This is a genomic window from Sphingomonas sp. AC411, assembly GCF_979253035.1.
Genome location: NZ_CEEDAQ010000001.1, coordinates 1,376,936 through 1,434,113 on the forward strand (window position 1 = coordinate 1,376,936; position 57,178 = coordinate 1,434,113).

The 57,178-nt window shown below is 66.3% G+C and carries 48 protein-coding genes and 12 pseudogenes (2 of these 60 cut by a window edge); 28 read left to right on the plus strand and 32 right to left on the minus strand.

Annotated features, from left to right (window positions below):
• The 6 genes in view from mdcG to mdcA are tightly spaced (at most 24 nt apart) and all read right to left on the minus strand, a layout consistent with a single transcriptional unit that may run on beyond the window.
• Positions 1-155: the 5' portion of a malonate decarboxylase holo-[acyl-carrier-protein] synthase gene (mdcG, locus tag AC0IX7_RS06965; RefSeq protein WP_471810968.1), read on the minus strand. Its footprint begins 178 nt before the window's first position; the window shows 155 of its 333 coding nt (coding positions 1-155); its start codon is at positions 153-155; the stop codon falls past the left edge of the window.
• Entirely contained in the window at positions 77-448 is a 372-nt protein-coding gene (locus AC0IX7_RS06970; RefSeq protein WP_471810969.1) for a hypothetical protein, read from the minus strand. Before AC0IX7_RS06970 ends, mdcG begins: the two co-directional genes overlap by 79 nt.
• A gap of 24 nt (positions 449-472) precedes the next feature.
• Entirely contained in the window at positions 473-1,162 is a 690-nt protein-coding gene (locus AC0IX7_RS06975) for a biotin-independent malonate decarboxylase subunit gamma (RefSeq protein WP_471810970.1), read from the minus strand.
• A complete protein-coding gene (locus AC0IX7_RS06980) occupies positions 1,149-2,171 on the minus strand; it encodes a biotin-independent malonate decarboxylase subunit beta (protein ID WP_471810971.1) in 1,023 nt (340 codons plus the stop codon). Before AC0IX7_RS06980 ends, AC0IX7_RS06975 begins: the two co-directional genes overlap by 14 nt.
• Positions 2,168-2,485: a malonate decarboxylase acyl carrier protein gene (gene mdcC / locus AC0IX7_RS06985; protein WP_380786490.1), complete on the minus strand. Its 318-nt coding sequence runs from the start codon at positions 2,483-2,485 to the stop codon at positions 2,168-2,170. Before mdcC ends, AC0IX7_RS06980 begins: the two co-directional genes overlap by 4 nt.
• An 11-nt stretch (positions 2,486-2,496) precedes the next feature.
• Entirely contained in the window at positions 2,497-4,143 is a 1,647-nt protein-coding gene (gene mdcA, locus AC0IX7_RS06990; protein ID WP_471810972.1) for a malonate decarboxylase subunit alpha, read from the minus strand.
• A gap of 164 nt (positions 4,144-4,307) precedes the next feature.
• On the opposite strand from mdcA, the pseudogene AC0IX7_RS06995 reads away from it, so the two are divergent.
• From AC0IX7_RS06995 to AC0IX7_RS07005, 3 genes and pseudogenes are all read left to right on the plus strand, one after another.
• A pseudogene (locus tag AC0IX7_RS06995) lies at positions 4,308-4,591 on the plus strand (malonate transporter subunit MadL); the annotation flags it as partial.
• Between the two features lie 229 nt (positions 4,592-4,820).
• A pseudogene (gene madM / locus AC0IX7_RS07000) lies at positions 4,821-5,578 on the plus strand (malonate transporter subunit MadM).
• Complete coding sequence (locus AC0IX7_RS07005) at positions 5,551-6,210, plus strand: GntR family transcriptional regulator (RefSeq protein WP_471810973.1); 660 nt, start codon at positions 5,551-5,553, stop codon at positions 6,208-6,210. Before madM ends, AC0IX7_RS07005 begins: the two are co-directional and overlap by 28 nt.
• A gap of 40 nt (positions 6,211-6,250) precedes the next feature.
• Here AC0IX7_RS07005 and uxuA read toward each other — a convergent pair.
• The 9 genes and pseudogenes from uxuA to AC0IX7_RS07050 all read right to left on the minus strand — a co-directional run bounded on the left by uxuA (position 6,251) and on the right by AC0IX7_RS07050 (position 17,618).
• A pseudogene (gene uxuA / locus AC0IX7_RS07010) lies at positions 6,251-7,422 on the minus strand (mannonate dehydratase).
• A 117-nt stretch (positions 7,423-7,539) separates the two neighbouring features.
• Positions 7,540-8,310: a FadR/GntR family transcriptional regulator gene (locus AC0IX7_RS07015; RefSeq protein WP_471810974.1), complete on the minus strand. Its 771-nt coding sequence runs from the start codon at positions 8,308-8,310 to the stop codon at positions 7,540-7,542.
• Positions 8,311-8,567: 257 nt separating this feature from the next.
• Positions 8,568-9,986 (minus strand): alpha-N-arabinofuranosidase, encoded by a 1,419-nt coding sequence (locus AC0IX7_RS07020; RefSeq protein ID WP_471810975.1) that lies wholly within the window; start codon positions 9,984-9,986, stop codon positions 8,568-8,570.
• Positions 9,986-11,374, minus strand: coding sequence for a hypothetical protein (locus tag AC0IX7_RS07025; RefSeq protein ID WP_471813781.1), 1,389 nt, complete (start codon positions 11,372-11,374; stop codon positions 9,986-9,988). Before AC0IX7_RS07025 ends, AC0IX7_RS07020 begins: the two co-directional genes overlap by 1 nt.
• Before the next feature lie 45 nt (positions 11,375-11,419).
• Positions 11,420-12,945, minus strand: a pseudogene (locus AC0IX7_RS07030) (glycosyl hydrolase 115 family protein); the annotation flags it as partial.
• Positions 12,946-13,033: 88 nt separating this feature from the next.
• The gene (locus tag AC0IX7_RS07035; RefSeq protein WP_471810976.1) at positions 13,034-14,137 is read right to left on the minus strand and encodes a TonB-dependent receptor domain-containing protein; all 1,104 of its coding nucleotides are present in this window, start codon (positions 14,135-14,137) and stop codon (positions 13,034-13,036) included.
• A gap of 187 nt (positions 14,138-14,324) precedes the next feature.
• Complete coding sequence (locus tag AC0IX7_RS07040; RefSeq protein WP_471810977.1) at positions 14,325-15,530, minus strand: hypothetical protein; 1,206 nt, start codon at positions 15,528-15,530, stop codon at positions 14,325-14,327.
• A 110-nt stretch (positions 15,531-15,640) separates the two neighbouring features.
• Entirely contained in the window at positions 15,641-16,243 is a 603-nt protein-coding gene (locus AC0IX7_RS07045; protein WP_471810978.1) for a TonB-dependent receptor plug domain-containing protein, read from the minus strand.
• Between the two features lie 460 nt (positions 16,244-16,703).
• Positions 16,704-17,618: an EthD domain-containing protein gene (locus tag AC0IX7_RS07050; RefSeq protein WP_471810979.1), complete on the minus strand. Its 915-nt coding sequence runs from the start codon at positions 17,616-17,618 to the stop codon at positions 16,704-16,706.
• A gap of 222 nt (positions 17,619-17,840) precedes the next feature.
• On the opposite strand from AC0IX7_RS07050, the gene AC0IX7_RS07055 reads away from it, so the two are divergent.
• From AC0IX7_RS07055 to AC0IX7_RS07065, 3 genes are all read left to right on the plus strand, one after another.
• Complete coding sequence (locus AC0IX7_RS07055) at positions 17,841-18,155, plus strand: LuxR C-terminal-related transcriptional regulator (protein ID WP_471810980.1); 315 nt, start codon at positions 17,841-17,843, stop codon at positions 18,153-18,155.
• A 273-nt stretch (positions 18,156-18,428) separates the two neighbouring features.
• Entirely contained in the window at positions 18,429-19,196 is a 768-nt protein-coding gene (locus AC0IX7_RS07060) for a bacteriorhodopsin-like (protein WP_471810981.1), read from the plus strand.
• Between the two features lie 81 nt (positions 19,197-19,277).
• Positions 19,278-20,192, plus strand: coding sequence for a Brp/Blh family beta-carotene 15,15'-dioxygenase (locus AC0IX7_RS07065; RefSeq protein WP_471810982.1), 915 nt, complete (start codon positions 19,278-19,280; stop codon positions 20,190-20,192).
• On the opposite strand, the gene AC0IX7_RS07070 is transcribed toward AC0IX7_RS07065, so the two are convergent.
• The 4 genes and pseudogenes from AC0IX7_RS07070 to AC0IX7_RS07085 all read right to left on the minus strand — a co-directional run bounded on the left by AC0IX7_RS07070 (position 20,148) and on the right by AC0IX7_RS07085 (position 23,678).
• Positions 20,148-21,035, minus strand: a complete 888-nt coding sequence (locus tag AC0IX7_RS07070; protein WP_471810983.1) for an NAD(P)/FAD-dependent oxidoreductase — start codon at positions 21,033-21,035, stop codon at positions 20,148-20,150. The two genes, AC0IX7_RS07065 and AC0IX7_RS07070, sit on opposite strands and share 45 nt — an antisense overlap.
• A 117-nt stretch (positions 21,036-21,152) precedes the next feature.
• Positions 21,153-21,578 (minus strand): fasciclin domain-containing protein, encoded by a 426-nt coding sequence (locus AC0IX7_RS07075; RefSeq protein WP_471810984.1) that lies wholly within the window; start codon positions 21,576-21,578, stop codon positions 21,153-21,155.
• A gap of 119 nt (positions 21,579-21,697) precedes the next feature.
• Positions 21,698-22,773 (minus strand): annotated as a pseudogene (locus AC0IX7_RS07080) (LLM class flavin-dependent oxidoreductase).
• A complete protein-coding gene (locus AC0IX7_RS07085) occupies positions 22,770-23,678 on the minus strand; it encodes an aldo/keto reductase (RefSeq protein ID WP_471810985.1) in 909 nt (302 codons plus the stop codon). The pseudogene AC0IX7_RS07080 and the gene AC0IX7_RS07085 overlap by 4 nt, the downstream one beginning before the upstream one ends.
• A gap of 65 nt (positions 23,679-23,743) precedes the next feature.
• On the opposite strand from AC0IX7_RS07085, the pseudogene AC0IX7_RS07090 reads away from it, so the two are divergent.
• The 3 pseudogenes from AC0IX7_RS07090 (at position 23,744) to AC0IX7_RS07100 (ending at position 28,415) form a co-directional block, all read left to right on the plus strand.
• A pseudogene (locus tag AC0IX7_RS07090) lies at positions 23,744-24,792 on the plus strand (Gfo/Idh/MocA family protein).
• Between the two features lie 99 nt (positions 24,793-24,891).
• Positions 24,892-26,850: pseudogene (locus tag AC0IX7_RS07095) on the plus strand (TonB-dependent receptor); the annotation flags it as partial.
• Between the two features lie 420 nt (positions 26,851-27,270).
• Positions 27,271-28,415, plus strand: a pseudogene (locus AC0IX7_RS07100) (MFS transporter).
• Here AC0IX7_RS07100 and AC0IX7_RS07105 read toward each other — a convergent pair.
• The gene (locus tag AC0IX7_RS07105; RefSeq protein WP_471810986.1) at positions 28,387-29,394 is read right to left on the minus strand and encodes a LacI family DNA-binding transcriptional regulator; all 1,008 of its coding nucleotides are present in this window, start codon (positions 29,392-29,394) and stop codon (positions 28,387-28,389) included. The pseudogene AC0IX7_RS07100 and the gene AC0IX7_RS07105 sit on opposite strands and share 29 nt — an antisense overlap.
• Before the next feature lie 241 nt (positions 29,395-29,635).
• On the opposite strand from AC0IX7_RS07105, the gene AC0IX7_RS07110 reads away from it, so the two are divergent.
• On the plus strand, positions 29,636-31,402 hold the full coding sequence (locus tag AC0IX7_RS07110) for a putative bifunctional diguanylate cyclase/phosphodiesterase (RefSeq protein ID WP_471810987.1): 1,767 nt from the start codon (positions 29,636-29,638) through the stop codon (positions 31,400-31,402).
• A gap of 189 nt (positions 31,403-31,591) precedes the next feature.
• A complete protein-coding gene (locus AC0IX7_RS07115) occupies positions 31,592-32,875 on the plus strand; it encodes a DEAD/DEAH box helicase (RefSeq protein WP_471813783.1) in 1,284 nt (427 codons plus the stop codon).
• A 74-nt stretch (positions 32,876-32,949) separates the two neighbouring features.
• Here AC0IX7_RS07115 and AC0IX7_RS07120 read toward each other — a convergent pair whose 3' ends face one another.
• From AC0IX7_RS07120 to AC0IX7_RS07140, 5 genes are read right to left on the minus strand one after another with little or no spacing between them, the layout of a single operon-like run.
• Entirely contained in the window at positions 32,950-34,026 is a 1,077-nt protein-coding gene (locus tag AC0IX7_RS07120; RefSeq protein WP_471810988.1) for an ABC transporter permease, read from the minus strand.
• Complete coding sequence (locus AC0IX7_RS07125) at positions 34,023-35,009, minus strand: ABC transporter permease (protein WP_471810989.1); 987 nt, start codon at positions 35,007-35,009, stop codon at positions 34,023-34,025. Before AC0IX7_RS07125 ends, AC0IX7_RS07120 begins: the two co-directional genes overlap by 4 nt.
• Positions 35,006-35,158: a hypothetical protein gene (locus AC0IX7_RS07130; RefSeq protein WP_471810990.1), complete on the minus strand. Its 153-nt coding sequence runs from the start codon at positions 35,156-35,158 to the stop codon at positions 35,006-35,008. Before AC0IX7_RS07130 ends, AC0IX7_RS07125 begins: the two co-directional genes overlap by 4 nt.
• Positions 35,155-36,156, minus strand: a complete 1,002-nt coding sequence (locus AC0IX7_RS07135; protein WP_471810991.1) for an HlyD family secretion protein — start codon at positions 36,154-36,156, stop codon at positions 35,155-35,157. Before AC0IX7_RS07135 ends, AC0IX7_RS07130 begins: the two co-directional genes overlap by 4 nt.
• A complete protein-coding gene (locus AC0IX7_RS07140) occupies positions 36,153-37,610 on the minus strand; it encodes a TolC family protein (RefSeq protein ID WP_471810992.1) in 1,458 nt (485 codons plus the stop codon). The genes AC0IX7_RS07135 and AC0IX7_RS07140 overlap by 4 nt, the downstream gene beginning before the upstream one ends.
• 235 nt (positions 37,611-37,845) lie before the next feature.
• Here AC0IX7_RS07140 and AC0IX7_RS07145 point away from each other — a divergent pair, with 235 nt between their 5' ends.
• Positions 37,846-38,544: an OmpW/AlkL family protein gene (locus AC0IX7_RS07145; protein WP_471810993.1), complete on the plus strand. Its 699-nt coding sequence runs from the start codon at positions 37,846-37,848 to the stop codon at positions 38,542-38,544.
• 110 nt (positions 38,545-38,654) lie between these two features.
• On the opposite strand, the gene AC0IX7_RS07150 is transcribed toward AC0IX7_RS07145, so the two are convergent.
• Both AC0IX7_RS07150 and AC0IX7_RS07155 read right to left on the minus strand, forming a co-directional pair.
• The gene (locus tag AC0IX7_RS07150) at positions 38,655-39,038 is read right to left on the minus strand and encodes an ATP-binding cassette domain-containing protein (protein ID WP_471810994.1); all 384 of its coding nucleotides are present in this window, start codon (positions 39,036-39,038) and stop codon (positions 38,655-38,657) included.
• A gap of 16 nt (positions 39,039-39,054) precedes the next feature.
• Entirely contained in the window at positions 39,055-39,450 is a 396-nt protein-coding gene (locus AC0IX7_RS07155) for an ATP-binding cassette domain-containing protein (protein ID WP_471810995.1), read from the minus strand.
• 77 nt (positions 39,451-39,527) lie between these two features.
• Here AC0IX7_RS07155 and AC0IX7_RS07160 point away from each other — a divergent pair, with 77 nt between their 5' ends.
• Positions 39,528-39,746: a hypothetical protein gene (locus tag AC0IX7_RS07160; RefSeq protein WP_471810996.1), complete on the plus strand. Its 219-nt coding sequence runs from the start codon at positions 39,528-39,530 to the stop codon at positions 39,744-39,746.
• A gap of 116 nt (positions 39,747-39,862) precedes the next feature.
• Here AC0IX7_RS07160 and AC0IX7_RS07165 read toward each other — a convergent pair whose 3' ends face one another.
• From AC0IX7_RS07165 to AC0IX7_RS07175, 3 genes are all read right to left on the minus strand, one after another.
• Positions 39,863-40,303 carry a hypothetical protein gene (locus AC0IX7_RS07165; protein ID WP_471810997.1) on the minus strand — a complete coding sequence of 147 codons (441 nt, stop codon included), beginning with the start codon at positions 40,301-40,303 and terminating at the stop codon, positions 39,863-39,865.
• Complete coding sequence (locus AC0IX7_RS07170) at positions 40,300-40,542, minus strand: AAA family ATPase (RefSeq protein ID WP_471810998.1); 243 nt, start codon at positions 40,540-40,542, stop codon at positions 40,300-40,302. The genes AC0IX7_RS07165 and AC0IX7_RS07170 overlap by 4 nt, the downstream gene beginning before the upstream one ends.
• 219 nt (positions 40,543-40,761) lie before the next feature.
• Positions 40,762-42,081 (minus strand): ABC transporter transmembrane domain-containing protein, encoded by a 1,320-nt coding sequence (locus AC0IX7_RS07175; RefSeq protein ID WP_471810999.1) that lies wholly within the window; start codon positions 42,079-42,081, stop codon positions 40,762-40,764.
• Positions 42,082-42,202: 121 nt separating this feature from the next.
• On the opposite strand from AC0IX7_RS07175, the pseudogene AC0IX7_RS07180 reads away from it, so the two are divergent.
• The 4 genes and pseudogenes from AC0IX7_RS07180 to AC0IX7_RS07195 all read left to right on the plus strand — a co-directional run bounded on the left by AC0IX7_RS07180 (position 42,203) and on the right by AC0IX7_RS07195 (position 45,853).
• Positions 42,203-43,785 (plus strand): annotated as a pseudogene (locus AC0IX7_RS07180) (cytochrome ubiquinol oxidase subunit I).
• Positions 43,786-43,799: 14 nt separating this feature from the next.
• Entirely contained in the window at positions 43,800-44,939 is a 1,140-nt protein-coding gene (gene cydB / locus AC0IX7_RS07185; protein ID WP_471811000.1) for a cytochrome d ubiquinol oxidase subunit II, read from the plus strand.
• A gap of 25 nt (positions 44,940-44,964) precedes the next feature.
• On the plus strand, positions 44,965-45,087 hold the full coding sequence (gene cydX, locus AC0IX7_RS07190) for a cytochrome bd-I oxidase subunit CydX (protein ID WP_471811001.1): 123 nt from the start codon (positions 44,965-44,967) through the stop codon (positions 45,085-45,087).
• A 55-nt stretch (positions 45,088-45,142) separates the two neighbouring features.
• Positions 45,143-45,853, plus strand: a complete 711-nt coding sequence (locus tag AC0IX7_RS07195) for a Crp/Fnr family transcriptional regulator (RefSeq protein ID WP_471811002.1) — start codon at positions 45,143-45,145, stop codon at positions 45,851-45,853.
• On the opposite strand, the gene AC0IX7_RS07200 is transcribed toward AC0IX7_RS07195, so the two are convergent.
• Positions 45,850-46,443, minus strand: coding sequence for a hypothetical protein (locus AC0IX7_RS07200; protein ID WP_471811003.1), 594 nt, complete (start codon positions 46,441-46,443; stop codon positions 45,850-45,852). The genes AC0IX7_RS07195 and AC0IX7_RS07200 overlap by 4 nt on opposite strands.
• 67 nt (positions 46,444-46,510) lie before the next feature.
• Here AC0IX7_RS07200 and AC0IX7_RS07205 point away from each other — a divergent pair, with 67 nt between their 5' ends.
• Positions 46,511-46,666, plus strand: a complete 156-nt coding sequence (locus AC0IX7_RS07205) for a hypothetical protein (RefSeq protein WP_471811004.1) — start codon at positions 46,511-46,513, stop codon at positions 46,664-46,666.
• A gap of 11 nt (positions 46,667-46,677) precedes the next feature.
• On the opposite strand, the gene AC0IX7_RS07210 is transcribed toward AC0IX7_RS07205, so the two are convergent.
• On the minus strand, positions 46,678-47,148 hold the full coding sequence (locus AC0IX7_RS07210; RefSeq protein ID WP_471811005.1) for a nucleoside deaminase: 471 nt from the start codon (positions 47,146-47,148) through the stop codon (positions 46,678-46,680).
• A 131-nt stretch (positions 47,149-47,279) separates the two neighbouring features.
• On the opposite strand from AC0IX7_RS07210, the gene AC0IX7_RS07215 reads away from it, so the two are divergent.
• From AC0IX7_RS07215 to AC0IX7_RS07260, 10 genes and pseudogenes are all read left to right on the plus strand, one after another.
• Positions 47,280-47,984, plus strand: a complete 705-nt coding sequence (locus AC0IX7_RS07215) for an FUSC family protein (protein ID WP_471811006.1) — start codon at positions 47,280-47,282, stop codon at positions 47,982-47,984.
• Positions 47,981-48,433, plus strand: a complete 453-nt coding sequence (locus AC0IX7_RS07220; RefSeq protein WP_471811007.1) for a hypothetical protein — start codon at positions 47,981-47,983, stop codon at positions 48,431-48,433. Before AC0IX7_RS07215 ends, AC0IX7_RS07220 begins: the two co-directional genes overlap by 4 nt.
• A 43-nt stretch (positions 48,434-48,476) precedes the next feature.
• Positions 48,477-49,388, plus strand: coding sequence for an acyl-CoA thioesterase (locus tag AC0IX7_RS07225; RefSeq protein ID WP_471811008.1), 912 nt, complete (start codon positions 48,477-48,479; stop codon positions 49,386-49,388).
• A 205-nt stretch (positions 49,389-49,593) separates the two neighbouring features.
• Entirely contained in the window at positions 49,594-51,126 is a 1,533-nt protein-coding gene (locus tag AC0IX7_RS07230; protein WP_471811009.1) for an OprO/OprP family phosphate-selective porin, read from the plus strand.
• 78 nt (positions 51,127-51,204) lie between these two features.
• Complete coding sequence (locus tag AC0IX7_RS07235) at positions 51,205-51,519, plus strand: MaoC family dehydratase (protein WP_471811010.1); 315 nt, start codon at positions 51,205-51,207, stop codon at positions 51,517-51,519.
• A gap of 26 nt (positions 51,520-51,545) precedes the next feature.
• Positions 51,546-51,713: a hypothetical protein gene (locus AC0IX7_RS07240; RefSeq protein ID WP_471813785.1), complete on the plus strand. Its 168-nt coding sequence runs from the start codon at positions 51,546-51,548 to the stop codon at positions 51,711-51,713.
• A gap of 117 nt (positions 51,714-51,830) precedes the next feature.
• Positions 51,831-53,995: pseudogene (locus AC0IX7_RS07245) on the plus strand (MFS transporter).
• On the plus strand, positions 53,992-54,591 hold the full coding sequence (locus AC0IX7_RS07250) for an MmgE/PrpD family protein (RefSeq protein ID WP_471811011.1): 600 nt from the start codon (positions 53,992-53,994) through the stop codon (positions 54,589-54,591). Before AC0IX7_RS07245 ends, AC0IX7_RS07250 begins: the two are co-directional and overlap by 4 nt.
• Before the next feature lie 50 nt (positions 54,592-54,641).
• Positions 54,642-56,804, plus strand: a pseudogene (locus AC0IX7_RS07255) (CoA transferase); the annotation flags it as partial.
• Positions 56,805-57,039: 235 nt separating this feature from the next.
• A pseudogene (locus tag AC0IX7_RS07260) lies at positions 57,040-57,178 on the plus strand (GntR family transcriptional regulator) (its annotated part continues 17 nt past the right edge of the window); the annotation flags it as partial.

Genomic DNA, 57,178 nt, shown 5'->3' on the forward strand with positions numbered 1-57,178 from the left:
CGCGCAGCGGCGTCGGCGGTCGAGACGTGCCAGACGAGATCCAGATCGGACGTTTCAGACAGATACGGCAAGCCGGTCAGATGCGCCCACGCCAGGCTGCCGAAGCACCGCGTCTCGGATCCAGCGCGATGAACGCGGCGATCGTTTCCTGCCACGCGATGGGGGCGCCCCGCACCGTGTCCGCGAGCAAGGGCGGCGGCACGTCGGACAGGATTGCCTCCGGCGGTACGGCAAAGGCCAGACGTTGCTTGCCGACCGATGGCGGCAGCGGCAGGCCGAGCGGCACCAGTCCCGCTGCATCGTCACATACCGGGCGACGCGCGATCAGCGGACGTCTCGCTGCGACCCAATCTGCCACGATCGGCATCGCCTGAAGCGTCGGATAGGTGGCTAGTATCTTGCCCCAGCGCGCCGGGTCGAGATAGACCAGCCGGTGCCGCTCTAACATTACGCCTGCGCCGCCGCCGCGACTTCACCGGCGATACGCGCGGATTTTGGTCGTCCGCCTCGCTTCTCCCCGCGCGGCGCGATCGTCACCGTCGCGCGGACATGCCAGCAACGCCTGCAACTGGTTCGCAAGACTGTCGTCCGCATCCCAGACTGCCGCGATGCCACCAACGCTGACGAGATTGTCGAGGCCGGGTGCGAAGACCGGCGTGGTCTTCGCCTTCGCTTCCAGCACATCGATCGGCAGTTTCGTCACGCGCGCCATCGAGGCGAGGTCCATCACCTCGGGATGCGCGCCGGGCAGTGCGACCAGAGTCCCGCAGGCGAGCGCGGTGGCGATGAACGCGCCTGCCGCGCTACCGCCATAGAGCAGCCCGATCGTGCGGTGGCCACGCGCTTCCGCCACCAGCAGCGACTTGGCGAGGTGCGCGAGATATTCGCTGAGCCCGAGCAATTCGTCGCGGCGGCTCATCCGCTGGCTCGCGCTGTCGACGAGGAACAGGATCGGCGCGGCATCGTCGTTCCGGACGATCTCCAGCACCGCAGCGGACAGTCGGATCGCCTGGTCGATCCCGATCGGCGCGCGCGCGGTGGCGCCGACGACGTGGACCACCGCGCCACCGGGCAATGTCCCTTCGCCGAACAACAGATCATCCTCCGCAGCCACCGAATGACCGGCGGGAAACAGCGAGGCGAGGATCTCAGCGGGCGTCATCGGCGCTCTCCCGATACTGGGCGGCAAGGGTGGCGAAGGCGGCGGCAGGCATATCGGGGATCGCCTTCGGATCGTCGATCCCGAGCGCGCGCCAGATGTCGATCGCGTCAGCTGCATCCCCAAACCGCGCGATCCGCCGTTCGAGCCGTGCCTGCTCGGCCGCCAAAGTATCTAGATCGAGACAGGGTCGTTCCCCCCACCCGTTCGTGTCGAGCGAAGTCGAAGCACCGTCGATCGAGCCAAGCGCTTCGACTTCGCTCAGCGCGAACGGGTGGGGCGAGGCGCTCCGATCGGACAGAGGTCGAGCCGACCCAGCCAGCGACGCGCGCGCCGCGCCGCGGAATGCCGCCGCGTCGTCTTCGACGAACACGTCCGCGCCGCCGATCAAAGTCCGATGCTTGCCACCCATCGTCCGCCAGACCAGCGCGCGATCGCGTGAGTCGAACTCTTCCACGCCCATGTTGGTCTCGATCACCTCGGGCCCGGTCACGCTGATGCGGCCCTGTTCGGACACGATCAGCGTCGAGCAGCACCCCGCGATCAACCCGCCGCCGCCGTAACAGCCGGCGCGCCCGCCGATCAGACCGACCACCCGCACGCCCGCCATCCGCGCTTCGGCGACCGCGCGCATGATCTCGGCGATCGCGATCTCGCCGGCGTTGGCCTCCTGCAAGCGCACGCCGCCGGTGTCGAACGCGATCACCACGTCGCGCCCGAGCGCCTTGGCCGCGCGCAACAATCCGGTCAGCTTGGCGCCGTGCACCTCGCCGAATGCACCGCCCATGAAGCGGCCCTCCTGCGCCGCAACTAGGATCGGCGCGCCGTCGAGCGTCGCGCTGCCGACCACGATCCCGTCGTCGAACTGCGCGGGCAGGTCGAAGATGCCCAGGTGCGGGCTCGTCTCGCGCTGTTCCGGCCCGACGAACTCCGCAAAGCTGCCGGTATCGACCAGCGCCGCGATCCGTTCGCGTGCGCTGGCCTCGTACCAGCTCTGCCGAAAATTGCTCATGCCTCGGGCTCCTCGATCATGCGGACGCCCTGGGCGAGCCGCAGCGACACGGTGTCAGGTCGCGCGCCGCCGTCGTTGATCGCGATCCGCAAGCCGCCGGCCGCACGACGCCCAACGAAATCGGCGACCACCGCGTCCCACAGATCGCGAAAACCGTGCGCCGCGGTGCTGATCTCGATCGCGCACCGATCGGGTGCATCGCCGCGCTCGACCAGCACCTCGAGATTGCCCGACGCGACGACGCCGACCAGCGCCATTTTTCGCGTGCCGCCTGCCGGGGTCGGCGCGGCGATATCGAAGTGGAGAATTTCCATGTGCGCGTCTCCTACCAGTTCCGGAACCGGCTCGGCGGCCGGTAGAGCCCGCCCGAGGCGAGCATGAGATCCTTGATCGATCGTGCGGCGAGCATGTTCCGGTTCGCGTCGAGCGGATCGATGCCGAGATCCTCGGGCCGCTGGATGATCTTTCGCGCACGCAAGCGCTCTACCATCGCTTTATCTCGCCCACGCCCGATCTCGGTGAAGCCCGCCACGCCGCGGATCGCCTGCTCGCGCTCGTCGGCGGTGCGACACAGCAACAGGTTGGCGATGCCCTCCTCGGTGACGATGTGCGTGGTGTCGTCGGCATAGACCATGATCGGCGCCAGATCGAGATCGAGCTTTTCCGCGAGCTCGAGCGCGCCGAGCTTCTCGACGAACAACGGCGCATTGCTCTCGCCGAACGTCTCGCCGATCTGCACCACGAGTTTCCGTCCACGCCTCAAGGGTGCCGCGGTATCCGGATCGGCCTCCGCCCCTGCCTGGAGCCAAGGCGCGCTCGGATGTCGCCGACCCCGCGCGTCCGACCCCATGTTGGGCGCGCCGCCAAAGCCCGCGATCCGGTTCGCGGTGATCGTCGAGCTATGCCCGGCAAGGTCGATCTGAAGCGTAGAGCCGATGAACATGTCGCACGCATACAGCCCCGCGGTCTGGCTGAAGGCGCGGTTCGAGCGGAGCGATCCGTCGGGGCCGGTGAAGAAGATGTCGGGCCGCGCGGCGAGGTAATCCTCCATGCCGACTTCCGACCCGAAGCAATGCACCTGCTCGACCCAGCCCGCCTCGATCGCCGGGATCAGCGTCGGATGCGGGTTGAGCGCCCAGTGCGTGCAGATCTTGCCCTTCAGCCCGAGCTTTTCGCCATAGGTCGGCAACAACAGCTCGATCGCCGCGGTGTTGAAGCCGATGCCGTGGTTCAGCCGGCGCACGCCATACGGTTGATACAGGCCCTTGATCGCCATCATCGCGGTCAGGATCTGCGTCTCGGTCATCGCCGCCGGATCGCGCGTGAACAGCGGCTCGACATAGAAGGGCTTGCCTGCGTCGAGCACGAAATGGACCTGATCGCCGGGGATGTCGACGCGCGGCAACGTGTCGACGATCGACCCGACCTGCGCGATTACCAGCCCGCTGCCGAAGCTGGTCGCCTCGACTACGGTCGGCGTGTCCTCGGTATTGGGGCCGGTATAGAGATTGCCGTGGCGATCCGCGCTGACCGCGGCGATCAGCGCGACCTGTGGCGTCAGATCGACGAAATACCGCGCGAACAGTTCGAGATAGGTGTGGATCGCGCCCAACTCGATCTGGCCGCCGAACAGCATCTTCGCGATCCGGGCCGATTGCGGGCCCGAATAGGAGAAGTCGAGCCGCTTCGCGATGCCGCTGTCGAACACGTCGAGATGCTCGGGCAGCACCACGCCCGATTGGACCATGTGCAGGTCGTGGATCCGCGCCGGATCCATCGCCGCCAGCCCCTTGGCCAGCACATCCGCCTGTTTCTGGTTGTCGCCCTCCAGACAGACGCGGTCGCCGGGCCGCAGCACCGCCTCGAGGAAATCGACCAGCGTTTCGGGATCGACCAGCTTGCCGGTGGCGAAGCTCGCCCCGGCCGCGATCCGCGCCTCGCGCAAAGCCTTTCGCGTATTCCACTGCCGCACGCATCGTCTCCTGACGCTCATTCTACGCTCTTTGTATTCTCTATTGCTCCAAACGCAACCCTGTGCATACTTAAACAGGTATAAGACGATAGATAGAATACAGTGAGAGGATACGCCATGAGCCAGTCCCTACCCGTCCCCGCTCCCATTCCAGGACGCGACGCATGATCGCCGGAGTCGCGCTGCTCGCGATCTGCACGTTGATCGGGCAATTGCTCGGCGAAGGCCTCGGCGCGCTGCTCGGCGTGAAGGCGAACGTCGGCGGGGTCGGTATCGCGATGATCCTGCTGATCGCCGCGCGGATGTGGCTGAAGTCGCGCGGCCGTTATGTCGAGGGCGTCTCGCGCGGGATCGGCTTCTGGGGGCGCTGTATATCCCGATCGTCGTCGCGATGGCGGCCCAACAGGACGTCGTCGCCGCAGTCGAGGGCGGGCCGGTTGTGCTGATCGCCGGCGTAGGCGCGCTGCTGGTATGTTTCAGCGCGGTCGCACTCATCAGCCGCCTGTCGGGTACGCCCGAGACGATGGACGAGATCGAGGCGCGCGAAGCCCGCGAGGCCGAAGCCGCGCTGGCCCCTCCCCTGCAACCCAGCACTGAGGCGCACCGACATGGAAATGATCACCAAGGTGCTGACCGCCAACGCGCTGCTCACCGCGTTCGCGGTCGTTGGCATCGTCATGTGGCTGTCGAACATGCTGTCTGCCAAGCTGACGATGGGCCGAGTCCATGGTTCGGCGATCGCGATCCTGATCGGTCTCGCGCTCGCCTTCTGGGGGATCGCGACCGGAAGGCACAAGGGGCTGGCCGATTTGCCGATGCTCGCGGGGATCGGCCTGATGGGTGGCGCGATGCTGCGCGACTTCGCGATCGTCGCCACCGCCTGTGAGGTCGATGTCGAACAGGCGAAGAAGGCGGGCTGATCGGCGTCGTCGCGCTGCTGCTCGGCACGGTGTTGCCATTCATCGTCGGCGCGCTGGTGGCGGCGTCGTTCGGCTATACCGACGCGGTGTCGATGACCACGATCGGCGCGGGTGCGGTCACCTATATCGTCGGGCCCGTGACGGGTGCGGCGATCGGCGCGAGTTCGCCGGTCATCGCGCTGTCGATCGCGACCGGCGTGTTCAAGGCGGTGATGGTGATGGTCGGTACTCCCCTGGTCGCCGGGGTGATCGGCCTCAACAATCCGCGCAGCGCGATGGTGTTCGGCGGGCTGATGGGCACGGTCAGCGGCGTGTCGGGCGGGCTCGCCGCCACCGATCGACGGCTTGTCCCCTATGGCGCCTTGACCGCGACCTTCCATACCGGGCTAGGCTGTCTGGTGGCGCCGTCGATCCTGTACCTGATCGTCCGCGCGATCGTGGGGGCTGAAGAACCGTGGGCGTTATCGACATCGAAGACACCGGGCTGTTGTCGGATCGGATCCGCAACGCGCTGACCGACGCGATCTCGTCGGGTGAACTGGCGCCCGGCACGATGCTCGACGAACAGCAACTGGCCGATCGGTACGGGGCCTCGCGCACGCCGGTCCGCGAGGCGCTGCGGCAGTTGGCCACCAGCGGCATGGTCGAGGTCCGCCCGCGCCGCGGCGTCATCGTCCGCCACGTCACCGCCGAGGAGGTGATGGACATGTTCGAGACGATGGCCGAGATCGAGGCGGTGTGCGTCCGTCTCGCCACCTACCGCATCACGCCGCTCGAACGCAGCCGGCTGCTCCGCATCCACGAGGCGAGCGAGTCCGCGGTCGAGGCGGGCGACGTCGATGCGTATGATGCGCTCAACCGCGAGTTCCACGAGGCGATCTACCGCGCCGCGCACAACGACTTCCTCGCCGACCAGGCGATCGCGGTCCGCACGCGTCTCAACGCGTTCCGCCGCATGCAACTCCGCCAGGACCAGCGCCTCGCCAGTTCGCGCGCCGAACACGATGCGGTGATGCGCGCGATCGCCGAAGGCGACGGCGACACCGCCGCCCGCCGTATGCGCGCGCACATGCTCAACGCCGCGAGCGCGCTCGACAGCTATATCGCGCACCAAGACGCGGCGCTGACCATTCTAAAGAAGGACTGAACAGCTATTTGGTCTCGGCGTTAGCTTGCCAACTGCTCGGTCAGTCCCGGCCATGCCCATACGCCAGACCCAGCTCCAACCCGCGCAGTTCGGCGAGCCCCCGCAGACGCCCGATCAACGAATAACCCGGGTTGGTGCGCTTCGTCAGATCGTCGGCCATCTGGTGACCGTGATCCGGGCGCATCGGCAGCGAACGACCGGTCCGCGCCTGCACGGTGGCCAGTTCGGTCAAGATCGCCGGCATGTTCGCATCACCTTGCAGATGCGCTGCTTCGTGAAACGCGCCGTCGGGCTCGCGCTGCACCGATCGCAGATGCACGAAGCCGATCCTGTCGCCCAGCCGCCGAACCATGCCGGGCAAGTCATTGTCGGCGCGAGCACCGAACGAGCCGCTGCAGAAGCACAGGCCATTGGCTGCCGACGGTACCGCTTCGAACAGCGCGCGCACATCGGCTTCGGTGCTGACCACGCGCGGCAGGCCGAAGATCGGGAACGGCGGATCGTCGGGATGCACCACCAGCCGGATACCCTCGGCCTCGGCAACGGGACAGACCGCCTCGAGGAAGGCGACATGATTGGCGCGCAACTGCGCTGCATCGATGTCGGCATATGTTTCGATCTGTTCGAGCAATTGCGGCGAACTGAAGCTTCTTCGCTGCCCGGCAGGCCTGCGATGATCGTCCGCTCCAGCGTCGTACGCGCCTCGTCGTCCATCGCCGCAAACCGCTCGGCGGCGATCGCAACGACCTGCGGCGCATAATCGCGTTCGGCATGGGGACGGCGCAGGATGTGGACGTCGTAGGCAGCCAGTGCGTGCAGTTCGAACCGAAGCGCGCGGGCGCCGTCGGGCAAGGTCCAGGCCAGGTCGGTCCGCGTCCAGTCGAGCAGCGGCATGAAATTGTACGTCACCACATCGATGCCCTGCGCCGCGAGATTTCGCAGGCTGGCGACATACGCCTCGATCAGCCGCGCCCAGTCGCCCGAGCGCGTCTTCAATGCCTCGGCTACGGGAAGGCTCTCGACGACCTTCCACTCCAGGCCCGCGTCTTCGATGACGGCCTTGCGCGCGGCGATCAGGTCGGCGGTCCATACGTCGCCATTGGCAACCTCATGCAGCGCAGTGACGATCCCGGTGGCACCGGCCTGGCGGATCGCATGGAGGGGCACCGGATCGTTCGGGCCAAACCATCGCATGGTCTGGGTCATCATCATCTGTTCGGTGTCCTCGTCCTGTTCAATGCCGCGTCTGGACGCGGAACCAGTAAAAATGTCGATAGCAGCCGCCAAATTGGTCTGACAACTTCTTAAGTTCGGCAGCGCGACGCAGCGTCAGGCGTGCGCACTGCCGCCATATCGCTGACGGGTGGTCGCAAGGGCACGCCGAGCCTCCTCCATTGCCATCTCCTCGGTCCTGAAAAGGAGATGATCCATCACCGACGTCAGATGCGCCCGCATCGCCGCACGTGCTCCCGCCGCGTCGCGCGCACGCAACGCATCGACGATCGCAGCGTGTTCGGCCACGACCGGACGAACCTTGGCATCGCGCGCCTTCGCATGGAGGAGCGCGCATTCGGGCGATGTCGAACGCAGATGCCATAGATCCTCGATCGTCCTGACGACACCCGCATTCCGGGTCGCCTTCGCGATCGCCATGTGAAAATCGCGATCGGCGACCTCGGTGACCTCGACGAGCAAATTCTCGGTGGTCATCGCCTCGACAAGAGCATCCAGGTGATCCACCTCGGCGTCGGTGATCTGCACCGCCGCCAGCGCCGCAGCTTCGCCCTCGAACATGATGCGCGCTTCGGTCAGTTCGAACGCGGTGATCGCGAAACCCGGCTCCTCACCCTGCCCCGGCAAGCGACAAACATACGCGCCCGAGCCGACACGGACTTCGATGAAACCCTGTACCTCCAGCGCGATAAGGGCCTCGCGCACCGCCGGCCGACTGGCGCCATAGTCGATCGCGAGTTCGCGCTCCGCCGGAAGCCGATCGCCGATCGCATAGGTGCCCGCGGCCAGTTCCTCGAACAGCCGACGCGCCAACCGCTGGTAGAGACGATCCTTCGCCGGAGCTTCGTACTTTCCAACACCGAACAACGCGTTGTGGGATTCGGGATTTACCACTGAACTTACCAATCTGATGCCTGACGGCGATCGTACAACGCCACCGGGTCGAGTGGAACGGTCACGTTTGAATAATCGATATGCCGCGGCATCATTCGATCCCGACCACCGCGATCGACTTTGCGGGCATGTCGAAGACGATCCGCCCTGCCTCGACGCGGCCCGAGAACGACACCGGCTTGACCGCGTCCGACGCGTCGAAGCGGTTGTGGCTGTCGATCTGGGGGCGGTCAGTAGCCGGCCCTCGCCGCGCCGGTCAGGTTGGTGCGGACGCGCACGGTGGTATCGGGGCTGACGTTGACCAGCGCGAGGTACAGCTTGCCGTCCCGCCCCCGCGCCGCCGATGCGTCGATCGTCGGCATACTCGCCTTGCCCCGCGTGTAGACCGGCCCCGCGACCAGCGCCGGGAACGGCGTCGCGTCCATGAACGGCTGGTACATGTCGAAGACGTGATAGGTCGGCGTCAGCAGCATCTTCTGCTTGTCGGTCAGGATCATCGCCTGCAGCACGTTCACCATCTGCGCGATGTTGGCCATCCGCACGCGGGCGGTATGTCGGTGGAAGATGTCGAGCGTGAGCGCCGCGACCATCGCATCGCGTAACGAGTTCTGCTGGTAATGCGCGCCCTCGGGAGCCTCGGGCGGCTGGAGATACCAACTGCCCCACTCGTCGACGAAGAGCGCGATCTTCCGCTCGGGATCGGTGCGGTCCATGATCGCCTCAGTCCGCGATACGAGCGGCTCCATCCGCAGCGCGAGCGCGAGTTCGTTCGCCCAGCCGTCCTCGTCGAAGCCGACCGCGGGGCCCTTCGCGCCGTCGGGCATCGCGTAGTAATGGAAGCTGAGTGCCTGCGTCGCGCCCATGTGCGCCATCATCGCGGTGGTAAACGCCTCGAAGTCGCCGCCGCCCTGGACGCTGGCACCGCTCGCCACCTTGACCATCGGATAGCCGCTCGGCGCGCGCGCAAAGATCGCGTAGCGGGCGTTGACGTCGGCCGCGTAATCGGGCCGCATATCCCCGCCACAGCCCCAGGTCTCGTTGCCGATGCCGAAGAACGGCACACGCCACGCCTTGTCGCGGCCGTTGGACTTGCGCTGTTGCACCAGCGTTGATTCCGGCTGGTCGGACGTCATGTATTCGATCCACTGCGCCATATCGCGCGGCGTCATCGATCCGACATTGCCGGAGACGTAAGCGTCCGCGCCGATCAGTTCGGCGAAGTCGAGAAACTCGTGCGTGCCGAACTGGTTGGTGTCGATCGTGTTCGGCCAGTTCATCGTCACGCGGGTCGGCCGCTTCGCGCGCGGGCCGACCCCATCGCGCCAGTCGTAGATCTCGCTGAAGCAGCCGCCGGGCCAGCGGATCACGGGGACATGGATATGCCGCAACGCCTCGACCACGTCGCGTCGATAGCCTCGGATGTTCGGGATCGTGCTCTTCTCGCCGACCCAGATGCCTTCGTAGATGCCCTGCCCGAGATGCTCGGCGAACTGGCCGTAGATGTGTCTGGCGATGACCGGACCGGGCGCCTTTAGATTGACGATCACGTCGGCGGAAACGGGCGCGACCTGCTGTCCGGCCGCGCGATCGTTCTGCGAGGGCAATGCCAGCGCGACCAGGACGCCGACAAGCGCCAGACATGCGCGCATCATGAGCGGACGACCGTCCAGGGGGAAACGGGCTGGCCGGGCTTGGCCGGGCGCGCGGCGATCATTGGCGGTCCGTAATAGGATGTCTTGGGCTCCTCGTTCGAGATCGCGATCGTCTGTAAGACCATTGTCGGATCGATCATGCCGATGGTCAGCGTGTGTCGGCCGGGCTGCTCGGCGGTGATCGTGAACTGCATCGTCCGCGCGTTGTCGGCCGTGTTGATCGCGTGCTTGGCGCCCAGGAAATCCTGTGCTGCACCATCTTCCGGCGTAAAGACCGTACCGATCTCGGGCCGCTGATTATCGAGCCATACCGCCACGCTCAGCTTCCGTCCGGGGATAACCTCCAGCGTCGGGCCGGTGACCAGATCGACGCGGTACTTGCCCGCTGCTGCCAGGAAGATGGGATATTCCAGACGCGGTGCGCGCGTTGGATCCGGAAAGGATGGCGCATCCACCGGGAAGATCGACATCGCCCCTTCGACCCGGCCGAAATCGGGGATCGTGTCCCACTGCGCGCCGCCGACCTGGACCGATCGCACAAAGCCGGTGACCGGCACCCCGAATGCACCGGCAAGCCCGCCGAACGCACCGCGCGCATCCTTCTCCTGCTGCGGCGTGGCGCGAACCGCATCCAGCCGCACGGTGATCGTCGTGTCGCCCTTGACCGCGATCGTCGCCTTTGTTTTGCCTACCGGTGCCTTTGCCCAGTCGACATCGATCCAGAACCGCTTGTCACGCGGCGATGCGCTGAACGCCTTGCCTTCGCGGATCGTCACCCAGGGCTGGTCCGCGGTGACCGTGACCGGCGCTTCGGCCAGCCCGCGCGGGAACACGTCGAGGTAAGTCGGCAGCCGTGTGATGCTGTCGAGCGTCGGCAGGGCCGGGGGCAGATAATAGCCCGGCCACCCGCGGCTGTCCCCGTCGACGCTGACGCCGAAGCCGGTCACGCCATCGAGATCGAGATCGGCGACCGCGGGCATGATGTCGGCCTCAGGCGGATACCAGTCGAAATAGCCGATGTGCGTCTGGTCCATCATGTGGTTCCATTTACCGCCCGCCATGACGTGGTTGTACGTGTCGCGGAGTTCGTGGTCGTATTTGAAACGCCGCCGGACCTCGTCCGCCTCGGCCCTGGTGCTCGCGCGCGCCTGCTCGGCGAACCGGGCGTTGCGCGCGGCGGCGGCATACATCAGCATCAGGTTTGCGCAGGCGCGGACCGGATACAGCACGAGCTGATAGAACGCATCGCGCTGGTCGGGACGCAGCGCAGAGTTCACCGCATCGGCGCGCCGGACGAGGTCGCTCCACGCCTCGCAGATCCGCTCCGTCTCGCGGTAATTCTCGAGGCTGAACGTGTCGGGCCGAAGCTGCTCGGGTTTGCGCATCCCGTTGTATTTCGCATAGCGCGCGGCGAGGAACGCGATCTCGGTGGCATGTTCCGGCCCGAACTGGCGTTCCGCCCAAGCGCGCGTCCAGTCGGCAATCTTGTCCTTGGCGACATCGGCGGATTCCACGCCATCGCCAGGAAGAACTCGATCGGCAGTTCGAGCGGCTTCAGGTCGCCGACATTGGCGATCCACATCTCGTTCGCGCCATATTGGTTGGCGAGGTTCATCTGCTCCCAGATCTTGGGCAGCGGGTTCGAATTGATCCACTGATACGCGAACGGCCCGCCGTGCATGTCCATGTGGAAATAGACGCCGAAGCCGCCCTTGCGACCACGCTCGGCGGGGGTCGGCAGGCGGCGCAGATTGCCGACATTGTCGTCCGCCAGCATCAGCGTCACGTCGTCCGGGATCTTCAGCCCGGCGTCGTAATATTTATAGACCTCGGTGAACAACACCCACACCTGCGGCACCTGTTCGGCGGGCTTGCGCATCCCCTCCGCGATGATCGCGCGCTGGTCGGTGATGATGCCTTCGAGCAGTTTGACGTCGGACTGGAGACCACCGGTGCTCTCCAGCGCGACATCGCCGTCGCCGCGCATCCCGATCGTCACGACGACTTCGTTGTCGCGGTTGCGGACGATCCCCTCGCGGAAGAACTTGGCGACCGCCGGCCCGTTGGTCGCATAGTTCCACGCGCCGTTGCCATAGTCCTTGCGGTTGTCGGTCCATTCCTTGTGCGCGCGCATCATCGGCTCGTGATGCGACGAGCCCATCACGATGCCGTAGTCCTGGGCGAGCGGCGCGTTGGCCGGATCATCGATCGCGAACGCGTTGTTCCACATCGCCGGCCACAGGTAATTGGCACGCAGCCGCAACAGCAGCTCGAATAGCCTGCCGTAGAATTTCGCGTTCATCCCGCCGAACTTCTCGGTAGTCCAGCCCGACAGGCACGGTGCTTCGTCGTTGAGGAATATGCCGCGATACTTCACCGCGGGCGATTGCTGGACATAGCGGCCATGCGCCACGCTCAGATGCGTCTGGCGGACGACGGGCACGTCCGCCCACCAATACCAGGGCGACACGCCGATCATCCGTGACAGGTCGTACGCGCCATAGATCGCGCCGCGCTTGTCGCTGCCGACGATCACCAGCGCTTCGCTGACACCCGGCAGCGGGTTGGCGATCGTCTCCACGACGAACGACTCCCATTTGCCACGGATGCCGGCAACGTCGAGTTTGCCACTGGCGATCATCCGGTCGATCAGCGGGCTATGGCCGATCGACCCGACCAGAATGATGGTCGTAGGTAGACGCGTACGGTCGCCGACGACCTGTGCCGCAGTGCCGGTCACGCGACCGATATCCTCGGCCAGATCGCCCGCGGCCCGACGGACTCCGGGCAAATCGTCCGCATCGACGAACACGGGCATCACGCCGTCGTTTCGCGTGATGTCGAACCCGCGCTTGCGCCGGTCGAACCGCACTGCGGCGGCCAAGGGTGAGGCTAGCAACCCTGCGGCCAACGCGCCGCCCATCATGTTGCCCATTATGTCGCGGCGGGTGATCATCAATTCGTCTCCGCGATCTCGTGACGAGCCGGATATGACCCGTCACCCAGACGGGGCGGCCGCATCACGGCCGCCCCGCACGTGCCACCTAGAACGTGCCGCGCAGACCGATCAGGAACTGGCGACCCGGCTTGTACTGCGTGAAGGTCGCGTTCTCGAACTGGAAGTACGACCGCAACGTCGCGTCCGTGAAGTTCGCGACGTTGATCGTCAGCTGCGGCGCACCCGCAAGGCCGAAGATCTTGTCCAGATCGAACGACGACGAGAAGTCGTACGTCGTATAGTCCGTGCCGAACAACGCCGCCGCAGGAATGCCGTTCTGTGCCGCGCCGCTGTTCTGCGAGCCTTCGCGCGAGGTCGTCGACACGCGCAGCATTACGCCGTTCTTCTCGTAATAGCCGGTGATGTTGTAGGTGAACGGTGCCACGCCGAACGCCTGGGCCGGACCGTCGCTGCGCTGATCGACGACCGTTGCGTTGGCGTTGAAGCCGAAGCCGGTGACGCCGATGTGCTTGGTGATGAAGTCGAGCGGCTGGACCCACTGGAATTCGAGGCCGTTGATCGTCAGCTTGTTGGGCACGTTGACCTGCGACGTGACCTGTACCTGCGCGGCGCTAGGGCCGCCACGCGAGTTCAAGGCGATCTGCTGTGTGGGGTTCAGCGTATCGTACGTGATGCCATATTGCGCCAGATCGCCGAACGGCACCGTGCTGATGAACGTGTTGGTGAACCCTTCGATCGACTTGCGGAAGGCGTTGAAGCTGACGACACCCTCGCGCCCGGTATAATATTCGAAGCCCAGATCGAGGTTGGTCGAGAGATAGGGCTTCAGTGCGGGGTTGCCGATCGTCGCCTGGTCCGCCGAGGGTGCACCGAAATTGACGCCCGGCAGCTGCGCGGACGGATCGGGGCGGGTCATCGTCCGCGAACCGGCCACGCGGACGACGGCATGCTCGCTGACGTCGTAGGCGAAAGTCGCCGCTGGCAGCCACTTCGAATAGACGTTGCGCGTCGAGACGTTGCTGACGATGTTTTCGTAGCGGCTGCCGTCCGGCAATGCGGCCCCGGTCGACGTCGTGTTGCGCGGGTCGGGCAGCGATACGCGCCCGGTGATCGTCTGGATCGTGTTCACATAGCGCACGCCGACATTGAACCGCAGCATGTTGCCACCCAGTTCCTGCTCGCCGTTCACCGTCGCGAATGCCGATTTGACGACTTCGCGGATCGCACCGCCGCTGGCACCGGTGTTGGCAGCACCGGTTTCCGGGCGTTGTCGTGATAGAAATCATAGTTGCTGGCGGCCGCGAACTTCGGCCAGTCGACTGTCACGAACCCTGCCGGACCGGGCGTCAGATAGGTCGGCGCCGCCGAATTCGGGATCAGCGACCCCCATAGCTCACCGGCCCGGTCATGCCTGCGGTCGATCCGGTGCCATAGCCCGGGTAACTCGGATAGCCGGCCGGTATCGTGCCCGGCGCGTTCAGGCCTTCGCAGGGCGGCTGCGAGTTGGGCGAACTGACGAAGGCGCTCGGGTTGTTGCCGCAGACCGCATTCTGCCACGCCTGGCTGTTGTCGTAGCCGCGGATCCGACGGAACACGTCGTCGAATGCGCCGCCGACCTTCAGGTTGAGCGCCTTGCTCCCCCAGGTGAGATCGCCACGCGCGCCCTTGCTCTTGTTGAGCCGGCGTTCGTCGGAGATGTTGACGCGGCTGCCGGCGTTCCAGCCGAAATTGGCCGGATCGTTGAGATCGAGCCCGCTGACGATGCTCGGGATGCCGCCGTCATTGGTGTAGGTCACGGTGTTGCCGACACCCAGCGGGGTCGTCATGCCGACCGATGGGCTTTCGCGGTGGAAGGTCGAACGTGCGTAATTGGCCTGGAGGTTGAGCTTCAGCGTGTCCGAAATCTCCCATTCGCCGCCGGGATTGATACTGAAGAGCTTCGTCGTCTCGGTATAGGGGCGGAATTCGTTGAAGAACTGCGCGTTGGCGAAGGTGCCGCCGGTGACGACGCAGCCGACCGTGCAATCCGCCTTGTCGAACGTCAGGTTCGTCGGAATGATCGCGCCGTTGCGGACGATCCACGCCATGTTCTCGCGGATCAGTTCGTTCTTCTTATAGCCGTACAGGCCGTCGATGTAGAAATGCAGCGTGTCGGTCGGCTGCCATTCCGCGCTCATGATCGCATTGATACGATCGCGTGGCCCGCGAATGCTGGTCGAACGCCCGAGCCGTGGCAACAGAGCGTTGTCGATCTGCTGGATCGTCGCACCGGGGTTGTTGGCGAGCAGGAACGCGCTGTCGATCGGCGTGCCGGCGACCAGACCCGCGCCCGCGCCGACAGGTACCGTAGCGGGGATCGTCCAGTTGCCGCCGGCGGTCGAGTTGCAGCCCGTCGCCGCACCGCACTGCGCTGCGGTCAGCGCCGGATTGGTATAGCCGATCGTCTCGAAGCCGCGCGTGTCGGTAAACAGGCGCTGCGCCGAGACGCCCGCAAGGATGCCGAACGTATCGTTGCGCCAGCTGCCGATCAGCGAGCCACGCGCGCCGATCCGGTCTTCGGGCGACTGCTTGGTACCCTGCACGTTATAGGCGAGGAACGAGGTCGCACGATCGAACGGCCGCGCCGACCGCAGATCGATGTTACCGGCCGCGCCACCTTCGAGAAGGTCCGCGGTATAGCTCTTGTTGACGGTCAGCTTGGTGAACAGGTCGGTCGGGAAAAGCTCAGATCGACCGAGCGATCGGTGCCCTGCGCATCGGTCGCGCCCGAGGATGCCACCGCGATCGTCGCACCGTTGAGCGTCACGTTGGTGAAGTTGGAGCCGAGCCCGCGGATCGCGACGTTCGTGCCCTCACCCGTCACGTCGCGCGTGATCGTGATGCCGGGAATACGATTGAAGGATTCGGCAATGTTCGTGTCCGGGAACTTGCCGATATCCTCTGCGAAGATCGAGTCGGTGAACCCGGTCGCCGCGCGCTTCGCATTGGTCGACTTGGCAAGACTGGAGCGGTAGCCGGTCACGACGATGTCGGCACTGTCCGTCGCGTCGACCGTACCCGGAACCTGGTCGGAACTGGGCAAGCTCGCGGCGGGCGGTGCCGTGGTTGTGGCAGGCGCCGCGGGGGTGGCCGGCTCCGTTGTGGCGGGCGTGCCATCCTGCGCCACGGGCGGCGACGGATCCTGCGTCGGCGGTATGGTCTGCGCCGTCGCGATGGTCGCACACAGCGCGGCCATCGTCGTCGCGCACAACAGGCCGGCGCGCGTCAAACGAGGTACCGTTTTATAGGGTGTCATGGTTCAGGATCCTTCTGGAACCTCGCCGTCGTTGCGGCGAGACGCGGTATTTTATGGTTATCGAAATGCTCGGACGTGACGGCATCCGGAGAATGCGGCGCATGATCCGGTATCTGAGCTGAATTTGGATAGTGCCTGATCACCCTACTCCCGATCACGTCTGTCTAGGCAGCTCGTTGATAGCGGTACCTTACGATCGTTGGTCAACGAGTCAAGGCGGTTCGGTTAGGCCAATTTTTGGCAAGCTAGCCTAGTAAGGCAGACAAATTGCCGTGGGGTAGCGATATCTTGAAGCTGATCTAGATGACCAATTGACGCGACTGGGGTTCGGTAGGTCGGCGCGACAAAGCCAGCGCTGATGGCGTGTCGTTGCGGCGATCATCGCGCGCCATCCGATAGACGGACCTGGGCCGAGCGCCGCGCACCTCGGTTCGGTGCGCGGCGCTCGGCCGTACGCTTCCTAGAGCGCGCCCGTGAACAACAGGGTCTTCGCGTCGGCAGCGATCTGATTGGCGGCACCGAGGCGTTCGATCAGCTGCGCCGGACGGCTGCCGCGCAGGCCGGCGGTCGTGAGCGTCTTGTCTCGGACATAGGTGTAGACGCCGCTGACGGCGAACGCCGCGACATAACCGATATGCGCCTTCTGATCCTCGATAGTGTTCTGGAACAGCGCCGACGCAAAGAACTGACGGCGCGTCAGCGGCGTTTCGAAGGCGAGTTCGAGGATCGCGACCTGCGCGCGTTCGGGCGGCACTTCGTGGCCGACATTGGGCGCTGGCGGTGCGGGATTGGCGTTGTCGTAGCGGTCGGGCTGGTGGAGCCGGACCTTAAGTACCGCCAGATCGCCGGCGAGCGTATCGGCGAACCTGTGCATGAACGTCGCGAACCTGGCTGGATCGGTCTTACCGGCGCCGAAGTGAACGTGGATGCGGTCCAGCCCGTCATCCTCGTTCGGGATCGGGTCCGCGACGCGGTCGACGAACGTGGTCGATCCCGTCGGCAAGGCGTAGGCGATCGTCGCCGCGAACATATTCTGTTCGTCGGCGAACAGGATCGGGCATGCGTCGTCGAACGCGTCCTGGTCGGCCTGCGTTGCGAAGCCGATCTCCACGCCACCATCGAGCACATAGTCGTCGAACGGCGCGATGCCATCGATCGCGGGCCAGAGATGCGCGTCCTGCTCACGGTCGAAATGATTCTGGACGTACCAGCCGAGCCCCGGAATACGCGAACAGAGCGGACCGTGGACGTCGCGCCAATAGGTCGCGAACACCTCGTGCGGGACGCTCGGGCGGCGCAGGACGGTGGTGTAGGAATTGATCGCGATGCTGGCGTCGCGCTCGGCATAGTCGTCGGTGATTGAGATCTTGGTCATGGGATGATCCTTGGACGCGTGTCGGTAACGGCCGAAGCCGGGGCTATGTTCAGGAAAGCGGGTTTCGGAAGGACGGGGTTCAGAAAGCCGGATCAGGGGTCGCGCGCGGTGGTGCGATCGTAGAGGCGACCGTCGGGAAATGCGGCAGGACATGCGTCGCGAGTTCGTCGGCGACCTCCGCGAACGGCCGCTGCAACGGCTTGGGATTGAGCGCGCAACGCCGTGCTTGTCGCGCCGCTGTACGACGAGGAAGACCGGCTGCTGTATTTCCTCGGCTCGCAGGTCGAGATCGATACCAACGCCGCGCCGCCGACCAGCATGCGACGCATCCGTGCGGCGGAAATGGTCAAGGCGCTGTCGCCGCGCCAGGGCCAGGTGCTCAAGTTCGTCGCGCAGGGCCTGCTCAACAAGCAGATCGCTGCCGAACTGGGGTTGGCCGAGAAGACGGTGAAGATGCACCGCGCGATCCTGATGGACCGGCTCGGCCTGACGACCACCGCGGACCTGATCCGGCTCGCGGTCGAGGCCGGGCTCTAGGCCAGATCGCAAGCCGTATATGGGCCAAGGTCCGTATCGCCCCCGCCCCACCCAGGCGTATTTGGTCCATGGTCGTCACAGCGGCTGGGTCTCGGACCGTATTAGCCATCGGTTCCGCGGCTCGGGTGGAATTCCCTCCGTTACCCTTTGAAGTCGCTGTGGCGCCATCCCCGGGTGGACCGAAACCGATCACTCCGTCGGCCCTCGCTCTCCCGCAACAAGGCCGGTTCGCCAGCGTAGCGGGCGCGGCACAGCAAGGTGATGGAGACCTTCATGGACAGCATAACCCCGTTCCAGTTCTCGCTGGTATATAACGCGTTTTCATTCACGTTCGCGACGATGGCCGCGACGACCGCCTTCCTGTGGCTGTGCCGATCGCAGGTCGCGCCGGCGTACCGTACCGCCGTCACCATCTCGGGGCTGGTGACCGCGATCGCCGCCTATCACTACCTGCGGATCTTCGAGAGCTGGAACGAGAGCTATTCGCTCAAGGACGGGATCATCACGGGCACCGGGTTCGCATTCAACGACGCCTATCGTTACGTCGACTGGCTGCTGACCGTGCCATTGCTGCTGATCGAACTCGTGCTCGTGATGCGCCTGTCGCCCGAGCAGACCTCGTCGAAGACGGTGCGGCTGGGTTCGGCCGCCGCACTCATGATCGTGCTGGGCTATCCCGGCGAGATCGCGACCGACATTCCGACCCGCGCGCTTTGGGGTACGTTGTCGGCGATCCCGTTCATCTACATCGTATGGGAATTGTTCCGCGGGCTCGGCGACTCGATCGAGCAGCAGCCGGCCGTCGCGCGTGACCTTGTGCGCAAGGCCCGTCTGCTAACCTTCGCGTCTTGGGGTTTCTACCCGATCGTCTACATGGCGCCCTATGCCGGGATCAGCGGCGCGACCGCGACGACCGTCATCCAGCTCGGCTACACGATCGCGGACATCGTCGCGAAGGCTGGCGTCGGCGTGCTGATCTACATGATCTCCGTCCGCAAGTCGCAGGTCGAGGCGCATGGCGTCGCCGTCCACAATCATTGATACCGATGCTTCCGCTCGGGTTGCGGCATCGGCTGCCGTGACAAGCCTAGGCCGCCGCGTTCCTCGGGGCGCGGCGGCTTCGTGCATCCTGGATTCTGGCTGGCTGCCTTGTACCTCGCGACCGCATTGGCAGCGGGGCTGTCGCTCGATGGACCTATCGCGACGCTGATCGCCACGATCGTCTTCATCGGCGGGGGCATGCCGCATGGCGCCTACGACATCGCGTTGCTCGCACGCACGGGCCGCCTCGGACGCCACGGCCTCGCGCTTGCGGTCGGTGGCTATGTCGGGATCGCCGTCGCGATGGCCGTGATGTGGGTAGTAAGCCCGCTGATCGCGCTGGTCCTGTTCGTCGCGGTCGCCTCGGTCCATTTCGGCGAGGACTGGACGATGATCGACGAGCCTTTGCTCAAGGTCGCGGCCGGGACCGCGATCATCGCCGCGCCCGCGATCGGCCACCCGGCGGAGGTCGCGCGGTTGTTCGTCGCGATGGTAGGCGGGCCCGGTGGCGAAACGGTCGCGCGGTCGCTGATCGCGGTCGCGCCGGTCGCGCTGCTGGTCACGATCATCGGCATCAGCGACGCCTGGCGGAACGGTGCGCGCGAATGGGCTGCGGCGACGGCGGTTGCGATTTTAAGCCTGATTATCGCGCCGCCGGTGGCCGGGTTCGCGCTGTTCTTCGTGTTCCTGCACTCCACCGCGTCATTTGGCCGATGCGCGGATCACACTGGGCGGGGTTTCGCAGCGCTGGTGGCTGGCGACGGGGCGGCCTTGTCGGTGGCGGCGATCAGCGGCTGGGTCGTGTTCGCTAACAGCCTTGGACGGTCCCTGCCCGCGGATCTGACTGCGCAGGCGTTCCAGTTGCTCGCGACCGTCGCGGTGCCGCATCTGGCATTTTCGAAATGGATCGAGCGACGGCTGGCGCGGGGCGATCGCCAGCACTTCCCGGCATCAGGGGCTGGCGAGAATCTGCTCGGCAAGGTGTCGGCCGGATAGCCAGGCGCTTTCGATCCGCGGTGCCACCAGCCAGTCGCCCGCCGCGCCGATCTGCTCGCCGGCGTTCCAGAGCGAGCCGAGATCCAGCCCTGCCGTCTTTGCGTAGCGCCAGCGATGGGCGGTACGAAATATCGGTGTGGGTAGTCCTTCCTCGGCGTGCTCGGCCAGCGCCGCCTGCAACCGATCGACCACCGTATCGACGGGCTGCTCCAGATGTTCGTGCGACCAGTCCGGCGTTGCCTGGACGACCCAGGATTCCGGGCCCTGGCGTCCCGGCTTGGCGCTGTTCCGCGCGGCCCAGCCGATGATCCCGGCATCCTTGAGCACGTCGTGCGGGATCGTCAGCGGCGCGTCGAAGGCGAACATCGCGGTCCAGCACGGAGCCGACCGGCAGCCCAAGGCTTCGCTTGCCATCGCCGGGTCGTGCGGTGCCAGCAACGGCGCGGCCTGTTCCGCGGGCGTTGCGATGACGACGGCGTCGAACAACGCGCCCGTCGTATCGGGTTCGACGACCCAGCCCGCGGCCGTCCGGCGGACATCGGTGATACGAGAATTCCAGCGCACATCGGTCTGCGCCGCGAGATGTTTGACGATGGCGTTCATGCCGGGCGTGCCGACCCATGCATCGGGGCCCGCGGCGGGCCAGGGCGCGACGACTCCGGCCGACTTCCATGCGTGCATCGCGGCGACGAAGTCTTGGTCGCGCATCGTCAGATATTGCGCGCCGTGATCGAAGGCTGCCTCGCCTGCGGGGGTGTCGGAGCGCCGCGTCGCCATGCGACCACCGGCGCCACGGCCCTTGTCGAACAGCGTCACCGCACAGCCATCCTGCTGAAGACGCACCGCGCAGGACAGTCCGCGATACCCGCACCCACGATCGCAACCTTCACGCATGTCTCCAAACAACGATACCGGGACGATCAGGTCCGGTATCGAGTACATATCAATTACGCTGGGCGATCAACCGGTTGGTAGCAGGACCGTGTCGATCGCGTGGATCACGCCGTTGGTGCAGGCGATGTCGGCGGAGATCACGCGTGCGCCGTTGATGGTGACGCCGTCGGTGCCGTCGACATGCACGGTCGAACCGCCAGCAGTCGCGGGATCGAGCACCTTGCCGCTCACGTCGTCGGCCATGACCGCGCCCGGCAGGACGTGGAGGAGCAGGATCGCCGTCAGCTTCTCCTTGTTCTCCGGCTTGACGAGGTCGTCGACCGTCCCTGCCGGCAGCGCCGCGAAGGCCGCGTCGGTCGGCGCGAAGACGGTGAACGGACCCTCGCCCTTCAAGGTATCGGCGAGGCCCGCCGCGCCGACGGCGGCGACCAGTGTCGTGAACGACCCTGCGGCAACCGCGGTGTCGACGATGTCATGCTTGGTATCGGTCATGGTCTATCCTGGAAATGAGGCTGATGCCGGTGTCCGGCGCGCGTCCTTCCCATCAAGCCAGTGTCGGTGCGATATGACCTTTGGGTCGTATCGCAAGCCCAGCACGTGATTCGAGCCGCTCAGGCGTCGGTCGCGACCGATAATGGCGCGTGGTTCATTCGCGGCAGCACGTGGCGCGCGAACAGGTCGGCTTCCGCGGCGTGCGGATAGCCCGACAGGATGAACGCCTCGATCCCCATATCCTGGTACATGGCGAGCTTGGCGAGCACTTGATCGGGATCGCCGACGATCGCCGCGCCGCAACCCGAGCGCGCGCGGCCGATGCCGGTCCAGAGATTGTCCTCGGCATAGCCATCGGGCGATGCGCCCTCGCGCAGGGCCGCCTGCGCTGCGACGCCCGCAGACCCCGAATCCAGCGACTTGGCGCGGATCGCGGCACCCTGTTCCACATCGAGCTTCGAGAGCAGGCGATCGGCGTACACCCGCGCCTCGTCCTCGGTCTCGCGGACGATGACGTGCGCGCGGTAGCCGAAGCGCAGCGTGCGGCCGTGGCGGGCGGCGCGTGCGGTCATGTCGGAGATGATGTCGGCGACCTTCTCGCGCGTGTCGGGCCACATCAGATAGACGTCACATTCCTTCGCTGCCGCCTCGCGCGCGTCCGGCGACAGCCCGCCGAAATACATCAACGGCGCCTTACCCGACACGGTGCCGATCCGCGGCGGGTCGAGCTTCAGTTTCCAAAACTCGCCGTCATGATCGAGCGGCTCGCCGTTCAGCAGCGTCTTGAGGATCCGCATCAGCTCGACCGTGCGGGCATAGCGCGGGCCGGACGCCAGCGTCTCGCCGGGCAGGTCGGACGAAATGATGTTGGTGTTGAGCCGCCCGCCGAGCATCCGGTCGATCGTCGCGATCTGGCGCGCGAGTTGCGGCGGCCAGCTTTCGCCGACGCGCACCGCCATCAACAGCGCCAGCCGGCGGAGCATCGGCGCGATCGCTGCGGCGAACGCGGTCGTGTCGAGCCCTAGCGAATAGCCCGAGGGAGAAGGATGTTGTCGTAGCCGCCGGTCTCCGCCTGGAGGACGATATCCCGGCAATGCTCCCAAGTCGATTGCAGCCGAGGATCGGGCACGCCGAGAAACTCGTAATCGTCGTCGCACAGCGCCGAGAACCAGCTGACTTCGCAGGATCTGGTCATGGCAGCGCCTCGCCGCGCGCCGCGATCAGGACATCGTACCAGTCCTGCCGGGTCCAGGTGATCGCGAAGGCCTGCGCGAGTTCGGCGATGCGCGCCGGGTTCTGCGTGCCGACGATCGGGATCGCGCGCACCGGATGCGCCATGATCCAGCTATAGGCCGCCGCCGACCGGCTCGCGCCCGTCTCGGCCGCCTTGCGATCGAGCGCCGCCGCCACCGCTGCGCTGCGCGCGTCGGCGGGTACACCGAGCCGGCCACCGCCGAGCGGCGACCAGGCGAGCACCGCCATGTCGCGCTCCATCGCCTGATCGAACAGCCCGTTTTCGAGCGGTTCGAGGTGGAGTGGCGAAAATTCCGGCTGATGGCTGACGAGCGGAATGGTCAGGAACGACGCCAGCGCCTGTGCCTGCGCGGGCGTGTAGTTCGACACGCCGACCGCGCGCACCTTGCCCGCCGTGACCATATCCTCGAGCGCACGCGCCGCTTCCTGCGGGTGCGTCAGGATATCGGGGCGATGGATCTGGTAAAGGTCGACCTGCTCGACACCGAGCCGGGTCAGCGAGGCATCGAGCGCCTTCGCCAGATAGGCCGGACCCGAATTATACGGTAGCGGCGGGAGGATGCCGCCCTTGGTGGACAGGACCATCCGCTCGCGCAGGCCGGGCGATTCTGCGAAGACGCGGCCGAGCAGCACTTCCGCATCGCCGAACCCGCCGGCGCCATCGAAACCATAGATGTCGGCTGTGTCGAACAGCGTGACGCCCGCCTCGAACGCCGCCTCGATCAGCGTGCGTCCTTCGGCGACGCCGACTCCGGCGAACCGCCACATGCCCCAGGCTATCGGGCTGACAAGGATTCCGCTCTTGCCGAGTGGAATGGCTTTGGGTGTAGGATCAAGCTGCGACATCGCTGTCACGAATAGGGGTAATAGGCTTGGTCGAGCAAGTACGTTATGGGCTGGTCGGAACCGGCATGATGGGGGTCGAGCATCTCCAGAACCTCGCCGTCACCCCGGGCGCGGTCGTGACGGCGATCGCCGATCCGGTGAGCATTTCGCTCGGCTGGGCGCGCGATGCGCTTGGTCCGCGCGGCGATGGGGTGCAGGAATTTGCCGATGCGGCGGCGCTTGCCCGCAGTGGGCTGGTTGATGCGGTGATCGTCGCAAGCCCGAACTTCACGCACCGCGCCGTGCTGGAGCCGCTGTTCGACGCGGACGTCGCGATCCTCTGCGAAAGCCGCTGGCGACGACGCTGGAGGATGCCCGCTGGGTCGTCGACCGTGCCGCGCAGATGACACGACCGTTCTGGACCGCGATGGAATATCGCTACATGCCGCCCGCCGCCGCGTTTATCGAACAGGTGCATGGCGGCCGGATTGGGCGCTTGCGGATGCTGTCGATCCGCGAACATCGCTTTCCGTTCCTGCCCAAGGTCGGCGACTGGAACCGCTTCAGCCGCAACACCGGCGGGACGATGGTCGAGAAATGCTGCCATTTCTTCGACCTGATGCGGCTGATCGTCCGGTCGGAACCGGTCCGCGTCTATTGCTCGGGCGCGATGGACGTGAACCATGTCGACGAGCGCTATGACGGCGAACGGCCCGACATCATCGACAACAGCTACACGACGGTGGACTTCGCCAACGGCGTCCGCGCGATGCTCGACCTGTCGATGTTCGCGGACGGTGCCGAGAACCAGGAGGAGATCACCGCGGTCGGCGATGCAGCCCGGCTCGACGTGCTGATCCCCGAAGGCGCGCTGGTGTTCAGTCCGCGCACTGGCTTCCTCAACCCGAAACAGGTCGAGCGGCAGGTGATCGAGGTCGACCGGACCGCACTCGACGCGGGCAGCCATCACGGCTCGACCTTCTACCAGCATCAGAAGTTCATCGCTGCGGTGCGCGGCGAAATCGACGTCGAGGTTAGCGCGCGTGACGGGCTTATGGCGGTCGCGATCGGTACAGCGGCGGAGATCAGCGCGCGGACGAAACGCGTCATGGAAATGGCCGAACTGGGGTTCTGAATGAAGCCATACTTTGCGCGCCCCAAGGCGAAATCGTGTATGACAGCGCAGGACACTGTTTAACCTACCGTTGAAGTAGGAATTGTGGAGGGGACGCGCATGAAAACGCATTGGTTGCTGTCGGGGGTGGCCTTGGCCGTGGGGCTGAGCGCACCGGCTTGGGCGCAGGACGCAGCACAGCCGCAGGTCGCAGCCCCGAGCGCGCCCGATGCGTCCGTGCCGGGCGAAATCGTTGTCACCGCGCAGAAACGCTCGGAGCGTCTGCAAGACGTGCCGGTCGCGGTATCGGTAATCTCTGGCGCGCAGATCGCAGCGCAGGGCGCGGTGAACCTCGAAGGCGCGCAGTACCTCGTGCCGACGCTCAACTTCCGCAAATCGGGCACGACGATCAACCAATCGCTGTTCCTACGCGGGGTCGGCACATCGACCTTCTCGGTCGCGGGCGAGCCATCGATTTCCACCGTCGTCGACGGCGTCGTCTACAGCCGCGCGGGTGAGGCGTTCAGCGACCTGATCGACATCGACCGGATCGAAGTCCTGCGCGGACCGCAGGGCACGCTGTTCGGCAAGAACACGAGCGCCGGCGTCATCAACATCGTCACCCAGCGTCCCGGCAACGTCCTCGCCGGCTCGGTCGAAGGATCGTTCTTCACCGGCAACGGCAATGAATATCGCACGCGCGCCGCACTCGACATTCCGGTGAGCGAGACGATCAAGAGCCGCTTCACCGGCTTCTACGGCAATTACGCGGGCAACATCCGCAACATCGCGCACGATAACCGCCGCGTGAACGGGTACGAGCATTACGGCTTTCGCGGCATGGTCGTCGCCGACGCGACGCCCGACCTGACCTTCACACTGATCGGCGACTATCGGCGGAGCAACGACGATTGCTGCGCCGAGGTCATCGGCACCACGCCGACCACCGGCCTCACCGCCAGCGTCCTGCCCGATCGCAACGGCAACAAGTCGCGCACCGTCAACCAGGACCTGATCACGCATACCGACGAGAAGAGTTGGGGCGTCTCGCTGCAGGCCGACGCGACGCTCGGCACGCAGACGGTGACGTACATCGGCTCCTACCGCGAATACGACAATACCGAGATCCGCGACGGCGACTGGCTGCCGACCGCGTATGTCGGCGCCAACCAGCTTCACGATTTCGGGCCGCAGACGAGCAACACCTTCACGCAGGAAGTCCGGATCGCGTCGCCGTCGAACCAGTTCTTCAGCTACGTGGTCGGCGCGTTCTACTCGCGCGCGGAAACCGAGCGGACGTTCCGCCGCGACGACGTCGTCTGCACCGCCACGCCGACGCCGACCGTGCTCACCCCCTGCTCGACCGGGGGCACGACGGTCACCCGGCCGACCGGCACCGCTGTGTTCGGCTCGACGTTCAAGAACCTCGCCTTTTCCGGGCAGGGCGTCTTCAACCTCACCGATCGGTTCCGCGCGATCGCCGGCGTCCGCTACACCAGCGACCAGCTCGACGTCTTCCACAGCCGCGTCACGACGCTTGCGGGGCCGGGCATCAACCCGAGCTTCGGGCCGTTCGCGGGCAAGACCACCAACACCAACTGGTCGGGCAAGGGCGGGCTGCAATTCGACCTGGCACCGCAATCGACCGCCTACGCGACCTATTCGCGAGGCTATAAGGGGCCAGCGTTCAACATCTTCTACAATCTCGGCGCGACCGGCACCAACGTGATCGATCCGGAAACCGCCGACAGCTACGAAATAGGCCTGAAGAACACGCTGTTCGGTGGCAAGCTGGTGATCAACATCGCGGCCTATTACGCCAAATACCATAATTTCCAGGCGAACAACCCGGATGTCGTCGCGGGCGTGCTTGTCACCCGCTTCACCAACGCAGGCGACATTTCGACCCGTGGCGGCGAACTCGACCTGCTCTACCGTCCGGTCCGCGACCTCAACATCTCGGGCGGGCTCGCCTATACCGACGCGCATGTCGACCAGTTCAAGATGCCGACCAACGGCTCGACCACCGGCGTCGTGCCCGCAGGCACGCAACTCGGCTACGCGCCGCGGTGGAAGGGATCGCTCGGCGGCGACTACCGAGATCCGCACCGGCGGCAGCATCGACTTCACCGTTGGCGCGCAAGGCTCATACCAGTCCAGCCAGATCTCGCAGTTCGACGCGAGCGCCGCGATCCGCGACGCGACCACGATCAAGGCATACGGCCTGCTCGATCTCTCCGCCGGCATCGTCGATGCGAAGGATGCTTTCAGGGTCGTGCTTCAGGTGAAGAACGTGCTCGACACCAGCTTTGCCTCGGCAATCACCAGCGGCGGGCCCGGTGGCGCCTATCGCTACATCATCCCGCGCGAGGCGGATCGCTACGCCGGCATCACTGCAAGGCTGAACTTTTGACGGAAACGGTACAGACCTCCTCGACCCCCTCGCCCGCCCATTCCAAGGCGCGCTGGGTGGTCGTGGCGCTCGTGTTCTTCGCGATCATGCTGAACTACGTCGACCGGCAAATCCTGGCGCTGCTGAAGCCGACGCTGGAAAAGGAATTCGCCTGGTCGGATCAGGATTACGGCAACATGGCGTCGGCGTTCCAGTTCGCCGCCGCGGTCGCGTTCCTCGGGACCGGCTGGTTCATCGACCGGGTGGGCCTCCGCATCGGCTTCGCGGCAGGCGTGTTCGTGTGGAGCCTCGCCGGCATGGCGCACGCTTTCGTCTCGGGCGTGACCGGGTTCATCGGCGCGCGCGTCGTGCTGGGTGCGGCGGAGTCGATCGGCACACCCGCCGCGGTCAAATCCGCTGCGACCTATTTCGGGCCCAAGGACCGCTCGATCGCGCTGGGGATCGGCAACACCGCGCCCAATGTCGGTGCGGTCATAACCCCGCTCGTCATCCCGGCGCTGGCGATCGCGTTCGGCTGGCGCGCGGCGTTCCTCGTCGCTGGTGGCCTCGGGCTGGTCTGGGTCGTCGCGTGGTTCGCGTTCAAGATGCCCGCCGCGATCGCCGAGACCGGTGGCCCTGCGCCGATCCGCTGGATCGACCTGTTCAAGGATCGCCGGACGCTCGCCATCGCGGTCGCCAAGGTGCTGTCGGATCAAGTGTGGTTCTTCATGCTGTCGTGGCTGCCCGATCTGTTCCACCGGCTGTTCGGACTACCGCAGGGACAGGTCGGACTCCCGTCGCGCTCGTCTATGCGCTCGCGGCCTGTGGTGCGCTCACCGGGGGCTGGTTGCCGACCCGGCTGATGGCGCACGGCTGGAGCCTCGATCGTGCGCGAAAATCCACGTTGCTGCTGTACGCGCTGCTGATCCTGCCGGTGCCGATCGTGCTGTCGCTGCAAAGCCCTTGGACCGCCGCGCTGGTGCTCGGGCTCGGGCTGTTCGCGCATCAGGGGTTCTCGACCAACGTCTTCGCGCTGACCACCGACGTCATGCCGGCGCGGTCGGTCGGGTCGACGATCGGGATCGCCGCGTTCTGCGGCAATATGGGATCGATCGGCATGATCCAGCTGTCCGCCTGGTCGCTCGGCCACGGCTTCGGCTATGCGCCGATGCTGGCGATCTGTGCGTGCAGCTGTTTGCTGGCGCTGGGGTTCATCCAGCTGCTTATCCCGCGGATCGAACCGGCCCGGTAGAGTCGCGGCGGATCAGTTCGAACGGCACTTCGATCCGCTTCACCGCGAACTCCGCGGCGAGCAAGAGGTCGGCCGCCGTGTAGCCGAGCGTCCGCGTGGGCTGGCGGATCGTCGTCAGCGCGGGCCACACGAACCGCGAAATCGCGTCGTCGCCAAAGCCCGCGATCGACAGGTCGGTGGGTACCGACAGCCCGCGGCGGTGCGCGACGCTGAGGACGCCCGCGGCCATGTCGTCGTTTGAGGCGAAGATCGCGGTGGGCGGCAGGCGGAGCGCGAGCAGCGCTTCCGTCGCGTCCGCACCGGATGCGAAGTCATAGTCCCCACCGCGCACCAGAACGGGATCGAACGCGATTTCAGCCTCGTCGAGCGCAGCGCGATAGCCCGCCAGTCGCTGCGCGCTGGTCGCATAACTCGCATGCCCCGTGATGAAGCCGATCCGCCGGTGGCCAAGCGCCAGCAGATGCCGGGTCATCACGGTCGCAGCACCGACATTGTCGATGAACACCGATGCGGTGAGATCGAGATCGGTCCCCGGCGAAACACGGACGAACCGCATCTTCCGGCGCGCCATCAGCGCCAGTATTTCGGGATAGTCGGTTGCGGGCGGCGTCAGGATTAGTCCGTCGACACCCGACCCGTCGATCAGGCTCTCGATATCGTCGATCAACCGGTCGGAGTCGTGGTCGTAGGGCTGCGCGATCATCCGCACGCCGTCGAGCAGACAGCGATCGCGGATGCCGGACTGCATCTCGTAGACGTAATACGGGCTGGGATTGTCGCAGGCGAGCGCGATCTGGAAGCTGCGATGCCCCGCCAGCGTCCGCGCCGCCATGTTCGGCCGGTATTTGAGCGTCGCAAACGCCGCCGTCACCCGCGCCCGCGTCGCCTCCGAAACGCGAGGCTCGTTGTTGAGCACGCGCGAGACCGTCTTGATCGAAACGCCGGCAAGCAGCGACACGTCGTTGATAGTTGGCCGCACGCTGCTCTCCCTCGCGCGTGCTGGATGGAGAAATAACGCAACAGCGTCAAAGCAAACTGGCCTGAGCCCGGCGAGGTTCGCAACTAGTTGCTGGATCGGTGCAAGGACGACACAGCCGACGGGCTTCGATCGAGCGAACGATCCCTGTCGAAACGAAATACCGACAAATAAAAAACTATTTTGGCAATTAGATGAAACCGTTAAGGTTTTCATCCTATTATGATGGCGCAAGGAGTACCGTGTGCGCGACCATCAGGAAGAAGCCAGGCTCGACGCTCTGTACCAGCTCAAGCTGCTCGACACCTCGCCGACCGAGAGCTTCGACCGGATTACCCGGATGGCGAGCCAGATCTTCGGCCTGCCTGTTGCCGCGGTTTCCCTGACCGATCGCGACCGGCAATGGTTCAAATCGCGGGTTGGCGTGGATCATACCAGCATTCCCCGCGACCGAGCGCCCTGTGCCCAGGTCACCGAATCGAACGCATTGCTGGTGATCGAAGATCTTCACGCCGATCCCTGTTACGCCGAAAGCGTCCTGGGTCGCGCGGGAACCCGATTTTATGCGGGAGCGCCGCTGATCACCAGCAGCGGCTACGGCCTGGGCGCGCTGTGCGTCCTGGGGACCGAACCGAGGCAGGCGACGCCGGGGGAGTTGGCCGCGCTCGTCGATCTTGCCGCGATGGTGATGGCCCAGATCGAGTTGCAGCACGCGTTCGGGCATTTGGATCCGATCAGCGGGCTACCCACCCGTACCCAGTTCCGCGATGATCTCATCGACCTTGCCCGCGATCATCCGGGCGAACGGCGGCTTGCCGTGGTGGTGGACCTGGCACGCGACGACCAGATCAGCCGGATTACCCGGGTCCTGGGCGGTGCTCGCGTCGACGAGATGATCCGCGAGGCGACCCAGTCGCTGCTCAAGGTGCTCGAACCGACGCGGTCGGCCTATCATGTCGGCCCTGCGCAGCTGGCGTTTCTGTCGCCGCCGGGCATCGAGCAGACCGCCTATCTGCAGGCGCTCCAGTCCGAGTTCGAGCTGATCCGGGCGTCGTCCTCGGTCCGGTTCGTCACCAACGTCGCGATCGGCGTACGTCCGTTCGTCCTCGGCGAGATGCCGGCCGACGACGTGTTGCGCGGTGCTGCCAGCGCGGCGCAGGACGCGCGAGGCGCAGACGGCGCGATCGCGCTCTATTCGTCGTCGAGCGATACCGCGCACCAGCGGCAATACAGCCTGCTCCGCGACTTCGGCACGGCGCTGGAGATGACCGACCAGCTTCGCCTCGTCTATCAGCCGCGGATCGACCTGAAGACCGGCAGGTGTGTCGGCGCCGAGGCGCTGTTGCGGTGGCAGCATCCTGAGCTGGGCGACGTCTCCCCGGCCGAGTTCATTCCGCTTATCGAACAGACCTCGCTGGCGCGACAGACTACGAAATGGGTGCTCGACGCGGCGATGGAGCAACTCGGCGATTGGGGCGCCACGGTCGCGCTGTCGGTGAACATTTCCGCCGCCAATCTCGCCGAGGCCGATTTCGTCCAGCGTATCCAGCTCGGCCTGCTGAAGCGCGGTTTACGCCCCGACCAGCTGGAGATCGAGCTTACCGAGAGCGCGATCATGGAACAGCCGGACAAGGCCATGGCTGTGCTGCGCGCGTTGGATGCGGCAGGCATCCGCCTTGCGATCGACGATTTCGGGACGGGCCATAGCAGCCTGGCCTATCTCCAGCAGCTGCCGGCCCGGGTCCTCAAGATCGATCAGGCGTTTATCCGCAATCTCACCGAACCGAGCGGGCCCGACTTTGTGCTCGTCGAGACGATGATCGGCCTTGCCCACCGGCTTGGCTATCTGGTGGTCGCGGAGGGGATCGAGACGGCCGAAGCCGCTGCCATCTTGACGGAATTGCAGTGCGAGGAGGCGCAGGGATTCTGGTTCGCGCGGCCGATGGAAGCCGAGCAGTTCGCCGAATGGCTGGAGGAGCGTCAGGGTACGCCCTCGCTGTTGGTCGCGTAGGACGCTTCGCACGAAGCCGAGGCGATCTAGCAAGACGATCCGCGGTGCGAGGCGGAAGAGAGAACGTCAAACCGCCCTCCCCGGCTTTCCTGATTGACGCAGTGCAGCATAAAACCTACCTGCCCGCGCTCAGGACGCTAAGCCCTACCAGGCGCAGCTTCAGCTCAGCGCTGGAGGCGCCGCGTGACAATGACCATGACTTTTGCCGATCTCTCGCTCGCGCCCACCTTGCTGCAGGCGCTCGCCGAAGAGGGCTATACCCACCCGACGCCGATCCAGGCGCAGTCGATCCCGATGCTGCTGGACGGCCGCGACATGCTCGGCATGGCGCAGACCGGCACCGGCAAGACCGCGGCGTTCGCGCTGCCGCTGCTCCACCGCCTTGCCGCCAACCCTCGCCCGGCGCCGAAGGGTGGCGCGCGCGTGCTGGTCCTCGCACCGACGCGCGAACTGGTGTCGCAGATCGCCGCCGGCTTCGAGAGCTTCGGCCGGCACATCAAGCCTAGCGTGATGACCATCTTCGGCGGCGTCAGCCAGTTCCACCAGGTCAAGGCGCTCGAGGCCGGTGTCGACATCATCGTCGCCGCGCCGGGCCGCCTGCTCGATCTGGTCGAGCAGGGCCTTTGCGACCTGTCGCAGCTCGAGGCGCTGGTGCTCGACGAGGCCGACCAGATGCTCGACATGGGCTTCGCCAAGCCGATCGAGCGGATCGTTGCGACGCTGCCGGCGGATCGCCACACGCTGCTGTTCTCGGCGACGATGCCGAAGTCGATCGCCGCGCTGGCCGAGAGCCTGTTGCGCGATCCGGCCAAGGTCGAGATCGCACCGCCCTCGACCACGGTCGACCGGATCGACCAGTCGGTGATGTTCCTCGACGCGGCCGACAAGAAGGCGGCGCTGCTGGCATTGTTGCAGACGCCGAATATGGGCCAGGCGGTCGTCTTCACGCTGCAGAAGAACATCGCCAACGACGTCTGTGCGTTCATCGGCGAGGCAGGCATCACCGCAGAGGCGCTGCACGGCAACAAGTCGCAGGGCCAGCGCGAGCGTGCGCTCGACGCGTTCCGTGCCGGCACCGTGCAGGTGCTCGTCGCGACCGACATTGCCGCGCGCGGGATCGACGTCGACACGGTGACGCACGTGTTCAACCACGATCTGCCGAGCCTGCCGGAAAGCTATGTCCACCGCATCGGCCGTACCGGCCGTGCCGGGCGCAGCGGCTTCGCGATCACCTTGTGCGATGCCGAGCAGCGCGCGTGGCTGCACGATGTCGAGCGCGAGATCGGGCGCACCCTGACCGTGCAGGACGACCACGAATGGCATTGCGAAATCGCGCGTCACTCGACCAAGCGCGCGCCGGTGCTGGGCGGCGGTCCGGTCAAGCAGATCAAGCCTGCCAAGCCCGCGCGCGAGCGCAAGGTGTGGACCGAGGAAGAGAAGCTCGCCGCGCGGATGGCCGCCAAGGCTGCCTGACGGAACGATACGAGACACGAGGGACGGCGTCGGGCTTTGGGTGCGGATCGGCCGATCGCACCTGCTCGGCGCGTTCATCGCAAACGGTAACGCGCCACCGATCCGAACACCGCCAGTTGCACGACCAGGATCGCGACCGCGTCGCCCACCTCGCCCAGCGACGCGCCCATCTGGTTGAGCGGCACGAAGATGTGCGTCGCCGGGGTGACGGGGATCATCCAGGCGATCGCCTGGACCCAGGCGGGCATCGCGAACAGCGGCCACGCGAACCCCGACAGGAACACGAACGGGATCGACGTCGGGATGAGCAGTTTCAGCGCATCGTTGCCGCTCCTCACCATGCTGCCGATCGTCAGCGCGAGTGCGGACACGGTCGCGGCGAACAGCGGCACGGTCAGGAGCAGCGCGGGGATGTTGCCGCCGTGCGGAATGTCCTGCAGCCAGTAGATCAGGCCGAAATAGAACAGCGCGCCGAGCGTGCCGATCGTCGTGCACGCAGCCCACACGCCGAGGAACATCCCGCGGTGCCAGCGGCCCGTGCGGCGGCGCTCGGCGATCAGGCGTGCGACTGAAAACAAGAGCGTCTGCTGCAGGATGATGTTGGCAACCGCAGGGAAGATATAGTCGCGATAGCCCTCGGTCGTGTTGAACAGCGGACGGGTGACGACCGGTGTGACCGGCACTGCGACCGATCCCGCGAGACCCGACAGGCGCCCTTCGAGTGTTGCGCCGATCGCCGCCCCGACCGTCTTCCCCACCGCCTCCGCGCGAAGCAGGTAGGCGCCGTTGAGCCACACCGCGATGCCGCCGCCGGGTCGCCCTTCGATCACCGCCGAACCCAGATCGTGCGGGATCAGCAGGATGCCCTCGGCTTGCCGGTTGCGGACGAGCGCTCGTGCCGCGACCATGTCGGATACGTTGGCGGCGATCTCCACCTCGTGCGCGGCGCCGAGGTTGCGGACGATGGCGCGCGAGACGGCACTGCGATCCGCATCGACGACGACGATCGGCAGGCGCTCGACGACCTGATGCGCATAGGGCGCCGGATAGTAGAAAGCGTAGAACAGCACCGAGATCACCGCGACCGCGACCAGATCGCGCGTCCGCAGGATTTCGAGCAGCGCGCCTTCGAAGGCCTGGCGGAAACTCATGCCGAGTTGCGCGCCCGCCGCCGCAGCAGCAGCGCCGCGCCGCCGCCCGCGACCAAAGCCGACAGCATCAGGATCGCCGCTTGCTTCGCCCAGATCGCGCCGTCCACTCCGATCGTCTGGTCCATCTCGAGCGTGACAAAATGGGTGAGCGGCAGGATCGCGCTCCATATCCGCGCAACCGCGATACCGCCGGTGATGGGCAGCGACGCACCCGAATAGGCAAGCGCGGACCCCGCATAGATCACGCTCGCGGACAGGCTGGTGGCGACCTCGCCGGTCAATGCGATGAGCAACGTCGAGATCGCCGCGGTCGCGACGAACAGCAACAGCCCGCCGAAAGCGACGAGCCCGATCGCACCGGTAAAGGCGAATCCCTGCCCCAGGGTTAGCCACAGCAACCACAGGCATAGCCAGAGCGTGCCGATCGCGACATGCGGCAACAGGCGACCCGCCGCCGCCATCGCAGGGACACCGACCCGGACCGCCCAAGGACCCATCGACCCGTCGACCAGCTCGCGCCCCAGCGATGCGGCGCACGTCACGGCGATCAGCAGATGCAGGATCGCGGGACCGATCAGCAGGCCGAGATACCATTCGAGACTGGCGGACGGATTGCCGAGGAGCGTCACCTGTACGCCCGGCAGCGGCACCCTGAGCAGCGCGATACCTGCAACGCCGGCGTTGGCAGGCGCCTGTCTCGCCAGGTCCGCCGTGATCGTCGCCTGGAGCAGCGCAGAGGTCAGCGCGCCGGTCGACAGAAACGCGGTCTGGTAGAAGATCTCGATCGTGCGCGGGGTCGCCGCCGTCCGCGCGCCGCCCAGACCGGATGGAAGCACGGCCACCGCGATCGCCCGTTCGCGCCGGATCGCCGAAAACCCTTCCGACAGGCTGGATACGTCATCGACGATCGTCAGCGCATCGACCGCGCCGATCGCGCGGACGATCGATCGGGAGGCGACGCTGCGATCCTGGTCGACGATCACCACGCCAAGGCCATGCGGCGAGCCCGCGACAGCATCCCGCCCATCACGACGAGGCAGATCAGCGGCACCAGCGTCAGCAGGGCGAGATCGAACCGATCGCGCCAGAGATGCGCGAGCTCCTCGGCCAGCGCCCGCCGGAACGCGCTCATCGCGGCCAGTCGAACAGCACGCTCATGCCCGGACGCAGCGCCGCGACCCGTTCTACCGGCCGCAGCTGGACCGCAAACGCGCGGACGTCGTAGCCGCTCGACTGCCGCGTCGCGCGGACCGTCGCGAACGCGCCTTCGGGCGCGATATGCGTGATACGGAACCGGACGTCGCGACCGAGCGCCGGGACGTGGCCGACCAGGATGCCGCCCGGACGGACGCCCGCATATTGGCTCTCGCGCACCGTGATCTCGACGTGCGGATGGTCGATGTCGATCACCTGATAGGCAGGCAGCACAGGACTGACGATCTCACCCGGCTGGAGCAATTTGCGTGAGATCTCACCGTCGATCGGCGACACCAGCCGCGTCTCGGTCATCAGCGATCGAGCCGTCGACAACCCCGCCTGCGCGATCCGGACCTGCGCCGCCGCAGCCTGCTTGTCCTCGCGACGGGGCCCGGCCAGCGCCTTCTCATGTGCAGCCGCGCGAGCCTCGGCCGACATCCGGCTGCTGTCGCGCGCGGCATGTGCCTCGTCGCGTCGCTGGGCCGCGACGACCCCTTCGGCATAGAGCGTGTCCGCGCGGCGGCTCGACGTCGCGGCGAGATCCGCCGCGGCCTGCGCCGATTGCCAGATCGCGCGGAGCGACCCGACATCCTCGCTGCGCGCGCCGGCCTGTGCCACCGCATCAAGCGCCCGCGCGGTATCGAGCGCGCCCTGTGCCTGGCGTTCGGCATTGCCCAGTTCGGGGCTCGACAGCGTCGCGAGCACCTGTCCCGCTTTCACCCGCGCGCCCTCGTCGACGAGCAACCGGTCCACGCGGGCCAGCGCCTTGGTCGCGACGTTGACGCTGTCCGCCTCAACCATGCCCTGGATCTGCTCGGGTCCCGGACGGCTCGCGAGCCACAAGCCGATGCCCACAATCGCGACCACAACGATCAGGCCGACATAGAGCAGCACGCGCGCACGGCGGCTCGGCGGGGCGGTGGGATCGCTCATCGGTCGGTTCCGTAGGTGAGGCGCTGGTCGGCCTGGGCGAGGTGCGCACCGAACGCGTCGAGCCGGCTGGCCGAAGCGAGCAGCCCGGCGAGCGCGAGGTCGTATTCATAGGCGACGGCAATACGTTGGGCTTCGGCCGTATCGAGAGCTGCCTGCGCGGCGATCACCGGCGTCGCGGTCCCCTCGCCTTCGCGAAACGCGACCGCCTGTACGCGGACGTTCTCGCGCGCCGCAACCATGCTGCTGTCGAGCAGTACGAACGATCGGCGGGCGCCCTCGACGAGATTATACGCGCGGATCGTCGCGCTGGTGGCGATCCGGCGGGCTTCGGCCGCGGTATCCGCGGCGGCAGCGGCCTGCGAGCGCGCTGCGTCCTCGGTCCGCCTGCGGTCGATGTTCGAGAGGATGGTGTAGCGAACGCCGACGCCCGCGATCCAGTCCGGCTCGATCGGCAGCGCGTTGGAGCGGTTGAAATTATATTCGCCGAATGCATAGGCCTGCGGCAACCGGCGCGACCGGGCCAGCGCGACACCGGCGTCGGCGATCTGCCGCCCGGCATCCGCGGTCCGTGCCTCCGGTGCCGTGCCCTCGCTGCCGAGATAGGTCTCGACCGGCGCGAGCGGACGCGTCTGCACGAACAACGCGGTCGTCGGCACGACATTGCCGTCGATCTCGAGCAGCCGGGCGAGTTCGTCGCGCGCGGTCGCGCTGGACAGGTCGGCACGCTGATAGGTGCGCTCGGCGGTGTCGCGGGCGACCTGCACCTCCAGCGTCCGGGCACGCGGAATGACCCCCGCCGCCTCCAGCTTGCGCAGATCCGACAGGATCTTATCGAGCGCATCGCGGCTGCGGCGGGCGGCTTCGAGCAGCCCAGCGGCGGCCTGTTGCCCGAAATAGGCGCGGATCAGGTTGATCCGCGCCAGATCGATCACTTGCGCGCGGCGTCCCTCGGCCATCGCGACGCCGCCTTGCGCCGCGCGCTGGATCGCCGGGATCGCGCCGCCGGTATAGAGAGGCATCGCCGCCTGTACGGTCGGCCGAAACACCTCGTCGCGGAAGCGGTAGCTGAGCTGGTCGGGGATCGCATCGAACAGCCCCGGCAGCGCCTGCGACAGCCGCCCGGTGATCTCGCTCGCGATCTGCTGAAACGCCGGAGGCACGCTACCGGGAAATGCCGCGAGGAAATCCTGGGTGTTGCCCAGTGCATTGCCCTTGGCCCCCGCGAGATCGACCGACAGCGTCTTCTCGTAGACGAGATACTGCACCGACGCGGTGACGATCGGTCGGTGCAGCGTCCGCATCGCGTCCGCCCCCGCCTTCGCCGCATCGACACCGTGATCGGCGGCGCTGAGTGCGCGCGACGTCCGATCCAACCGCATCTGCGCCGCGTCGAAGCTGAGCGCCGTCTGCGCCTCGGCAGTCGACGAAAGGCACGCCGTCAGCGCGACCGCCATCGACCAGTCCCACTTTCCCCCACCCGTATCGCCCTCGAATCCTCGCCCGCGATGACCCTAGCAAAGCAATTCGCGGGACGCGACGGGTAAGCCAGCAGGACTGCCCATGGCCGCGAAATGCGCGGTGGCGGGCGTCGCGTCTTTGACCGCCGGTCAACGCAACCCTTGTCCGCGATCAACGCCTGCTCGGTACTGCAGGCGTAGCCCGGCCGCCTTGGATTACAGGAGCCGGACCATGACATCGTCGATCAAGAACCTCGCCATCGGTGCGGCATGCGCGGGCATGATCGTGGCCGCACCTGCTTTTGCGCAGACCGATCCGGCCCCGCGTCGAGGCATCGCCGCAGGCGACGTGCTGGTGCGCGTACGGACGATCCTGGTCGCGCCGAACGAAAAGTCCGGCAGCATCCTGCCCGCATTTCCCGGCGAGCGTGTCGGCGTGAACGACAGTTTCATGCCCGAGGTCGACGTCACCTACATGGCGACCGATCACATCGGCTTCGAACTGATCGCGTCGACCACCAAGCATCACGCCGATGGCCGCACCGGCACGACCGGCTCGATCGGCAAGCTCGCCTCGACATGGGTATTGCCGCCGACGCTGACCGCGCAATATCATGTGAACCCGACCGGCAAGGTCCGCCCCTATGTCGGTGCCGGGCTCAACTACACGATCTTCTGGAACGAAAAGGCGTCCGACGGCCTCGTCGCGGCGGTCGCATCGACCGATGTCCACATGAAGGACAGCTTCGGCTGGGCGGCACAGGCCGGCGTCGATATCGACATCGCGCCGAAGGTGTTCCTGAACCTCGACGTCAAATACATCGATATCGACACGACCGCGCGGCTGCGAACGACGGCAGCCGGCACGCAGCGCGTCGCGATCAGCCTCGACCCTCTGGTGTTCGGCGTCGGGCTCGGCATACGACTCTGACGGCCGATCCTCCGCGAGTGCCTCGTTTCCGAGGCATTCGCCTCACCGCGACTTAATGACCCGCTTACTAGGGCGACCGTCGCACCGACCCGCGGATTTTAAGCGAGTTTTCACTCTCGGCCATACCAACGCGCCCGTCCCGCGGCATCGATCGGTAGCGCGGCGGTCGCGACGAGCTCTGACGCGATCGCGAGTTGCCGATCGCACAGCGCGACCATTGCCGGACGGTGGCTGACCATCACGAGCCCCTGCCCCGTTCTCGCCAACCGAGCCGACAAGCGTTCAGCGACGCGCCGCTCGGTGGCGGCATCCAGTCCTTCGGTCGGCTCGTCGAGCAGCAGCCACGGCGCGGGGACGAGGTATGCACGGGCGAGCGCCAGCCGCCGCCGCTCACCGCCCGACAGCCGCACACCGTGCTCGCCGATCCAGCTGTCGAGGCCGTCCGAAGCGCTCCGACGACGTCGGCCAGCGCGACGTCGTCGAGGACCGCCCACATCGCCGCATCGTCGGTCAGCGGATCGCAGAGCGCGAGGTGTCGCGGATGGTACCGGCCAACAGCGCCGCATCCTGCGGAGCCCAGCCGAACGTCGCACGACGGGTGGAGAGCGGGATGCGGGCGACGTCCCTGCCGTCGATGAACGCGGTACCCGGCTCGACCGACCGCAGACCGAGCAGGCTTTCTACAAGCGTGGTCTTGCCCGTCCCCGATGCGCCGACCAGCGCGGCGCGTATTTCGGCGGGCAGATGCGTACCAAGCAGGTCGAGCGACGGGTCGCCGATACACGCGATCGCGTCACCCTGCTCGACCGCATCCGGCAGCAGATCGTCGAGCCGCGCGGTCGCCTCGCGCACCGCGCTCCGTTGGGCAAGGCTGCGCAGCACCGGGCCCGCGCCGTCGATCGTCATTACGGCCGCCAGCGCGCGCTAATGCCGCGATCGGCGCCCCAAAGGATGCGGCGAGCAGCAACGCTGCAAGACCTGCCATGCCGAGGGCTACCGCCTGGATGAACTCGAACCAGCCCGCGGCGCGAGGCCTGCGCGCGTTGCGCCTCCGCCAGACGCCGGCTCTTCGCGTCGACCGCGGCCATTGCCTGCACCTCGACTCCGTAGCAGCGAAGTTCCGCAGCGGCATCGGCCACGCCGGCAAAGGCCTCCTTCAACGCCCCGGTCGCGCGCTGCACCTCGCGCCCGGGCGCTTCTAGGCGTCGAGCGAGCAAGGTCGCGAACGCAAGGAGGCCGGCTAAGCACAGCAGGAGCGCCACCGCCGGTCGCCACCCGCCAACGACGCACAGAGCCAAGCCGCTCGCGAGCGCCGCGATCATACCCGGCGCTGCAGGAGGCGGACGAACTGCGCCTCGACGACGTTCACGTCCTGCACGATCCGCGCGGTCGCTTCGCCTTGCGTCAACGCCAGCGCATGATCCGAAGGGCCCCTCGCCAGACCGAGGAACAGCGCAGGCCGGATGCGGGCGAGCGCGCCAAACGCCGCGTCGTGGCTAGCGAGCCGCTCGCCATAACGCCCTGCGGTGCGGAGGATCGCGAGCAGGCGGATGCCGGCGCTCGGCAGCATGTAGTTGAAGCCCTGCGCGGCGATCGTTCCCGCCAGCCCGGCGACCGCTGCGGCCGTGATGAACCAGCCCGACAGCCCAAGCAGAACGACCGATGCGATCGCAACGACCGCCGCATAGCCACCCGCACGCCACAGGCCGCGCCGTTGCAGCCGTCGCTCCTCGGCGATCAGCGTATAGAACGCAGTCATGTCCGCTCTCCCAGGTCGATCACGACGTCGGCGATCGCGGCCAACCGCGCGCTGTGCGTCGCGATGATCGTGGTGCGCCCGACACAGGCGCGCGCGATTGCCTCGACCAGGCGAGCTTCAGAGTCCGCATCGAGATGCGCGGTCGGCTCGTCGAGCAGGAGGACGGGTGCCGGCTTCAACAGCGCACGGGCGAGCCCGATCCGGCGACGCTCTCCCCGACAAGCCGCTGCCCCGCGCATCGATCACCGCCCCCAACCCGCCACGCGCCAGCAGCATCGGCGATAGGCCCGCGACACGCGCGACCTCGGCGATCCGCTCGGCCGATGCGGTCGGGTCGGCGAGCGCGATGTTCGAACCGATCGTCCCGGGGAGGATCAGCGGCGATTGCCCCATCCACGCAGCGATCGGTGCTATGCTGCCGATCTGCGCAAGGTCGAGCACCGCGTCTGCTCCCCTCCCTAAAAGGGAGCCGTTGGGAGTGGGTTGGCCAATTTTGGCCGCCGACGACGGATCATGCGGAAGCCGACCCACCCCGGCCCCTCCCTTTCAGGGAGGGGAAGGCGTGCCGATCGTGATGCGGCCCTCTGACAAGGGGCGAGACCAAGCAGCAGATGCAGCAGGCTGCTCTTGCCGCTGCCCGAGGGGCCGACCAGTGCGACGATCATACCGGGTTTGGCCTCGAACGAGACGCCAGAGACAGCGGCACGGTCCTGGCCATCATAGCGGATCGAAACCGAGTCGAAGCAAATCGTCGGCGCGACGCCGGACCAGACGGGAACAGTAGGTGGCGGTGCTGCCTTGGCGCGCTCCACCTCCGCCAGCCGCTCTGCCGCCGTCTCCGCAGCCTGACGATCGTGATACGCCGCCGCTAGCCGTCGCATCGGCGCGTAGAATTCGGGAGCGAGCGCAAGCACGAAGAACGCGCGACCGATATCGAGTGTCTCGGGAACCGGAAACGGAAGCAGGCCCAGCAGATTGAACCCGGCATATACCGCGACGAGCGCGACCGACAGCGCGGCAAAGAACTCCAGCGCCCCCGACGACAGGAACGCGACGCGCAGCACGCGTATCGTTCGCTTCGCAAGATCCTCCGACGCATCGCCAAGCGCGGCGGCCTCGCGCCCTTCCGCGCGAAAGGCGAGTATGACCGGCAGCGCGCCGATCCGATCCGCGAACAGCCCCGACAACCGAGCAAGCGCGACGAACTGGCGCCGCGATGCATCCGCCGCGGCCCCGCCTGCGAGGATCATCGCCGCGAGAAACGGAAAGAATGTCGCCACCAGGATCCCCGCCGCGATCGGGCTCGCCACCGCAGTCGCGGCAAGCACGATCAGCGGCGCGATCGACGCCGCCATCCGTGCGGGCAGGAAGCGCGCGACATAGCCATCGATCGCATCCACCTCGTCCACCGCCGCGCTCATCAGTGTGCCCGTCGTCGCGTCCGATCCGGGCGCACGGTGAAGCGCGGCCTCCACGATCCGCCGCCGCAACCGCGTCTTTGCCCGGTACGCGCCACCCGCACCGACGCGCGCCGCCAGCATCGCGCAAGCACCGCGCCCAATGGCCGAGACACCCGCCAGCAGGGCCCAGGGCAGCATTGCCGCGACACCGTGCGGGACTGCGACGACGCCGCCCGCCAGCCCCGCCGCGAACCCGATCGCCGCCCCGGTATCGAGTAGGAGCAAGCTCGTCGACGTTCGTACACCGCCGCCGTCCGCGACCGCCGCTTTCAGATAGGCGCGGGAAACCTGGGCGCGGTCTTTGGCAATACTGCTCATGTCGACCGCAATCGGCGGACCGTCCGCGCGCGTCTTTGACCGCGGTCAATGTTCACGCCGCCGCCGGGGCCTAGCCCGGCATCCAGACAGGGCCGTCGACGGCACTGTGGGGAGCTTAATCATGGACCTTGGGGTCATCGATCTGTCGCGGCTGCAATTCGCGCTGACCGCCCTGTACCATTTCCTGTTCGTGCCGCTGACGCTCGGGCTGTCGATGATGCTGGTCATCATGGAAGCCGTGTACGTGATGACGAACCGACCGATCTGGCGCGTCATCACGCGGTTCTGGGGGCGGATCTTCGCGATCAATTCCGTCCTGGGCGTCGCCACCGGGCTGACGATGGAATTCCAGTTCGGCACGAACTGGTCGTATTTCTCGCATTATGTCGGCGACATCTTCGGCGCGCCGCTCGCGATCGAGGGACTGATGGCGTTCTTTCTGGAGGCGACGTTCGTCGGGCTGATGTTCTTCGGCTGGGATCGCCTGTCGAAGCTCGGCCACCTGATCGTCACCTTCATGGTCGCGCTCGGGACCAATTTGTCGGCGCTGTGGATCCTCGTCGCGAACGGCTGGATGCAAAATCCGACCGGCGCCGAGTTCAACACCGACACGATGCGGATGGAAGTCAGCGATTTCGGCGCGGTGCTGTTCAATCCGATCGCGCAGGCGAAGTTCGTCCACACCATCAGCGCCGGCTATGTCTGCGCCGCGGTGGTGGTGCTCGGCATCTCCGCCTTCTGGTTGCTCAAGGGCCGCTACACCGCAGTCGCCCGCCGTTCGATGACGGTCGCCGCCGCGTTCGGCCTTGCCGGGTCGCTGTCGGTCGTCGTGCTCGGCGACGAGAGCGGCTATGCGCTGACCGACAATCAGAAGATGAAGCTCGCGGCGATCGAGGCTGCGTGGCACACCGCTCCTGCCCCCGCCGGGCTGACGCTGTTCGGCCTGCCCGACGTCGCCGCGCGCGAGACCCGCTACGAGGTACAGGTCCCGTGGTTGCTCGGCCTGATCGCAACGCGCAGCCTCGACAGGGAGGTAACGGGGATGTCCGAACTGGTGCTGAAAGCACAGGAGCGGATTACATCAGGCGTAATTGCCTATGACGCAGTCGAGCATCTAAAGGTCGATCGCACCGACGTCGCGCAGCGGGTACGGTTCGAGGCGCACAAGCGCGATCTGGGTTACGCGCTGCTGCTGAAACGCCACGTCGCCGATCCGCGCATGGCGAGCCCGCAGTTGATTGCGGCGACCGCATGGGACGTGGTGCCGAACGTCCCGCTGATGTTCTGGAGCTTCCGGATCATGGCGTTCATCGGCTTCTTCATGATCGCGCTGTTCGGTGCCGCGTTCGTCCTGACCTCGCTCCGGATGCACACCCAGACGCGCTGGCTCCTGAAGCTCGCCGTCATCGCCCTCCCGCTGCCGTGGATCGCGATCGAGCTCGGATGGATGCTCGCCGAGATCGGTCGCCAGCCCTGGGCGATCGAGGGGTCTTGCCGACGTTCCTGGCCGCATCGTCGCTGACCCGCGGAGTCCTGTGGACGACGATCATCGGCTTCACCGCGATCTACGGCACGCTGGCGGTGATCGAGGTGCGGCTGATACTCGCGACGATCCGAAAAGGTCCGTTCGAGCATGACGAGGATCCGAAGCCCGTCGTCGGCCTCGTTCCCACGACGCCTCCCATTCTCCGCTTGGCCGCCTGACAGGAGACACGACGATGTTCGACTATGAAACGCTGCGTCTGATCTGGTGGGCGCTGATGGGAATCCTGCTGATCGGCTTCGCGCTGACCGACGGCTTCGATCTCGGCGTCGCGGCGCTGCTGCCGTTCGTGGGGCGCACCGATGCCGAGCGGCGGATGGTGATCAATTCGATCGGCCCGACCTGGGAGGGCAACCAGGTGTGGTTTATCCTCGCAGGCGGCGCGATCTTCGCGGCGTGGCCGTTCGTCTATGCGATCAGCTTCTCGGGCTTCTACCTCGCGATGTTCGTCGTTCTCGCTGCGCTGATCCTGCGGCCGGTGGGGTTCAAATACCGGTCGAAGCGGCCGGACCCCGCCTGGCGGTCGCGCTGGGACTGGGCGTTGTTCGTCGGCGGGTTCGTGCCCGCGCTCGTGTTCGGCGTCGCGGTCGGCAATGTCCTGTCGGGCGCGCCCTTCCGCCTCGACAGCGACCTGCGCGCGGTCCTCGACGGCAGCTTCCTCGGGCTGTTCACGCCGTTCACGCTAGTGTGCGGCCTGTTGTCGGTCGCGATGCTGGTGCTCCACGGCAGCGCGTGGCTGGCGATCAAGATCGAACACGGCCTGATGCACGATCGCGCGCGCAAATTCGGCACGGTCGCCGGCGTCGCGTCGCTCGCGCTGTTCGCGATCGGCTGGGGCTTTGTCGCGTATGGCGACATCGGCTACCGGATCGTCGGCGCGATCGATTCGTCCGGTCCGTCCAATCCCCTGCACACCACCAGCGAACTCGCCCGCGGCGGCTGGCTCGCCAACTACGCCCTCCATCCATGGATGATGATCGCTCCCGCATTAGGGTTCGGCGGCGCGGCGCTCGCGCTCTTCGGCATCCGGCGTGGATCGGAAAGCGCTGCGTTCGCCGGGTCGTCGGCTTCCGCGCTCGGCATCATCGCGACCGTCGGCCTGTCGATGTTCCCCTTCATCCTGCCGTCCAGCATCGACTCGCATTCCAGCCTGACCGTCTGGAACGCCTCGTCGAGCGCCAAGACGCTCGGCATCATGCTGTTCGTCACGGTGGTGCTGTTGCCGATCGTCGTCGCCTACACCGCCTGGGCGTACAAGGTGATGTTCGGCCGCGTGACCTCGCAGGACGTCGCGACCAACCCCGATTTTTATTGATCCCGAACGCTAAGGATATCTGATCATGTGGTATTTCACCTGGGTCCTAGGCCTCGGTCTCGCCGTCGGCTTCGGCATTCTCAACGGCATCTGGCACGAGTTCCATTTGCCGATTGAGGACGATGCCGACGCCTCTGCAAACTCGTAACGGGCTCGTAAAGAATTCGCGCGGATATCCGGCGGCCTCGGACTATACTGGATCAATGGCTCACCACGACATCTGTGCGGATTGCGCGGTCCGCGATCAGGCTCTGTGCAGCAGCCTCACGGATGTCGAACTGCAGGCGCTCAACACGCTTGGGCGCCGCCGAAAGATTGCACGCGGCCAGACACTGATCTGGGCGGGCGACGACAGCATCATCTGCGCGAACCTGTTGTCGGGCGTCCTCAAGCTGGTCGCTGCCACGCCCGACGGTCGCGAACAGATCGTCGGGCTGCTCTATCCCGCCGATTTCGTCGGACAGCCCTATGCCGGCCAGGCGGACTTCACGATCACCGCGCTGACCGAGTCCGAGCTGTGCATTTTTCCGCTCGACGCATTCGAACGCGTGCTGGAGGATCATGCGCGGATGGAACGCCTGCTGCTCCAACGGACTCTCGCGGCGCTCGGTATCGCGCGTACGCGGATCCTGTCACTGGCGCGCCAATCGGCGCAGGAGAAGATCGCGGGTTTCCTCTTGGACATGGCCTTGCGCGCGACCGCGACCGGCGGCCGCGCGACGCCCGACGGGCCGATGACGTTCGACCTTCCTCTCACCCGCGGACAGATCGCCGACGTCCTCGGACTGACGATCGAAACCGTCAGTCGCCAGATGACCCGGCTCAAGACGGCCGGCGTGATCGCCCTGCCCGGCGGCCGCGCGATCACGATATCTGACCCGGACGCGCTGCAGGGTCGCGCCGAAGCCGCCTAACCCGCGTCCCGTCCGCACAGGCCATCGACCAGAATGGCGCGCGCGTTCCGGCTGAGACGACCGGCGCCCAGCGCCAGGATCGCGAGTTCGGTGAAGTCTATCTCGCGGCGACACCCGTCGAAGAACCCGCGCAACATGTACCCGAACGCCTCAGCACAGGGTGTCGCGTCACCGGACAAGGCCGCGGCGATGTCGTCCGCATGGATCGAAGCGCGCAAATGCCAGCCGCGCGTTCGTCCGAGCAACGCCGCGGTCAACGGGTCGTCGATGTCGCGCGCGAACAGCGCATCGATCGCCGCGGTACCCTGGCGCGGATGACGGACCATCATCGCGCACAAGCTTCGCCCAAGGGCATCGGTCTCCGCCTCGGACACCCGATCGGGTAGCGCGTCCGCGCATGCCTCCAGGCGATCGCACAACACGCGAAGCCGGGCATGATCGGCGATCAGCCCCACGAGGTCGATTTCGTCGATCACGTGCCAGTGCTGCCCCGACACCATCCTCTCGCCATATCCGTCACGCTCGGCCATCGCGGATCTCCATGCCGCCAGCTTGCACGCCACCGGATACGCAGCATTGACGGCGATCAAATGCCGGAGCGCCGCGCACTGCGTGCCTTACTTGCAGGGGCAACGACATCCCGGCGATCATGATCCCATGGCAGGAAGCGGCGGCGTTTGCGGCGATGTTCCCCGGTTGCTGTCCGAATACGATCGTCGCCCGGTCGTCGTCGGCATCGCGCTCCACACCTCTACAATGGAGCAGACACACCGCGTTGCGGCGCATGTGGAGACAAACGGGCTCGCCATCTGACCAGCGCGCCGTCAGCGTCGAGCACGCGCGTGCAGTGCGCGGACCTCGTCGGCGAACGTCATGACCGGCCCCTCGACGATCGCCCCCGGCACCACATCGGTGATCCGCAACGGTGCGATCCCGAGTTGCGGCTTGCCGAGGTCGCGCAACCACTCGCCGAGCTGGATCGAGGATGTCGCGTAGACGATCTTCCCCATGCCCGCCAAACCATGCGCCGCCGCGCACATCGCGCAATGTTCGCCCGAGGTGTAGACGACCGCTGCTCGCCGCTCTTGCGCGGACAGGTTCTCGGCGGCCCAGCGGACGATCGCGAACTCGGGGTGCCGGGTGGGATCGCCGCCGCCGGTTCGGTTGCGATCCTCGAACACGATCGTTCCGTCACCAGACACCAGGACCGATCCGAAGGGCTGGTCGCCGGCCTCTACCGCCTCGCTCGCCAGATCCACGCACCGCCGCAGATACCGAAGGTCGTTGTCGTTCATGATGCCCATCCTCATTTGTCAAACCAAAGCGGTCGCGCGGGAGAATGGATCCGACGCCGTTGCATTTGAAAGCCGGGCAAATCGCCCACGTCGCAGAAGATCCGCTCCTGTGGCCGCGGACGAATTTACGGTTGGCGCCCCAGGCGCTACCGGAAGCAGACTATCCGCCGACGATCGAGGAAAACGCACTGACATTCGAGTTCCGGCCCAGCGCTTTGATCAAGGCGAATGCGGACAGCCTGCGCCAGACGGTCCGCGTGATCGTCGCGACCGCGGCGGCGTTCGCGGCGTACAAGACGCTCGGCCTGCACGAAGGCTATTGGGCAGTGTTCACCGTGCTGATCGTGATGCAGGCATCGATCGGCGGAACGCTCGGCGCGGCGACCGATCGGTTGCTCGGGACATTGCTGGGCGCGGTGCTCGGTGGCGTCGGCGCGGCGCTCGGGCGGACCGATACGGTCGAACTCGGGCTGGTGCTCGTCACCGTCACGGGGATCGCCGCGCTTGTCGCGTCGATCCGGCCGCGGTTGCGGATCGCGCCGGTCACCGCGGCGATCATGCTGCTCAGCGCGCCGCCGGGCTCTTCGGTGGAGATATTCGTCCGCGATCGCATCATCGAGATCGGGCTTGGCGGCATGATCGGCGTGCTGGCGGCGATGCTGATCCTGCCGGCACGCTCGCACGGCGTGGTGATCGCGCGCACGCTGGCCGTGCTGAACCATATCGACCGGATGCTGCGCGCGCAGGCCGATGCGCTGACTAACGGGGTGGCGCTGCCCTCGTCCCCGAACACGGCGCGCTGCGTCAGGCGCTGGCCGCGGTCGAGCTGGCCATGAAGGATGCCGACCGCGAGCGGGCCTCCCGCCTTGCCGATCACGGTATCCCCGCCGCCGTCCCGCGCACACTGTGGCGCATCCGCAACGACCTGGTGCTGAGCGGTCGCGCGCTCGACGAACCGCTGCCCCCGGCGGCAATGGCGGCGCTCGCCAAGCCGACGGCGGCGATGCTGACCGCGCACGCCGCGCTGGCGACCCGGTGTTCGGAGGCGCTGCGCACACGCGGCAAAGTCGATCGGGGCGACGTCGAAGTCTGTTATCGCATGTTCGGTACCGCGCTCGATCAGTTCCGCCGTAGCGAGGCCGCGGCGACCCTGGATTTCGACGCATCGGGGCGCGTGTTCGGGCTCGCCTTCGCCGCGGGTAGACTGCACCGCGACCTGCTCGACCTCGCCGGGCGCGTCGACGAGATCGCACCGACCAAGGTGCTCGCCGCCGACCAAAGCTGACCCCGCGGCTTTGACGCCCGGCGCGCACGCGGTACGGGCGGCCATGACCGAAACCATAGCACGGCCCGACCTCGCCGCCGAACTCGTCAATCTGCTAGACCTCGAACCGCTGGATACCGACCTCTTCCGCGGACCACAGCGGCCCGGTGCAAACGCGCGCGTCTTCGGCGGGCAGGTCGTCGCACAAGCGCTGATGGCGGCGCAGCGCTCGGTCGACGGCCCCGCCGTGGCGCACAACATGCACGCCTATTTCCTGCGCGCCGGCACCGAGATGCAACCGATTCTCTTTCGGGTAGAGCGCGACTTCGACGGCAAGTCGTTCGCGAACCGCCGCGTCACCGCGAGCCAGAACGGTGCGACGATACTGACGCTGGCCGCATCGTTCCACCGGCCGGAAGCCGGGCTAGAGCATGCGGTCGCGATGCCCGATGTCCCGCCGCCGGAGGAGCTGCGCTCGCTCGACATTCTGGCAGGCGAATATGCGGGTATCTCCGCGCAAGCCGTCGCGTTCCTCAGCCAGCCGTCCGCCTTCGATATCCGGCCATGCGGCGTGCCCGCGTTCCTCCAGACCGAGCCCGGCATGCCCGTTTCCCATGTCTGGATCCGGTTCCGGGGCAGCGTGCCGACCGATCCCCAGATACGCCGGGGCGTGCTGGCCTATCTGTCGGACTACGCACTGCTCAGCGCGTCGCTGATCCCGCACGGCGTGAACATGTTCGAGCACAGCATGCAGACCGCCAGCCTCGACCACGCGATGTGGTTTCACGAGGACGTGCCGCTCGACGGCTGGCTGCTCTATAGCAGCGAAAGCCCGTGGTCGGGGCATGGTCGCGGCATCGCGCGCGGCGTGTTCCATAGCCGCGACGGACGGGCGATCGCGCATGTCACGCAGGAAGGGTTGATCCGGATGCGACCCGACCTCGCGCCGCGCACCACGATCCCGCATATGCCCTGATCCACCGGGACTCGGATTCACCCGGTTTTGATTCCCCCGGTCCTGATTCCCTGCTCCTGACTCACCGCCTCCGCGCGGTTCAACGCGGAAATCCATATTGACACCGCATTTGTACGGACATTAACACTATCTTGCGCCAGTGATGCTGGTTCCAGGATGTCGCGCCGCGGAAGACGGACGATCCCGATCTCGAGAGGATGTCTGTATGCGTCATTCGTACGCCGTATCGCTGTGTGCGTTGCTCGCGGTGCTGCCATCGGCAGCCCGGGCGCAGACGGCGTCTCCGCTCGATACCGATCCGTCGTACCAGACGATGCTGGCGCTGATCGACGAGATGGTCGAGAACAAGCTGGTCAGTCGCGAGCGTGCCGATACGCTGATCTCCAACGCCAAGGCGAAAGCAGGCCGTGCGCTCGCCGCGAATGCCCCGTCACCGGCAGCCCCTCCACTGGCAGCCCGGACAGCGCCACCGCCCCGCGTGCAGGTCGCCGACCAGACGGCCGATCCCGGCGCGAAGATCGCTCCGGTACCGGTCGGCAACCCGCAGGTGGTGAACGCCGGCGGGGTCGCGCTGCCCGCCGATCTCGCGGTCGATTGGAGCCGGGGGGCGCCGGTGTTCAGCAGTCGTGACGCAAAGTTCACCTTTAAGATGCGCGGGCGGCTTTTGGCGGATATCTCCTCGACGAGCGGGTCGGATTTCGACCGTCGCAACATCACCGTCTCGACATTGCGCCAGTTCCGCGTCGGCGCGATCGGCACGATCGGCGATCACCTGTTCTACCAGTTCGAGACCGATTTCCGGCGCAACGCGACCGAGGTCGTGCAGGCGTTCGTCGGTTATCGCCAGAAGTTCGGCAAGACCGACGCCGATGTGAGGTTCGGCAATCTCATCACAGATCGCGGCATCGACATCGGCACCGCCTCGACCGCCAATCCGTTCATCACCACCAACATCAACACCACCGCGCTTGCGACGCAGGGCGGCAAGGTCTTCCTGATGGGCGCGGTCGGCCGTGCGGGCGGCAAGAACTGGCACGCGAGCCTGGGCGTGCACGGCGATGCGATCGACAGCGATTTCACGCGCAGCGACAACCGCATGCTGCTGGGCCGCGCGCACTGGAACCCGATCCTCACAAAGCATGGCCTGATCCACATCGGCGGCTGGGCCTATAGCGAGAACATCCCCGACACGACGCTGCCGACCACGTTCGCGCAAGGCATGGCGGGGGCGCTCAATAACAGCGTCCGTGTCGAGTCCGCAGCCCTGACCGGCGCGGACGGATCGAAGGCGTTCGGGCTCGAACTCGGCGGCACGCTCGGACCGTTCTACGCGTTCGGCGAATATGGCCAGCGGACCGTGCATGGCGGCCCGACCTCGACCTTCCGCAGCGGTAAGATCAAGGCCTTGTCGGTCAATGGCGGATTCTGGATCACCGGCGAGACGCCGACCTATGCCTCGCGCAGCGGCACCTATGTGGCGCCGAACGTGCTGAACTCGGTGCTCGATGGCGGATGGGGCGCGCTGGAGGCGGTGGTGCGGTACGAGGATCTCGACAGTTCGAGCCTTCCGCTCGGCGGCACCGGCACGGCGGGCACGCTCGGCCTGAACTGGTCGCTGACCAACAATTTCCGGTTCATGGCGGACTATACCCATTTCCGCACCGACAACCGCACCGGCAGTTTCATCGGGCGGGATAGTGGCGACACGTTCGCGGCCAGGGCCGAAGTGGCGTTCTGACGCCAAGCCGCTGCTCGCTTAGACTTGCCAGCGTACCATAAGTTCGATAATGTCCGTACAAAGCGATAAGGAGGATGTATGAGCCTTTCGGCTATCAAGGTTGGCGAACAGCGCTACCGCGCGAGCTATGGCCGCTATCTCGAGGATTTCGTCGTCGGCGACATTTACGAGCATCGCCCCGGGCGGACGATCACCGACGCGGACAATATCCAGTTCTCGCTGATGACGATGAACGCACACCCAATGCACTGCGATGCGCAATATGCCGCGAAGAGCGAATTCGGGCGGCTGCTGGTCAATAGCGGGCTGACGCTCGCGATCGTGCTCGGCATGACCGTTAACGACGTCAGCGGCAAGTCCCCGCCAATCTCGGCTGGACCGAGATCAAGCTGACCCATCCGGTATTCGGTGGCGACACGCTGACCGCGGAAACCGAAGTGCTCGAAATCCGCGAGTCCAAGTCGCGCCCGACGCAGGGGATCGTCACCACCCGCACCCGCGCGTTCAACCAGGACGCCAAGCAGATCATGGAGTTCACGCGCAACTCGCTGGTCTACAAACGCGGCGAATCTCCCGACGACAAATAGCCCTATCGATCGACCAACCGGTCGCCCTTGATGGTGACCGGACGTCCCCCGCGCGGCCTGCGAGAGCTTCGACCAAAGAAGACCCGGCCCGTCGTCATTCCGAAGAGAGGTAGCCCCATGGCCGATACCATCGCCGTCAACGCAGGAGCCAGGCTGGACCGTCTGCCCATCTCCCGATTCCACTGGCGTATCCTGGGGCTGATCAGCGCGGGTGCGTTCCTCGACGCGTTCGACGTCTACCTTGCGGGCGGCGTCATCGCCGCGCTGAAGACCGAGGGTTTCTCGACGCTGGCGCAGGCCGCGGTGTTCATGTCGATGACCTTCCTCGGCATGATGATCGGCGCGGGGATGGCCGGCTATGTCGGCGACCGGTTCGGGCGTCGCGCATCCTATCAGTTCAACCTCGCGCTGTTCGGCCTCGCCTCGATCGCGGCGATTTTCTCCCCGAACATGACCTTCCTGATCGTCTGCCGCTTCATCATGGGCATCGGTCTCGGTGCCGAGCTGGTGGTCGCGGCGGGCACGCTCGGCGAGTTCATCCCGCCCGCGTATCGCGGCCGCTGGGTGTCGATCATGGGCATGGTCGTCAATTCGGGCCTGCTGGTCGCCACCTCGGTCGGCTATATCGTCATTCCGACGCTCGGCTGGCGCTACATGTTCGCGATCGGCGGCATCCTGGCGCTGATCGTCTGGGTGATGCGCAAGAAGATGCCGGAATCGCCGCGCTGGCTGGAATCGGTCGGTCGCAACGACGAGGCTGAGGCGACGCTGCGCGAGATCGAAGCCGAAGTCACCGCACACAAGGGCCCGCTTGCCCCGGTTCCAGCCGTTCGCGTGGTGCCGAAGGTCCATGCGCCGCTTTCCGCGCTGTTTGGGTCCAAGCTGCGCCGCCGCCTGATCGCCGCGACGCTCGCCGCGATCGCGGTCAACGTGTCGGTCTATGGCTTCGTCGCGTGGTTGCCGACCTTCCTGGTCAGCCACGGCACCGGCATCGTTACCTCGCTCTGGTACACAACACTGATGTCGTTCGGCAGCGTGTTCGGTGCGATCGTCGCGATCGGTATCGCCGACCGCATTTCGCGCCGCGCCTCGCTGATAGCGGCCGCTATCGCGATCATGATCTTCGGCTTCCTGTATCCGAATGCGCAGGGCGACCTGATGGTGCCGCTGACGGGCTTCCTGCTCGTGTCGAGCATCTACACGCTCGTGACGCTCGCGCTGTTCGCCTACATCCCCGAGCTGTTCCCGACCGCCTATCGGCTGCGCGGCACCGGTTTCGCGGGCATGTGCGGACGCGCCGCGTCGATGGTCACGCCCTATGCCACCGTCGCGCTGTTCGAGCGCTTCGGGCTGGAGGGCGTGCTCGGCATGGTCGGCGTCGTGCTAGCCTGCATGATCGCCGCGGTCGGTCTGCTCAACATCGAGACCACCGGCCAGTCGCTCGACGACGTCGCCGATGACTCGCTGGTCACCGGGGGGCTGCCAAGTGACGCTTTCGCAAACCTTCGCCGATTTCGCGACTGGCCTGACGATCGATGCGATTCCCGAGCGGGTCAGGAGCGCGCGCGCCATCTGATCCTGGATTCGGTCGGCACCGGGCTCGCGGCGGTCGGCGCCCCCTGGGCGGAGGCCAGCTTCGCTGCCGCCGGCGATCTCGGCAGCGGCACTGCGCCGGTGCTCGGCTATGGCCGCACGCTGGCGATGCGCGACGCGGCGCTGATGAACGGGCTAGTCACGCACGGCCTCGACTATGACGACACGCATGCGCGCGGGATCATCCACGCGACCGTCAGCGCCTTTCCGACCGCGCTCGTCGCGGCGGACAAGGCGGGTGCTTCGGGGCCGACCTGCTCGTCGCCTATATCGCGGCGATGGAGGTCTCGACTCGGGTCGCGGCCGTCGGCGCGGGCGGGTTTCACGGCTTCGGCTTCCACCCGACCGGATTGATCGGCGCGTTCGGATCGACGCTCGCGGCCGGCAGGTTGCTTGGGCTGGACGCACAGCAGATCGCGATGGCGCAGGGGATCGTGCTGTCGATGGCCGGCGAGAGTCTCGAATTCCTGGCCGACGGTGCGTGGACCAAGCGCCTGCATCCCGGCTGGGCGGCGAGTTCGGCTTTGACCGCGGCAACGCTCGCCAAGCGCGGCTTCGTCGGACCGCCGGCTGCGTACGAGGGCCGGTTCGGCCTGTATGCGCTGTATCTTCGCGACGCCGCCCTGCCCTGCTCGCGCAGGCGACCGAAGCGCTCGGCGAGACCTGGGAGATCGAGGCGGTTTCGGTGAAGCCGCTTCCCGCGTGCCACATGACGCATGCCGCGATCGATGCGGCGATCGCGTTGCGCAAGGAATACGACCTGACCGCCGCCGACATCGCCAAGGTCATCGTGCTGGTGCCCGAGGCGGTCATCCCGATCGTCTGCGAGCCAATCGCCCCCAAGCGGACGCCGCGCACCGGCTACGACGCGCAATTCTCGATCCCCTATACGGTCGCGACCGCGCTGCTGACCGGCAAGTTCACGCTCGATGCGCTCGATCCGGCGGCGCTCAGCGATCCGGCGGTGCTCGGTCTGGCGACGCGCGTCGATTACGCGATCGACCCGGACAGCGATTATCCGAAGCATTTCACCGGCGAAGTCATCGTTCAAACCCACGACGGTCGCATGTTGCGTCACCGCGAGGCGATCAACCGCGGCGCGTCAGATCGGCCGCTCAGCAACGCCGACATCGACGCCAAATATTTCGAGAACGCCGCTCGCACGGTCGACGAGACGCGCGCCGCGCACATCCGCGCCGCAGTGCTCGACATGGACCGACACCCCGCTTCCGCGCTCGGCGACATCCTCGCCGGCGCCACTGCCCCTCAAGGAGTATCCGTATGACCCTGGCAAACGCGATCGCCGCCGATGGCGCGATGACCGACGAAGAGATCATGATCCTGGATTCGATCGACAAGTTCCTCGAAACCGATGTGCGGCCGTTCGTCCATCAGCTCGAACATGACGACGAATACCCGCAGAAGATCGTCGACACGATGAAGGAGATGGGGCTGTTCGGCCTGATGATCGCGCCCGAATTCGGTGGGTTCGGCATCTCGACGCTGACCTATGCGCGGATCATCGAAAAGATCTCGACCGTGTGGATGTCGGTCGCGGGGATCATCAACAGCCACATGATCATGGCGATGACCGTGCAACGCTGCGGTACCGAGGCGCAGAAGGATCATTACCTGCCCAAGTTCGCGACCGGCGAACTGCGCGGCGGCATCGGCCTGACCGAGCCCGACGCGGGCACCGACCTGCAGGCGATCCGCACCACCGCGGTCCGCGACGGCGACGACTATGTCGTCAACGGCAGCAAGATGTGGATCACCAATTCGGGATCCGGCAACACCATCCTGTTGCTGGTCAAGACCGACACGGCCGCCGAGCCACGCCACAAGGGCATGAGCCTGCTGATCGCCGAGAAGGGCGACGGCTTCATCGTGTCGAAGAAGCTGGAGAAGCTCGGCTACAAGGGCATCGACAGCAACGCGCTGACGTTTGACGGCTACCGTGTCCCGGTCGACCGGCTGATCGGTGGGATCGAAGGCGTCGGCCTGAAGCAGGTGCTGGGCGGGCTCGAACTCGGCCGCATCAACGTGGCGGCGCGCGGCGTCGGGATCGCGCAGGCGGCGCTGGACGAAGCGGTCGCCTATGCGCAGACACGCAAGACGTTCGGCAAGCCGATCTGCGAGCATCAGGCGATCCAGCTGAAACTGGGCGAGATGACGACGCGCACCTATGCCGCGCGGCTGCTCACCGAAGCCGCCGCCAAAGCTTATGACCGCGGCGAGCGCTGCGACATGGAAGCGGGCATGGCGAAGTATTTCGCGACCGAGGTGGGGCTGGAGAATGCGATCGAGGCGATGCGGATCTTCGGCGGCTATGGCTATTCGAAGGAATACAACGTCGAGCGGCTCTACCGCGACGCACCTTTGCTGACGATCGGCGAGGGCACCGAACGAACTGCAACGCATCATCATCGCCAAGCAGATCATCGCGCGGAACCCCGCATGAGCCAGCCACTCGCAGGGCTGCGCATCATCGCGGTCGAACAATATGGCGCCGGCCCTTTCGGCACGCAGCAACTCGCCGATCTCGGCGCCGAGGTGATCAAGATCGAGAACCACAAGGACGGCGGCGATATCGGCCGTCATGTCGGCCCCTATTTCTTCGCGCCGGGCGACAGCCATTTCTATGAGTCGCTCAACCGCAACAAGCGCAGCATCGGTCTCGACCTGAAAAGCGCGGACGGGCGTGCGGTGCTCGAAAAGCTCGTCGCGGAGTCGGACGTGGTGTTCAACAACCTGCGCGGCGACCTGCCGGCAAAGCTCGGGCTCGATTACGCCGCGCTGTCGCGGTTCAACCCGGCGATCGCCTGCGTCCACCTCTCCGCCTATGGCCGCACCGGCAGCCGCGCGGCGTGGCCCGGCTATGATTACCTTATGCAGGCCGAGGCCGGCTATCTGTCGCTGACCGGCGAACCCGGCACCCCGCCGGCGCGCTTCGGGTTGTCGATCGTCGACTTCATGACCGGCACGACGGCCGCGCTCGCGATCCTTGCCGGCGTCGTCTCGGCCCGCGGGAGCGGTATCGGCCGCGATCTCGACGTCAGCCTGTTCGACGTCGCGCTCGGTAATCTCAACTATGTCGCCGAATGGTATCTCAACGGCGGCGTCACCGTCGAACGCACCTCGCGCTCGAGCCATCCCTCGCTCACCCCCAGCCAGCTCTACACGACCAGCGATGGCTGGATCTTCGTGATGTGCAACAAGGAGAAGTTCTTCGAGGTTCTGTGCGGGCTGATCGAGCGTCCCGAATGGGCGACCGATCCGCGCTATGCGACCTTTGCCGCGCGGCTGGAGAACAGGCCGGCATTCAATGCCGATCTCGATGCGGTGCTGTCGACCCGCACCACCGCGGACTGGATGCAGCTGTTCGAAGGCAGGGTGCCCGCTGCGCCCGTGCTCGACGTCCAGCAGGCGCTCGACAATCCGTTTCTCGCGGAATCGAAGCGGATCATCGACTTCCAGCATCCCGAGCACGGCCCCTGCCCGGCATCGCCTCGTCGATCCGCGCAGGCGGCGTCGAGCATCCGGACAAGGCCGCCCCTGCGCTCGGCGCGGACACCGGCGCCATCCTCGCGACGCTCGGCTACACCGACGACGATGTCGCGGCCTTGCGGACCCGTGGCGCGGTACGGTGACGCCAGCGCTTGCATCGAACGCCAAGGCATCGGACGGTGCGCTATTGTCCGGATTACCCGACAAAGCGACCGATGGATATTCGATGCCCCAGCTTCGTCAGCAACCGCGTTACCTGCAACTCGCCCAGACGCTGATCAACGAGATCGACGATGGGCGCTATCCGATCGGTACGCTGCTGCCGACCGAGTTCGAGCTCTGCGATCAGTTCGGCGCGAGCCGCT

Bases quoted from the DNA above. Each gene is read 5' to 3' on its own strand.
- AC0IX7_RS07085 (WP_471810985.1), bottom strand. From the start codon at position 23,678: ATGTCGCAGCTTGATCCTACACCCAAAGCCATTCCACTCGGCAAGAGC.
- AC0IX7_RS07175 (WP_471810999.1), bottom strand. From the start codon at position 42,081: ATGAGCAGTATTGCCAAAGACCGCGCCCAGGTTTCCCGCGCCTATCTG.
- AC0IX7_RS07235 (WP_471811010.1), top strand. From the start codon at position 51,205: ATGAGCCTTTCGGCTATCAAGGTTGGCGAACAGCGCTACCGCGCGAGC.
- AC0IX7_RS07225 (WP_471811008.1), top strand. From the start codon at position 48,477: ATGACCGAAACCATAGCACGGCCCGACCTCGCCGCCGAACTCGTCAAT.
- AC0IX7_RS06980 (WP_471810971.1), bottom strand. From the start codon at position 2,171: ATGAGCAATTTTCGGCAGAGCTGGTACGAGGCCAGCGCACGCGAACGG.
- AC0IX7_RS07230 (WP_471811009.1), top strand. From the start codon at position 49,594: ATGCGTCATTCGTACGCCGTATCGCTGTGTGCGTTGCTCGCGGTGCTG.
- AC0IX7_RS07170 (WP_471810998.1), bottom strand. From the start codon at position 40,542: ATGCGCGGGGCAGCGGCTTGTCGGGGAGAGCGTCGCCGGATCGGGCTC.
- AC0IX7_RS07045 (WP_471810978.1), bottom strand. From the start codon at position 16,243: ATGACACCCTATAAAACGGTACCTCGTTTGACGCGCGCCGGCCTGTTG.
- cydB (WP_471811000.1), top strand. From the start codon at position 43,800: ATGTTCGACTATGAAACGCTGCGTCTGATCTGGTGGGCGCTGATGGGA.
- AC0IX7_RS07160 (WP_471810996.1), top strand. From the start codon at position 39,528: ATGCCGAGGGCTACCGCCTGGATGAACTCGAACCAGCCCGCGGCGCGA.
- AC0IX7_RS07220 (WP_471811007.1), top strand. From the start codon at position 47,981: ATGAAGGATGCCGACCGCGAGCGGGCCTCCCGCCTTGCCGATCACGGT.
- AC0IX7_RS07060 (WP_471810981.1), top strand. From the start codon at position 18,429: ATGGACAGCATAACCCCGTTCCAGTTCTCGCTGGTATATAACGCGTTT.
- AC0IX7_RS07135 (WP_471810991.1), bottom strand. From the start codon at position 36,156: ATGAGCGATCCCACCGCCCCGCCGAGCCGCCGTGCGCGCGTGCTGCTC.
- AC0IX7_RS07020 (WP_471810975.1), bottom strand. From the start codon at position 9,986: ATGCGCGCATGTCTGGCGCTTGTCGGCGTCCTGGTCGCGCTGGCATTG.
- AC0IX7_RS07115 (WP_471813783.1), top strand. From the start codon at position 31,592: ATGACCATGACTTTTGCCGATCTCTCGCTCGCGCCCACCTTGCTGCAG.
- AC0IX7_RS07210 (WP_471811005.1), bottom strand. From the start codon at position 47,148: ATGAACGACAACGACCTTCGGTATCTGCGGCGGTGCGTGGATCTGGCG.
- cydX (WP_471811001.1), top strand. From the start codon at position 44,965: ATGTGGTATTTCACCTGGGTCCTAGGCCTCGGTCTCGCCGTCGGCTTC.
- AC0IX7_RS07025 (WP_471813781.1), bottom strand. From the start codon at position 11,374: ATGCGCAAACCCGAGCAGCTTCGGCCCGACACGTTCAGCCTCGAGAAT.
- AC0IX7_RS07140 (WP_471810992.1), bottom strand. From the start codon at position 37,610: ATGGCGGTCGCGCTGACGGCGTGCCTTTCGTCGACTGCCGAGGCGCAG.
- AC0IX7_RS07195 (WP_471811002.1), top strand. From the start codon at position 45,143: ATGGCTCACCACGACATCTGTGCGGATTGCGCGGTCCGCGATCAGGCT.
- AC0IX7_RS07205 (WP_471811004.1), top strand. From the start codon at position 46,511: ATGGCAGGAAGCGGCGGCGTTTGCGGCGATGTTCCCCGGTTGCTGTCC.
- mdcC (WP_380786490.1), bottom strand. From the start codon at position 2,485: ATGGAAATTCTCCACTTCGATATCGCCGCGCCGACCCCGGCAGGCGGC.
- AC0IX7_RS07120 (WP_471810988.1), bottom strand. From the start codon at position 34,026: ATGAGTTTCCGCCAGGCCTTCGAAGGCGCGCTGCTCGAAATCCTGCGG.
- AC0IX7_RS06970 (WP_471810969.1), bottom strand. From the start codon at position 448: ATGTTAGAGCGGCACCGGCTGGTCTATCTCGACCCGGCGCGCTGGGGC.
- AC0IX7_RS06975 (WP_471810970.1), bottom strand. From the start codon at position 1,162: ATGACGCCCGCTGAGATCCTCGCCTCGCTGTTTCCCGCCGGTCATTCG.
- AC0IX7_RS07155 (WP_471810995.1), bottom strand. From the start codon at position 39,450: ATGACGATCGACGGCGCGGGCCCGGTGCTGCGCAGCCTTGCCCAACGG.
- AC0IX7_RS07145 (WP_471810993.1), top strand. From the start codon at position 37,846: ATGACATCGTCGATCAAGAACCTCGCCATCGGTGCGGCATGCGCGGGC.
- AC0IX7_RS07050 (WP_471810979.1), bottom strand. From the start codon at position 17,618: ATGACCAAGATCTCAATCACCGACGACTATGCCGAGCGCGACGCCAGC.
- AC0IX7_RS07075 (WP_471810984.1), bottom strand. From the start codon at position 21,578: ATGACCGATACCAAGCATGACATCGTCGACACCGCGGTTGCCGCAGGG.
- AC0IX7_RS07165 (WP_471810997.1), bottom strand. From the start codon at position 40,303: ATGACTGCGTTCTATACGCTGATCGCCGAGGAGCGACGGCTGCAACGG.
- AC0IX7_RS07130 (WP_471810990.1), bottom strand. From the start codon at position 35,158: ATGAGCGCGTTCCGGCGGGCGCTGGCCGAGGAGCTCGCGCATCTCTGG.